Annotated in this window: 48 protein-coding genes and 3 pseudogenes (2 of these 51 cut by a window edge); 15 read left to right on the top strand and 36 right to left on the bottom strand. The window is 51.6% G+C overall.

The genetic code is table 11. The features are described 5' to 3' along the window. The 5 genes from E3U44_RS12130 to E3U44_RS12110 all read right to left on the bottom strand — a co-directional run. Positions 1-1,019, bottom strand: partial view of a ShlB/FhaC/HecB family hemolysin secretion/activation protein gene (locus E3U44_RS12130; RefSeq protein ID WP_134358439.1) — the 5' portion only. Its footprint begins 754 nt before the window's first position; only the first 1,019 of its 1,773 coding nucleotides appear in the window; its start codon is at positions 1,017-1,019; its stop codon lies beyond the left edge, outside the window. Between the two features lie 292 nt (positions 1,020-1,311). Further along, positions 1,312-2,115 carry a DUF928 domain-containing protein gene (locus E3U44_RS12125; protein ID WP_134358438.1) on the bottom strand — a complete coding sequence of 268 codons (804 nt, stop codon included), beginning with the start codon at positions 2,113-2,115 and terminating at the stop codon, positions 1,312-1,314. Between the two features lie 13 nt (positions 2,116-2,128). After that, complete coding sequence (locus E3U44_RS12120; RefSeq protein WP_134358437.1) at positions 2,129-4,066, bottom strand: CHASE2 domain-containing protein; 1,938 nt, start codon at positions 4,064-4,066, stop codon at positions 2,129-2,131. Between the two features lie 17 nt (positions 4,067-4,083). Continuing rightward, positions 4,084-5,718 carry an AI-2E family transporter gene (locus tag E3U44_RS12115; protein ID WP_134358436.1) on the bottom strand — a complete coding sequence of 545 codons (1,635 nt, stop codon included), beginning with the start codon at positions 5,716-5,718 and terminating at the stop codon, positions 4,084-4,086. Positions 5,719-5,740: 22 nt separating this feature from the next. After that, positions 5,741-6,313, bottom strand: a complete 573-nt coding sequence (locus E3U44_RS12110) for a carboxymuconolactone decarboxylase family protein (protein ID WP_134358435.1) — start codon at positions 6,311-6,313, stop codon at positions 5,741-5,743. 107 nt (positions 6,314-6,420) lie between these two features. Here E3U44_RS12110 and E3U44_RS12105 point away from each other — a divergent pair, with 107 nt between their 5' ends. Beyond that, positions 6,421-6,849 carry a quinol oxidase gene (locus E3U44_RS12105; RefSeq protein WP_134358434.1) on the top strand — a complete coding sequence of 143 codons (429 nt, stop codon included), beginning with the start codon at positions 6,421-6,423 and terminating at the stop codon, positions 6,847-6,849. 19 nt (positions 6,850-6,868) lie between these two features. On the opposite strand, the gene glgP is transcribed toward E3U44_RS12105, so the two are convergent. Next, entirely contained in the window at positions 6,869-8,563 is a 1,695-nt protein-coding gene (gene glgP, locus E3U44_RS12100) for an alpha-glucan family phosphorylase (RefSeq protein WP_206054778.1), read from the bottom strand. A 210-nt stretch (positions 8,564-8,773) separates the two neighbouring features. Here glgP and E3U44_RS12095 point away from each other — a divergent pair, with 210 nt between their 5' ends. The 4 genes from E3U44_RS12095 (at position 8,774) to E3U44_RS12075 (ending at position 13,957) form a co-directional block, all read left to right on the top strand. Continuing rightward, positions 8,774-9,364, top strand: a complete 591-nt coding sequence (locus E3U44_RS12095; RefSeq protein WP_134358433.1) for a hypothetical protein — start codon at positions 8,774-8,776, stop codon at positions 9,362-9,364. 309 nt (positions 9,365-9,673) lie between these two features. Further along, positions 9,674-12,184 carry a copper-transporting P-type ATPase gene (locus tag E3U44_RS12085; RefSeq protein WP_134358432.1) on the top strand — a complete coding sequence of 837 codons (2,511 nt, stop codon included), beginning with the start codon at positions 9,674-9,676 and terminating at the stop codon, positions 12,182-12,184. 34 nt (positions 12,185-12,218) lie between these two features. After that, on the top strand, positions 12,219-12,725 hold the full coding sequence (locus E3U44_RS12080) for a hypothetical protein (RefSeq protein WP_134358431.1): 507 nt from the start codon (positions 12,219-12,221) through the stop codon (positions 12,723-12,725). Between the two features lie 86 nt (positions 12,726-12,811). Beyond that, positions 12,812-13,957, top strand: coding sequence for a PAS domain-containing sensor histidine kinase (locus tag E3U44_RS12075; RefSeq protein WP_134358430.1), 1,146 nt, complete (start codon positions 12,812-12,814; stop codon positions 13,955-13,957). Between the two features lie 107 nt (positions 13,958-14,064). Here E3U44_RS12075 and E3U44_RS12070 read toward each other — a convergent pair whose 3' ends face one another. The 5 genes from E3U44_RS12070 to E3U44_RS19650 all read right to left on the bottom strand — a co-directional run bounded on the left by E3U44_RS12070 (position 14,065) and on the right by E3U44_RS19650 (position 18,491). Then, on the bottom strand, positions 14,065-14,262 hold the full coding sequence (locus E3U44_RS12070) for a transposase (RefSeq protein WP_240761826.1): 198 nt from the start codon (positions 14,260-14,262) through the stop codon (positions 14,065-14,067). Positions 14,263-14,363: 101 nt separating this feature from the next. Continuing rightward, on the bottom strand, positions 14,364-14,603 hold the full coding sequence (locus E3U44_RS12065) for an SHOCT domain-containing protein (protein WP_134358429.1): 240 nt from the start codon (positions 14,601-14,603) through the stop codon (positions 14,364-14,366). 150 nt (positions 14,604-14,753) lie between these two features. After that, positions 14,754-16,199, bottom strand: a complete 1,446-nt coding sequence (locus E3U44_RS12060) for a multicopper oxidase domain-containing protein (RefSeq protein ID WP_134358428.1) — start codon at positions 16,197-16,199, stop codon at positions 14,754-14,756. 53 nt (positions 16,200-16,252) lie between these two features. Further along, positions 16,253-17,602 carry a TolC family protein gene (locus tag E3U44_RS12055; protein WP_240761428.1) on the bottom strand — a complete coding sequence of 450 codons (1,350 nt, stop codon included), beginning with the start codon at positions 17,600-17,602 and terminating at the stop codon, positions 16,253-16,255. Positions 17,603-17,807: 205 nt separating this feature from the next. Further along, the gene (locus tag E3U44_RS19650) at positions 17,808-18,491 is read right to left on the bottom strand and encodes a transposase (protein ID WP_338040793.1); all 684 of its coding nucleotides are present in this window, start codon (positions 18,489-18,491) and stop codon (positions 17,808-17,810) included. A gap of 719 nt (positions 18,492-19,210) precedes the next feature. Here E3U44_RS19650 and E3U44_RS12045 point away from each other — a divergent pair. Continuing rightward, complete coding sequence (locus E3U44_RS12045) at positions 19,211-19,750, top strand: c-type cytochrome (protein ID WP_134358426.1); 540 nt, start codon at positions 19,211-19,213, stop codon at positions 19,748-19,750. Between the two features lie 73 nt (positions 19,751-19,823). Here E3U44_RS12045 and E3U44_RS20045 read toward each other — a convergent pair whose 3' ends face one another. Further along, on the bottom strand, positions 19,824-21,128 hold the full coding sequence (locus tag E3U44_RS20045; protein WP_420812620.1) for a glycoside hydrolase family 15 protein: 1,305 nt from the start codon (positions 21,126-21,128) through the stop codon (positions 19,824-19,826). Between E3U44_RS20045 and E3U44_RS20040 the strand changes: the two genes are divergently transcribed. Beyond that, on the top strand, positions 21,048-21,242 hold the full coding sequence (locus E3U44_RS20040) for a hypothetical protein (RefSeq protein WP_240761855.1): 195 nt from the start codon (positions 21,048-21,050) through the stop codon (positions 21,240-21,242). The two genes, E3U44_RS20045 and E3U44_RS20040, sit on opposite strands and share 81 nt — an antisense overlap. A gap of 258 nt (positions 21,243-21,500) precedes the next feature. Here E3U44_RS20040 and E3U44_RS20665 read toward each other — a convergent pair. The 9 genes and pseudogenes from E3U44_RS20665 to E3U44_RS12000 form a co-directional block, all read right to left on the bottom strand. Next, positions 21,501-21,761, bottom strand: a pseudogene (locus E3U44_RS20665) (trehalase-like domain-containing protein); the annotation flags it as partial. Positions 21,762-21,885: 124 nt separating this feature from the next. After that, entirely contained in the window at positions 21,886-24,630 is a 2,745-nt protein-coding gene (locus tag E3U44_RS12035) for a copper-translocating P-type ATPase (RefSeq protein WP_134358424.1), read from the bottom strand. Positions 24,631-25,088: 458 nt separating this feature from the next. Continuing rightward, positions 25,089-28,052, bottom strand: a complete 2,964-nt coding sequence (locus E3U44_RS12030; protein WP_134358423.1) for a multicopper oxidase domain-containing protein — start codon at positions 28,050-28,052, stop codon at positions 25,089-25,091. A 28-nt stretch (positions 28,053-28,080) separates the two neighbouring features. Beyond that, positions 28,081-29,136: a multicopper oxidase domain-containing protein gene (locus E3U44_RS12025; protein ID WP_134358422.1), complete on the bottom strand. Its 1,056-nt coding sequence runs from the start codon at positions 29,134-29,136 to the stop codon at positions 28,081-28,083. Positions 29,137-29,601: 465 nt separating this feature from the next. Then, positions 29,602-30,153 carry a hypothetical protein gene (locus E3U44_RS12020; RefSeq protein ID WP_134358421.1) on the bottom strand — a complete coding sequence of 184 codons (552 nt, stop codon included), beginning with the start codon at positions 30,151-30,153 and terminating at the stop codon, positions 29,602-29,604. A gap of 223 nt (positions 30,154-30,376) precedes the next feature. Next, positions 30,377-31,009 (bottom strand): hypothetical protein, encoded by a 633-nt coding sequence (locus E3U44_RS12015; protein WP_134358420.1) that lies wholly within the window; start codon positions 31,007-31,009, stop codon positions 30,377-30,379. A 100-nt stretch (positions 31,010-31,109) separates the two neighbouring features. Then, positions 31,110-32,573, bottom strand: a complete 1,464-nt coding sequence (locus tag E3U44_RS12010) for a lactonase family protein (RefSeq protein WP_134358419.1) — start codon at positions 32,571-32,573, stop codon at positions 31,110-31,112. 98 nt (positions 32,574-32,671) lie between these two features. Beyond that, entirely contained in the window at positions 32,672-33,172 is a 501-nt protein-coding gene (locus tag E3U44_RS12005; RefSeq protein WP_134358418.1) for a hypothetical protein, read from the bottom strand. A 240-nt stretch (positions 33,173-33,412) separates the two neighbouring features. Then, entirely contained in the window at positions 33,413-35,374 is a 1,962-nt protein-coding gene (locus E3U44_RS12000; RefSeq protein WP_134358417.1) for a multicopper oxidase family protein, read from the bottom strand. Between the two features lie 389 nt (positions 35,375-35,763). Between E3U44_RS12000 and E3U44_RS11995 the strand changes: the two genes are divergently transcribed. After that, entirely contained in the window at positions 35,764-35,964 is a 201-nt protein-coding gene (locus E3U44_RS11995; RefSeq protein WP_134358416.1) for a hypothetical protein, read from the top strand. 382 nt (positions 35,965-36,346) lie between these two features. Here E3U44_RS11995 and E3U44_RS11990 read toward each other — a convergent pair whose 3' ends face one another. The 10 genes from E3U44_RS11990 to E3U44_RS11945 all read right to left on the bottom strand — a co-directional run bounded on the left by E3U44_RS11990 (position 36,347) and on the right by E3U44_RS11945 (position 49,488). After that, positions 36,347-39,535: an efflux RND transporter permease subunit gene (locus E3U44_RS11990; protein WP_134358415.1), complete on the bottom strand. Its 3,189-nt coding sequence runs from the start codon at positions 39,533-39,535 to the stop codon at positions 36,347-36,349. A gap of 8 nt (positions 39,536-39,543) precedes the next feature. Then, on the bottom strand, positions 39,544-40,926 hold the full coding sequence (locus E3U44_RS11985) for an efflux RND transporter periplasmic adaptor subunit (RefSeq protein ID WP_134358414.1): 1,383 nt from the start codon (positions 40,924-40,926) through the stop codon (positions 39,544-39,546). Then, a complete protein-coding gene (locus tag E3U44_RS11980; protein ID WP_134358413.1) occupies positions 40,919-42,388 on the bottom strand; it encodes a TolC family protein in 1,470 nt (489 codons plus the stop codon). The genes E3U44_RS11985 and E3U44_RS11980 overlap by 8 nt, the downstream gene beginning before the upstream one ends. A 411-nt stretch (positions 42,389-42,799) precedes the next feature. Next, entirely contained in the window at positions 42,800-43,183 is a 384-nt protein-coding gene (locus E3U44_RS11975) for a hypothetical protein (protein ID WP_134358412.1), read from the bottom strand. A gap of 464 nt (positions 43,184-43,647) precedes the next feature. Beyond that, positions 43,648-43,968, bottom strand: coding sequence for a hypothetical protein (locus E3U44_RS11970; RefSeq protein ID WP_134358411.1), 321 nt, complete (start codon positions 43,966-43,968; stop codon positions 43,648-43,650). Further along, positions 43,968-44,216 (bottom strand): hypothetical protein, encoded by a 249-nt coding sequence (locus E3U44_RS11965; RefSeq protein WP_134358410.1) that lies wholly within the window; start codon positions 44,214-44,216, stop codon positions 43,968-43,970. Before E3U44_RS11965 ends, E3U44_RS11970 begins: the two co-directional genes overlap by 1 nt. Beyond that, the gene (locus tag E3U44_RS20030; RefSeq protein WP_240761427.1) at positions 44,207-44,458 is read right to left on the bottom strand and encodes a hypothetical protein; all 252 of its coding nucleotides are present in this window, start codon (positions 44,456-44,458) and stop codon (positions 44,207-44,209) included. Before E3U44_RS20030 ends, E3U44_RS11965 begins: the two co-directional genes overlap by 10 nt. A 61-nt stretch (positions 44,459-44,519) precedes the next feature. Next, positions 44,520-47,672 carry an efflux RND transporter permease subunit gene (locus tag E3U44_RS11955; RefSeq protein WP_134359823.1) on the bottom strand — a complete coding sequence of 1,051 codons (3,153 nt, stop codon included), beginning with the start codon at positions 47,670-47,672 and terminating at the stop codon, positions 44,520-44,522. A gap of 14 nt (positions 47,673-47,686) precedes the next feature. Continuing rightward, entirely contained in the window at positions 47,687-48,913 is a 1,227-nt protein-coding gene (locus E3U44_RS11950; RefSeq protein WP_134358409.1) for an efflux RND transporter periplasmic adaptor subunit, read from the bottom strand. 125 nt (positions 48,914-49,038) lie between these two features. Continuing rightward, the gene (locus tag E3U44_RS11945; protein ID WP_134358408.1) at positions 49,039-49,488 is read right to left on the bottom strand and encodes a hypothetical protein; all 450 of its coding nucleotides are present in this window, start codon (positions 49,486-49,488) and stop codon (positions 49,039-49,041) included. A gap of 159 nt (positions 49,489-49,647) precedes the next feature. Between E3U44_RS11945 and E3U44_RS11940 the strand changes: the two genes are divergently transcribed. The 3 genes and pseudogenes from E3U44_RS11940 to E3U44_RS11930 all read left to right on the top strand — a co-directional run bounded on the left by E3U44_RS11940 (position 49,648) and on the right by E3U44_RS11930 (position 51,184). Further along, a complete protein-coding gene (locus tag E3U44_RS11940) occupies positions 49,648-49,971 on the top strand; it encodes a YnfA family protein (protein WP_134358407.1) in 324 nt (107 codons plus the stop codon). Next, a pseudogene (locus E3U44_RS11935) lies at positions 49,968-50,305 on the top strand (sterol desaturase family protein); the annotation flags it as partial. The gene E3U44_RS11940 and the pseudogene E3U44_RS11935, both read left to right, overlap by 4 nt. Positions 50,306-50,422: 117 nt before the next feature. Then, the gene (locus E3U44_RS11930; protein ID WP_134358406.1) at positions 50,423-51,184 is read left to right on the top strand and encodes a polysaccharide pyruvyl transferase family protein; all 762 of its coding nucleotides are present in this window, start codon (positions 50,423-50,425) and stop codon (positions 51,182-51,184) included. 45 nt (positions 51,185-51,229) lie between these two features. Here the strand turns inward: E3U44_RS11930 and E3U44_RS11925 are convergent, their stop codons facing one another. From E3U44_RS11925 to E3U44_RS11905, 5 genes and pseudogenes are all read right to left on the bottom strand, one after another. Continuing rightward, positions 51,230-51,469, bottom strand: a complete 240-nt coding sequence (locus E3U44_RS11925) for a GDCCVxC domain-containing (seleno)protein (RefSeq protein ID WP_134358405.1) — start codon at positions 51,467-51,469, stop codon at positions 51,230-51,232. Between the two features lie 148 nt (positions 51,470-51,617). Continuing rightward, the gene (locus E3U44_RS11920) at positions 51,618-52,052 is read right to left on the bottom strand and encodes a Slp family lipoprotein (RefSeq protein WP_240761420.1); all 435 of its coding nucleotides are present in this window, start codon (positions 52,050-52,052) and stop codon (positions 51,618-51,620) included. A gap of 72 nt (positions 52,053-52,124) precedes the next feature. Then, a complete protein-coding gene (locus E3U44_RS11915; protein WP_134358403.1) occupies positions 52,125-53,144 on the bottom strand; it encodes a YVTN family beta-propeller repeat protein in 1,020 nt (339 codons plus the stop codon). Next, positions 53,141-53,302: pseudogene (locus E3U44_RS11910) on the bottom strand (ATP-binding protein); the annotation flags it as partial. The pseudogene E3U44_RS11910 and the gene E3U44_RS11915, both read right to left, overlap by 4 nt. Positions 53,303-53,429: 127 nt before the next feature. Continuing rightward, positions 53,430-53,813, bottom strand: coding sequence for a PepSY domain-containing protein (locus E3U44_RS11905; protein ID WP_134358401.1), 384 nt, complete (start codon positions 53,811-53,813; stop codon positions 53,430-53,432). Between the two features lie 341 nt (positions 53,814-54,154). Here E3U44_RS11905 and E3U44_RS11900 point away from each other — a divergent pair, with 341 nt between their 5' ends. From E3U44_RS11900 to E3U44_RS11890, 4 genes are all read left to right on the top strand, one after another. Further along, on the top strand, positions 54,155-56,596 hold the full coding sequence (locus E3U44_RS11900; protein WP_134359822.1) for a Lon protease family protein: 2,442 nt from the start codon (positions 54,155-54,157) through the stop codon (positions 56,594-56,596). Further along, a complete protein-coding gene (locus tag E3U44_RS20025; RefSeq protein ID WP_240761415.1) occupies positions 56,589-56,861 on the top strand; it encodes a hypothetical protein in 273 nt (90 codons plus the stop codon). Before E3U44_RS11900 ends, E3U44_RS20025 begins: the two co-directional genes overlap by 8 nt. Positions 56,862-56,889: 28 nt before the next feature. Beyond that, complete coding sequence (locus E3U44_RS20020) at positions 56,890-57,102, top strand: response regulator (protein ID WP_240761414.1); 213 nt, start codon at positions 56,890-56,892, stop codon at positions 57,100-57,102. 100 nt (positions 57,103-57,202) lie between these two features. Then, on the top strand, positions 57,203-57,671 hold the start of the coding sequence (locus tag E3U44_RS11890; protein WP_134358400.1) for a bile acid:sodium symporter family protein. 545 nt of this gene lie beyond the right edge of the window; 469 of the gene's 1,014 nt are visible here — the first part of the coding sequence; its start codon is at positions 57,203-57,205; its stop codon lies beyond the right edge, outside the window.

Raw genomic sequence — 57,671 nt, 5'->3', positions numbered from 1 at the left:
GTTTCCACCTCAAATCGCGCTAAGGTAAAATCCGGCTCAGTGGGACTATAACTTGCAGCAAGGCGAAATCTTAACCCTTCGTCACCGAGCGCCTGGGTATAAGCCAGTTGCCCGAAAAATTGCTCATCACTGGCAAGCGTGCTTAAAAAAAGGGCTTCTACTTGCTCACCGAATCGAGTGCCGGCATTCTCACGGACCGTGAGCAGGGCGCGTTCAGGGCCGGTGAATTCCGAGCCCCGGTTATTGGCCAGCACATAGCCGTCAAAGGGCTTACGCTGCACCTCAACCACCAGCTGACTGGCCCCCAGCTCCCCCACTCCAGGCCGCAGTACCCCAAAGGCGCGCACCCCAGGGAGATCATTGACCAGCAATAAGTAGCGCTCCAGATCTTGTTTTCGGACCGGGCGGATCTCAGTCACCTTGGCCAGGTAGGCTTTGATTCGTTCCCGGACCGAACCGACCTCCCCTTCCACCTGCACTTCGTCCACAAACCCTTCAATCACCTGGATTCGGAAAACACCCTCTTCCACGGTCTGGGGCGGAACAATCACGCGAGTCAGTAGATAGCCCTCTTCCCGATACTTGTCTTGGATCTGCTCAGCAATTTCAAAAATGCGGGTTAAGAGGATTTTTTTTCCAAGGTCTTCCTGATAAACGGCTTCTAACTCTTCCTGGGTATAAACCGTTGCCCCTTCAAAGATGATCTCGCGCAATACCACCGAAATTTGCTCGGCGCCTGGCGGCGCCGCAATACCGGGCGGGGTAATCGTGATTTCAGCGGGTTCTTCGGGGGGTGGGGGTGCCTGAACCGGCGGTGAGGGCTGAGGTTGTATCGGCCCAGGTAAGGGTTGCTGCTGGGCGAAAACCGATTGTGGGAGATGGGCCAAAAGCCACCCAGCCATTAATACGCCTATCCCCTGTTGCCAGAGAAATCTTAATGCCCCGATCCAATCACCGTGTCTGTCACATCGCTCTGTAAGACACAGGAAAAGCGCCCCCCAATACTCGACAGCATACATGTCGTAATCCTCCCCTCTTCCTTGAGCTCTTTTATTTTGGTTTTTCTTCGTGGCCCTATTGTGGAGCTATTCCCTTAGCCAGAACCGGTCCTGCGAACTCTGAGATTGTTGAGTTATTTTTTAGGCAACCTTATCACATAAGCTCTATCTTAAAAAATTGGTTGTAATTAATAAATTATAATGGCCGAGTGCTATACACATCCACGATTTTATCAACACGAAAAATGTGAAATAGTTCCTTGATAATCCCTGCCGTAAATGGGCAACGGCTCTTCTAGCAGCTTCCAGCTATTTATCTAGAACTTAAGATATGAGCCAAACCACCTTGTTCGAGCAGTTGGGTGCGCGCCTGTTGAAGGGTCCGTTGGGTGGCCATTTCGAATAACTGAAGATGTCCCTGGTGAAGCGTTTGTTGCTTAGCGATATGGGCAAGTTCTTCTGATAACACGGCCAGGGCATCGTACCAGACCCCAGCCTTAGCATAGGCACGGGCGCGGCTTAAGGGGTCAGCGGTGGTGGTCGCCTGAAGAACAGCACTCAGAGGCCTGCGCATGATGAATCTTTTGGCAATGCGATCGTTAGCAGAAAACGCTCGGGACTTATCCCCTAGGCTCACCGACCACTCATAGATCTTTCCCAGCTCCAAACGGGCGCCTTGGGCGGAGAGATTGAGAGCATGAATGCCACTTGGCACGGGACCTGGGATGGAGAACTGAAGGGGCGGCTTCGCAGCATCTTGGGGGATGAGGGTATGCACAATAGAGTTCTCTATGGTCTCAGGAAGATGCCAATAGAGGATCGGCTGAGCTTTGACTGTCAGTGCTACATGTTCAGGAGCCAAAAGGGTCACAGTGGGGGGAGCCGCAGCTTGCACCCCGCGGGTAGCGCCGCTTGCCACCCGAACCAGTGGTGTGAGACGCTCCGGTGCAGGAGGAATATAGGGAATTTGGTAAATAGGTGATGATGAAGAATTCTCCGAGCGCTTTTCAGTGGCCGCTGCCTCTTTATCGCCCCGGTCTTCCCCTGCTGGAACAACCCAGGAGATCAGCATACCCACACTAAAGAGCATCAGGTAGCCGAAAGGTGGTTTTGTCATTTCGTTCTCCTCCTTAAAGGGCGGTTTTTTCCTTTACCCCATGGCTATAGATCCGGTAGATGGTAAGAGGATGGTCTTTGCCTCGGAGACGATGGGTTCCAATACACTTTGCGCCATACCCTGGACCGAGCCGTTGCCAGGTCGATTCGCTCACTAGGATCCGAAATCCAGAGTTCTGCTCATCTTGGAATCCCTTTTTATTAAAGCTCTCCAGACGGGCAGCAATATTCACCGTATCGCCAACGGTAGTGTAGGTCATCCGCTGTGGGCTCCCCACACTACCCGCAATGGCAGGGCCTGTACAGATTCCGATACGGCAACGATCGATCGGCAATCCCTGCGCCCTTAGGCTAGCATTTACCCGGGCCAATTCCTCCCCCATAGCCAGGGCGCAGTTCACAGCCTGCTGAGCTTCCAGATTGATTGCTTCGGAATGGGTTCTTGGTACTGGGACCCCAAAAGTTGCCTTCAGTCCATCTCCTGCATAATCCTCGACAATACCGCCATGAGCCTCCACCATCTGGGCCATGGCACCCATATAGCGGTTGATCCAATCCATGACAAATGCAGGATCCATTTTCTCTAGGGCGGAAGTGTAGCCCATCAGATCACTCATTAGCACGGTGATAGTCAGTTCCTGGGGACGTAATCTCCCCGCTTCCATGAATTCCTCTCGCTGCCTCCAAAGCGTTGCTGCGACCTCACGGGAGACATAATAACCAAAGAGATCCATGATCTGCTTGCGCTCCTGGTGCTCCCGCAGGAACAAAGCAGCGATAGTTACGGCAAAGGCACTCCCCCCGGCAAACATTAAGGTTGCCACGGGGAGCCACCAACCTTGAAGAAAAATTAAATAGGCCCCCCCCACAGGTAAAATGACGCTGCCAAGGGCCGCAAAAGTGAGGCGCACCGAGGACCGAGTGGCAACCCCCAGCGTGCTCCCCATGACAGTTGCAAGTAAAATTCCCACCAGTTCCTGGTAATTGCTCAATATCTTGAGGGGAGTATCCCCGGAGAGAGCTACCCTGATGAGTTGATCCGCAGCGTGGGCGTGCAATTCAACGCCATACAGAGGATCAAAACCCAAGCTGCTAAAGGGAGTTTCATAGTGATCAGGCACACTAGGCGAGGTAGTGCCAATAATAACGACCCGTCCTCGGATGGCCTCAGGATCCCATTCCCCATCTAGCACCGTCGATAAAGAGAAGGCGGGAAACGGCAAAGGGCCCCGCCCATAATCCATCAGATACTGATAGCCGCCATCATCTGCTCCATGGTAGCCTCCATCATGGGCTCGAAAACGGGGTAAGGTCGTCTCGCCAAGACGCACCAAAGCAGCATTCCTAGGATCTGGGGTGAGGGTAATTCCCTCCTCTTGCAGATATCTAAGAGCCAGTTGTAGGGAGAAGGCCAAATAGGCCTGGGCTGGGTTTTCGGGATTCCAGAGAATTAGAAGTCCCCGGCGGATGATCCCGCCCTGATCCTGTTTGAGGTCGGCAAAGCCTACCTGATGTCTGCTTTCCAGGAATGGCGGGGCGGATACAGGCTGACCGAGGCGCTTGTCAACCATCACGATACGGGAGTCTTTGTTAACAATTTCAGCCAGGCGCTCATGCCCCGTACTGGCCAGATCGCGAAACAAATCGACACCGATGGCCCGAGGAGCGTGAGGTAAAAGCGTTGCTAGAGTTTGCGCAAGTAGACTATCGGAGAGCGGATAACCGAAACGCTGGATATCAGCCTCCTGGATCCGGATCAAAACAATGGGCGGCGCCGGCCCTCCTCGTTTGGGATGAAACCCGAGGAGCCGATCATAGGCGCTCAATTCCAGTCCTTCGAACAAACCCAAATGGCGAGCGCCGACAATTCCAGCAAACACAATGATAACAATACTCAAGAGCGCAAAAAGTCTGGTATGAAAAACATGGCGCAAGAAACAGCGTACTTTCATCACAATGCTTCAAATCATCACTCCATTCCCCGAAACCGAGCCCCGAGATAACGGGCTAAACCCTCCCCGCCACGTTTCATGATTGCATAATGATTCCATTTAAAAATAGATCTCATCATCGGTGCCAACCAACCTATCCAAGGTTTTATAGTACGTACATTCCAATCATAGCGTACCGTTGTGATACCCTTGGCGCTAGAAAGATACCACCGCCCCCATCCTTCCACATCACCGCTGACAATCACCTCAGCAAAGACAGGGGCCTCAATACGGGTGACTTGAGACTCAAGTGAAAGCTTGTAGGGCAAGGAAGTCCGCCAGGTAAAATGATGGCGGGAACCGATGCCATTCTCATCCCCTGTTCCCAGGTTAACCACCCGTTCTACGTAGAACCACCACACAGGCCAACGCTCGACATCAGAAATGGCATTCCAGACTACTTCGATCGGCGCTTCTATATGCCAGATTGTGACAAACGAGTACAGTGTCAAATATCTTTTTTTAAAAATACCGCGACCTCGTCGTTCCCCGTACTCTGCTGACGCTCTAGCCTCAGAGGAAGCGCCATAAATTGACTCAGCATCTGCCTCCGCCGCCGGGGTAAGATCCAGGTAATAATGACTCGCCACATACTGCTTGATTGCAAACCGCGTTAGCACGCCTACCACCGCAGCCACCGGAACAGCCAACAGTATGCCTAAAAACCCAAACAATGCCCCACCCGCTAATAAGGCAAAAATAACCACCACCGGATGCAATCCCACGCGAGTACCTACCAAGCGGGGAGTCAAAAAATTGCCTTCGATAACCTGCCCGACCACAAATACCCCCGCTACTAGCGCAATCGGGGTCCACTCGGAAAACTGCACGAAGGCCAAACCGATCCCCGCGATAAAACCTACGATAGTACCCACATAAGGGATAAACGAAAGCAATCCCGCTCCCATGCCTATCATTAATCCGAAATCCAACCCTATCAGAGTCAATCCTATTGCATAGAAAGTCCCAAGTAACAGGCATACACTGGCCTGGCCACGGATAAAACCTGATAAAACTGTATCAATAAGCTTAACCTGTTCACGAATGACAGGGGCATATTTTCGCGGCAGCAAATGGTCAACCCGTGCAATCAACCTATCCCAATCCCGCAACAGATAGAAGGCCACTACCGGCGTCACAAAAATGAGTGACAGGAGATTAGCTAGCGCCATACCACTGCTTAGGAGAGAAGCCAATGTCCGTCCTATCCATTTAATCAGTGCGCCAGCCTGATCCCTGACGGCGTTCTGGAGTTGGGATATATCAATGGACCAGCGTTCTTGAAGCAATTGCAACCAGGGCCAAGTGGAATCCTGCGCCCGCGCGATTAGGGAGGGTAGAACTTCTATCAAGTGCATGATTTGATTCTGCAACAGCGGAACAAGCAGCAGCAATACTGCGATAACGACAAAAATAAATCCCGCGGTCACTAGGCTTGTAGCCATTGTGCGCGAAAATCCTTTGCGCTCGAGCCAATCACAAAGGGGATCAATTAGATAGGCAACCGCCATACCTGCCACAAACGGCAGCAGAATTTCCCGAAGTAGATAGACTGAGAAGAGAAAAAGAAAGAAACCAATTAACCAAAATCTAAGTTGCCGCCTCGCATTCACTGATAAAAACCTCTCAATGAGATTAATCCCCTGCCGTCTGTTTCTCTCGGGAAGGAATAGCACAGAAACCCTGGGACTCAACACCCAGGGCAGTATTGAATTTACTGGACATGTTTTGAAAAGCAATTAAACCTGTAAGCTCAATAATGGCCTCTTCATCAAAATGGCGGCGCAGTTGCTCGAAATGTTCCTCAGCAGGCTGCCGCTCCTGGTAAGTCATCGCCTCTGCATAGGCTAATGCCGCTTGTTCCCGATCACTGAACAAGGGGTTTGTCTTAAATTCGGAGAGCGCCACCAGTTTGTCTGAATCAAGACTACGCTGGAGCACAATGGCGGAATTAAGATCAACGCAAAAAGCACAGTGGTTGATCTGGGAGACACGCACCATCACCAGCGAGCGCAGTTGAGGATCGATGGGTGAGGAGCGGCGTTCAAAAGCCCGATAAAGAAGTACGAAAGGCATAAACACTTTAGGGATGCGTCCCCACAGGCGAGCGCTTTCAAATACAGCCCCATAATGGCGTTTTTGCATCCAAAATAACAGCCGTATATACCATGGAAACCGATACTCAGGTGGGGTTGAAATAACAGGCATGGCTGAACTCCTTAGTTATACTAAAATTTAGAAAGCAATGTTCTTTTTCATAACCTCTTCACCTAAAGGTAAAGAGGAATAAATGGTGATTGGCTAGGATAACCACAATGTTCCCTACGATATGCTTTACCCTCATCATGCTCTTAGTTCTCCCAGCTAATGGTGATGCTATTGAACCATCCCTACCACTTCCAAAATCCATGAAAGCCACAGTGGATGAACAGGGTGTACAGCATATTTCCATTATTGCTGGCAGCTATTTCTTCCGGCCTAAGCATGTCCTTGTGGAAGTCAATAAACCGGTAAAGCTTTCAGTGGCAAAAGAACCCGGCCTCATTCCTCATAGCTTTGTTATCCAAGCGCCAGAAGCGGGTATCTCCATCAATATCTCTTTAGATACAGAGCCTAAAATAGTGACATTTACTCCCATCAGGACAGGCCGATTTACCTTTTACTGCGATAATCAACTTCTCTTCTTCGAAAGTCACCGGGAAAAAGGGATGACTGGAGTTCTGGAGGTGGTGTACACAGAGTAGCCGCCCCCTAAAACAAGGTTTAACGAAGATAAGCTTCGGCAGCATAACGCCGCATCATCCGGTGGCTGTTAAAAAAGGAAGCGTTTTTAGATATCGTCCCTTTCATCACAGCAATCCAACCGTTGCTATCCTTAAAATAAAGAGGCAAGACGACTTGCTCCAATTTTTGATACAGCAAAGCCGATTCCTCTTCTCCTTCCTTGCCATCGCCAATGGCCCAGCCGGTGATCCCCTCAATACACCCTTCAATCCACCAGCCATCAAGCACACTCAAACTAGGAACGCCATTAAGGGCGGCTTTCATCCCGCTGGTGCCTGAAGCCTCCAAGGGAGGTAAAGGCGTATTGAGCCAGACATCCACCCCGGCCACCATTGTCAGTGCCAAATCCATCCCGTAATTGGGAAGAAAAGCAATGGGAATGCTATCCGCTAACTCCCGCTGGTGAGCATGGAGGAGATCAATCAAACGTTTACCCCCTTCATCCTTGGGATGGGCTTTGCCGGCCAATACGATTTGGAAGGGTTGCTGCCGGGCTATGGCCTGCAATCGCTCTATGTCGGTAAACAACAAGTCCGGACGCTTGTAGGTAGTCATTCGCCGGGCAAAACCTAGAATAGGAAGCGCCGGATCGAGCGCTATCTGAGTATCCTCTTTAACGGTTTTAATAAGCTGTTGTTTAGCCTCTTGATGGGCCTTCCAAATGGCTTCATCAGCAATGCAACATTCCGCCCGGGCCAGAAGTTCCGGTTCATGGCACCAACCTGGCAGATAGGTATCATAGAGTTTGGCAAAACTCGGATGAGTCCAGGTGAAAGGATGAACTCCATTGGTGACGGACTTGACCCGATAGCCGGGAAACATCTTTCGGGACAACTCCGCATGGCGCTTAGCCACCCCATTGACATACTCGCTCAAATTCAGCGCCAGGCGGGTCATGTTAAGGTTTTCTTTCCCCGCCAAGAGTTTCAAAGTGGCCAAATCAATAAAATCACCCAGGACCTGCTGAACCAGATCATAGGAAAATTTGTCATGCCCCGCCTCCACCGGCGTATGGGTCGTGAAATTACACAGATCCCTCACCCGGGGAAGATTATAGGGAGACTCACCGGGGCGGAGTTCCTCCTTCGGATAGGCATAGCGTCGGAGCAACTCCAGTGCCAACAGCGCTGCATGGCCCTCGTTCAAATGATACTCCCGGATCTGGAAACCCAACGCTTGCAACATCCGGACCCCGCCAATACCTAAAATGATTTCTTGCTTGAGCCGATAGGTGCTATCCCCCCCATAAAGCGTGTGGGTAAGCCGCCGGTCCTCAGCGCTGTTTTCATCCAGATCGGTGTCGAGAAGGATCACCGGCTGCTGGCCGTTCATATGCCCTTTCAGCACATACAGCCAAGCCCCGATCCACACCATTTTGCCTTCTATGGGCACGGCAATTTTAGCATCGAGCGGCGTAGCCCAATCCTCTGGCTGCCAGGGATCGGGATGTTCTATTTGCTGGCCCTTGGTGTTAATTTCCTGGTGACAATAACCGGCCCGGCTGACCAAGCTGACGGTCACCAGCGGCAATTCTAGGTCGGCTGCCGAGCGGACTGTGTCCCCCGCTAAAACCCCTAGACCACCGCTGTAAATAGGGATCTCATTGCGCAGGGCAATTTCCATGGAAAAATAGGCAATGCGCTCTTCATCCACAAACTCATCCAAAATATGCATAATTGAACTCCTCCTTTATTTCCAGTTTTTAGCGGAATGTCTAGTCCCATTTGCCAAGAAACGCTAACAAGAAGTTGCGATTTTAAGATTATTAGGGTTATAGGATAAGATTAAGCTCCAAAACCTAGAATTCTCGGGAGATCAGCAGCTAGATATCGAGGGAGTGCTTAAAATACCGGTCATGACACGCTGATAAGGAGAGAGAATTCCATGGGATCACAACAGCAAACCAATACCGCTGAACTCACACCTAACCGAGAAAAATTCATTGGGTGGATGGTTATTGGGTGGGTCGTGGCGGGGGCAATTGGCATTGTCCTCAGTTGGGCCTTTGGCGATAGCCTCATCGGGGATGCCATGGGATGGGTCATTGGCGGAACCATCGGTGGTTTAGTGACAGGATATGCCTTAACACTGATCAAAGCTCCCGTTCAGGGCAAGCAAGTTACCGTACTGGCCCTGGGCTGGGCCATTAACTTAGCCTTTTTCGAAGCCATTGTTGGCGCCCTTGGAGAGACCTTAAACATGGCACTTAGTTGGCCCCTGGGCTGGGCTATCGCTGGCGCTATCGGGGGATGGGTGACCGGCTATGCATTAACCTTGCAGCAATCCCATCTCCAGAAAAAACAGCTCGCCCTGATGATTCTGGGCATTACCATGGGCTGGGCCATCGGCGGAACGATTGCTGGGGCCATGGGAGATGCTCTTAGTTGGACCATCGGCTGGGCTATCGTTGGAGCGACTCACGGTGGCATGCTACTTTGGTGTTTCAATCCACCTAAATTTAACTTCAGAGCATAGTTTCATTGTACTCCAGGGCTATTCTCTCTAACCTTCCACTTTATTGCCCAATGGGAAGGGGTGCTATTCCTGGGCGACTATCTGGCCTATACCGTCTACCTGCTCCTATATCCCCTGCAACACAGTGCTTTGGAAACCTATAAATTCTACTATGCTTGATTTTGTGATGCCCCTTGCCGCCATCACTTTGCTGGTACTGGTAATAAGGGCCCGACGGAAACCTTAAGGAGGTAGCCAATAACCATCCTTATCGCTGAACGGCAGGGAACCAGCAATAGCAGGCCGAGCAAAAATCAACAGGAGAACGGTATGGATGAGACAACCACGCAACCCCAGACAGACCCTCCCTCAGTGTCCAGCCACCCAGATACCTTTACCTGCCCCATGCATCCGGAAGTCCAGGAAGAGGCCCCAGGAGCCTGCCCTAAATGCGGCATGGGCCTGGAGCGGGAAAGCCCAGTAAGCACCGAAACGCGCACCGAATACACCTGCCCCATGCACCTGGAGATAGTGCAAAACGAGCCAGGGGAATGCCCCATCTGTGGGATGGCCCTGGAGCCGCGCACCATCACTCTTGAGGAGGAACGTAACCCGGAACTGGAAGATATGTCCCGGCGCTTTTGGGTCAGTGTAGCGCTGGCGGTGCCGCTGGTTATCATTGCCATGGGAGATGTCATCCCGGGAGAGTTTCCTGAAAATTTAGCCACACCACGAACGCTTAATTTTATCGAATTGCTGCTGGCTACCCCTATTGTGCTCTGGGGTGGCTGGCCCTTTCTGGTTCGAGGTTGGCACTCCGTATTCAACCCTAACCTTAGTTTGCCCACCTTACTGCTCCGCCTCGGCCTATGGGTTTGCATACTTCTCGCCGTCCCGCTGGTTATTATGGCCCTCGGGGATGTGGTTCCCGGGCCTTTTCCCGAAAACCTGATCGCTTCCCCCTATCTCATACCGATCGAATTAGCTCTCGCCACCGCCATTGTACTCTGGAGCAGTTGGCCTCCCCTGGTCCGCAGTTGGCAATCTGCGTTTGACTTAAATCTTAATATGTTTACCCTGATCAGCCTAGGGGTGGTTGTTGCCTATTCCTATAGCATTGTGGCCACCCTATTCCCAGGCTTATTCCCCCCCTCCTTTCAGGACGAAAGCGGCCAAGTCAATGTCTATTTTGAGGCGGCTGGGGTCATTGTAACCCTGGTGTTGGTAGGTCAGGTATTAGAACTCAAGGCCCGGAGCCGGACCAGGGGCGCAATTAAGTCCTTGTTAGGATTAGCCCCCAAAACGGCCCGGCGAATTCGGGTCGATGGTGTTGAAGAAGATGTTCCCTTGGATCAAATCCAACCAGGGGATCGCCTTCGGGTCCGCCCCGGAGAAAAAATACCGGTTGACGGAGTCGTTGTGGAAGGCTCAAGTTCCATAGATGAATCCATAATTACGGGTGAGCCTATTCCCGTGGAGAAGACCCCCGGTGATCGAGTTATTGGCGCAACTGTCAACAGCACCGGCGGGCTTGAAATCGAAGCCCAGCGGGTAGGGGCCGAGACGATGTTAGCGCAAATTGTGCAAATGGTGAGTGAGGCCCAGCGCAGCCGGGCCCCTATCCAGAGACTTGCCGATCAGGTCGCGGCCTATTTTGTCCCGGCGGTGGTGGCGATCGCCATCCTCACCTTCATTATCTGGGGCTTCATCGGCCCAGAGCCTAAGATGGCTTATGCCTTGGTCAATAGCGTTGCCGTCCTCATTATCGCCTGTCCCTGTGCCCTAGGGCTGGCGACCCCCATGTCTATTATGGTCGCCATGGGGAAAGGGGCGACTTCCGGAGTGTTGTTCAAAAATGCCGAGGCCATTGAGATCATGCGCAAGGTCGATACCCTGGTCATCGATAAAACAGGAACATTAACCGAAGGCAAGCCGAAAGTCAGCCAAGTGATTTCCGCAGAAGGATTTGAAGAAGCAGAGATTCTGCGCCTAGGAGCCAGCCTAGAGCGGGCCAGCGAACATCCCCTGGCGGCCGCTATTGTCAATAGCGCCGAAGAGAAAGGGCTCAAATTGGCCTCTACCCACCATTTTCAGTCATCCACTGGCAAGGGAGTCACGGGCAAAGTGGAGGGCCGCCAAGTCGCTATTGGCAATCTCAAACTACTGGAAGAATTGGATCTGGATCCGGGTCCTCTCTCTGAGCGGGCTGAGGCCCTGCGGACAGAAGGTCAAACGGTAATGTTTGTTGCCATTGATCAGAAACCCGTTGGCCTCATTGGGGTGGCTGATCCCATTAAAGCAACCACACCAGAGGCAATCGACGCTCTTCACGATGAAGGCGTCCAAGTGGTCATGGTGACTGGCGATAATCAAACGACTGCAGAGGCAGTGGCTCGGAAGCTTAGAATCCAGCGAGTGGAAGCCGAAATTCTACCGGATCGCAAAGTGGCAATGGTTAAAGAACTCCAGGAAGAAGGCCGGATCGTCGCCATGGCTGGAGACGGGATTAACGATGCCCCTGCCCTTGCCCAGGCCCATATTGGCATCGCCATGGGAACCGGCACAGATGTTGCTTTGGAAAGTGCCGGAGTGACCCTGGTAAAAGGAGATCTAGGTGGGATTGTCCGAGCGCGGCGCTTAAGCGAAGGGACCATGCGAAATATCAAACAAAATCTGTTCTTTGCCTTTGTTTATAATTCTCTGGGGGTCCCTATTGCCGCTGGTGTGTTGTATCCTTTCTCTGGACTGTTGCTATCGCCTATTATTGCTGCCACTGCTATGAGCTTTAGCTCAATTTCAGTGATAAGCAATGCCTTGCGCTTACGCACTGTTCAACTATAAAACAATAGATTAGCTTTGGGAGAGGCCAATAAAAATGAAATTGTCCCTTAAAAGAATAATTCGACATTCATTCCTGCTCTTGCTGCTCATGCTAGGGGTAGAACCTCCTTTCTCTTATGCCGCCAGTAAGATGTATTGTTCTATATATACTAAAACCGCCGTTGCCCAGAACGCGCAAAACATTAAAAATAATTGTGGCTATACTGGGCCCCGGTGGAACTCTGACCCTGAACATCACAAGGAATGGTGCCTGAATGCATCAGCCCAAGCTGCACAAGGGGAAGATCTCGCGCGCATAGGCCAACTGGCTAAATGCCCAGGAGTTCAATTTCCCACAGGTGCTGATAAGCGTTGTAACATGTACAGCATTGTCTCTATAGGGCAAAATAAGGCTAACCTTTCCACTGGATGCGAATTGTCTGGTCCCACCTGGAACGCTAACTACATCCACCATTACAGCTGGTGTCTCAACGCCTCGCAAGAACTCACTAACGCCCAAATAACAGCACGGCAACGGGAACTGGATAAATGCGTTCAGTAAAATCTAAAACTGGCTTGCACTCACGGTATAATAATTAATCCACCATGATATCAACGCTCAATGGATTGCAGTAAAGAACGTCACGGATGTTGCATTCACCACCCGGGATAGGAGAGCAACTTCAACAACTTGGAACGGCAGAGTTCCAGCGCCTGCTGGATAAACTCCCAGCAGGCGCCTACATGTGCGACTCCAATGGCCTGATCACTTACTTTAACCAGCGAGCCGTTGAACTTTGGGGGCGAGTACCGAAGTTAAACGATGCCGAAGACCGATTCTGCGGCTCCTTTAAGCTGTTTTCCCATGATGGTTCGCCGATTCGCCACGATCAGTGCTGGATGGCATTGGCACTCTATACAGAGACGGAATATAACGGACGCGAAATTATCATCGAGCGCCCAGACGGCCACCGTCTCACCGCCGAGGCCCACGCCAACCCCCTTTACGACGATTCCGGAACACTCCTCGGAGCAGTGAACGTTCTCGTGGATATCACCGCTCGGAAGCAAGCTGAAGAAGAACAGCGCCAGATGCAAGCGAAACTAGCGCATATGGAACGGCTTAGCCTGGCGGGAGGAATGGCCGCAGGACTGGCCCATGAACTCAATCAACCCTTGGCCGCCATCGTCACCTATAGCCAAGCCTGCCTTAATCTGCTGCGCTCGGGAAAAATAGGTACCCACAAACTCATCAAAATCATGGAACAAATAGTTGAACAAGGGCAACGAGCCGGCAAAATTACCCACCGCTTCAAGGATCTCACGGATAAAACAACGCGGCAATGGATACCCGTGAACCTCAATGCACTTATTAGTGAAATAACAACCCTTATAGAAGCCAAGATACAGGAGCGAAAAGTTAACCTAAGGCTTGATTTGGCTGATTCGCTACCTCCAGTTGAGGCTGACCCCCTCCAACTCCAACAAGTCTTAGTTAACTTGATACAAAATAGTCTTGAGGCTATGAGTGATATTGAAGTCCATCAGCGGAGGTTGATCATTGGAACCGCTCAGCCAGCAAACGGTGCCATCGAAGTCACGGTGCGCGACAGTGGCCCAGGGCTTGCTACGGAAATTATGGAACAACTGTTTCAACCCTTCGTCACTACCAAGCCCGATAGTATGGGGCTAGGACTGTCAATCAGCAAATCCATCATTGAAGCCCACGGAGGCCAATTATGGATAACCTCCAACCCCAGGGAAGGCAGCACATTCCACTTTACCTTACCCTGACCGTACTTCACCCACCTTCCTCACTAGAGGTATTACCACCGTTCATCAAACCGGTATAAACTCGTACTGCGTGCTGAGGCATGGGCTGCCTTGACATCCTCCCCTCCCTAAAGGAAGGGGATTCCTCCCGCGAGACGCTGATGCCCCAGCGCGAGAATGTTCATGGCTGCGTTCACGTCTCGGTTGTGATGCGCTCCACACTCAGAGCATGACCATTCTCTTATTCCAAGTCCTGCCCTACCTTTCGGACCACTGTTGCTGAGATAGCCACAGCACGAACAGGCTTGGGTAGTGTAAGTACCTATGAATAAGATATTATGTAGTGCATCCTTGCGCCTATTCTTTATCTTTGCGTAATTTCATGGGAAAATCGTGGATCTTCCAGCCAGCCTCCATCTGCCGGCATTTAGCCTTGGAGGTCGCGCTTTTTCTGCTCGAATTCCTCCCGGTCAATCTCGCCTTGCGCATAGCGCTCTTTCAAAATCTCCAAAGCGGTCTTTTCAGCGCGCCGATCCCGGTTTGAAGAAGCCTTCACCAGCCACTTTGCTAAAGCGATTATCCCGAGAATGATCAAAATCCAAAACAACAGCATGAATAACCAGCCGAGCCCCATCCCCCAACCAAAATGGTCCATCTCTCCCATCATGATCTGTCTCCCCTTCAGCTATGGCTATAATAGCGATAGCAATAAATAACATGATCCATGAATAAGCTTCTATGTAGGCACTCAGTGCTAAAAAGCGCCTACTACCCTAAATCGCCACTCAATTAACGATTTCAATAAGCTTCTTACTTTCTAGCCTGCAGAGCGGGTAGCTTTGTGGTGTTTACGCCGGGCGATGGCTTCAAAAATTTCGCCAGGCTGGATGGCCTCCTCGCTATGCATCACCCGATCATAGAGATCCTCGGGAAGCACCCGTAGCACCGTCATTAACCCTTTTACGCCCTCATGCCATTGCTTGCGCATGCCGCGAGTTTCACGCCGGCCCGTGATTTTATGCATCACCTTAGCGCTCATCTCCATTCCCTGCATTTTTTGCGGGTAACCGGGTACCTCAAAAGGGGCAGTCTCAAACGAGCCCTCCACCGGCGGCCGGTTAGGTAATGCGGCCAGGTAACGAGATACATCGACATCCTGCCGAATACGTGGCCCGACTTGCTTAGTCATATGATTCATCATATGGTGTGTCATGTGGCAGTGAAAGATCCAATCGCCGGGATTGAAGGCGATAAATTCAAAATCCTGGGCCACGGCCACGGCCGTCAAGGTGGTATTCCTGGGGATCCAGGCACTGGGAGGGATACGCCCCGCCTCAGTACCCGTTAGCCAAAAAGTATGGCCATGGAGATGAATGGGATGATGTTGCATGGGACTAAAATCCATCAGCCGTATCCGCACCCGCTCGCCGTGCTTGCATACTAGCGGTGTGGTGTAGGGGCCACTGCGCCCATTAATGGTATGCCAATTCCAATTCATGGCCATGGAATCAGGCGTAGCGGTATTTGGGGAGATAAAGAAGTTCTGGAAGATCAGACCAAAATCCCGGTCTACCGGGGGATCGTAAGCTATCCGCGGGTGAATGATAAAAAAGCCCGCCATCCCAAAGGCTTCCTGCATGGCGATATGGGAATGATAAAAGAATGTTCCCGCCTGATGCAGATCGTACTCATAGACATAGGTTTCTCCCGGCGGAATCAAATTCTGGGTGAGGCCAGGCACCCCATCGAACTGCACTGGCAATTCCAACCCGTGCCAATGCACCGTGGTGGGTTCAGGCAACTCATTGTGCACCACAAAGCGGACCCGATCACCCTGGTAGGCTTCAATGGTGGGCCCTGGTAGGCTACCATTATAGCCCCAGACATTCATGAAACGCCCTGGTAGAAACTCCCGCTTCACCGGTGTGCACCGGAGCTCAAACTCTTTGACGCCATTCACCATTCGCCAGGAAAGTTTTTCCAGATCAGGCGCTTCGAAAGGCACAGGCGGGAGACCGGATTTCCGTAATCCTGGCACCAATTTGCCCAAAAAGTGATCTGATTCGGGCGGGCCGCCAAAACTCGGATGGTAGCGAGAATAGCGTGAAAAGGAAGATGGGGTAGGCTCTGAAGCATTAGAAGCATGGGGTGCAGGTGCAGCGGCTGCTTCTTGCCCCCGCGCCTCCTTTCCTCCCAACGCCCCCGCTGCAACCGCAGCCGCGCTGGTAGCCAAGAATTGCCTGCGGCTTAACTTTTTCTTCATGGATGACGCCTCCTGGGCGCAGTGGTTGATTCGCCCAAGCACGCTGCTCGCGCTTATCGCGGTTTGGGTACAGCATCGATATGGCCTGGTGGCACCACATTGACTGGCGGTTCCAACCCACCACCGACCAAAAGAAAACCTTCAATAGCGACCTGGGCCTCCCGCCAAGCCACCAATCGGTTAATGTAGTTCAAGCGGCGGCGGAAAAAGTCGCGCTGTGCCTCCAGTACGTCAGGCCAGGCTTCCCGATCCGCTTGATAGCTCTTGAGGCGGGCGATATAGCGCTGCTTTGATTGCGGCAAGATCACGGCTTGGTATTCTTTTACATTTTGCATCGCCGTTCGAAACCGCCGGAACCAATCCGACAGGGATTGCCGTAACCTCAGTTCTGTACGGCGAACCTCATTGCGCTGGCGGCGTAAGTCCGCTTGAGCCTGCCGGAGGGTGCCTTGATTCCAATCAAAAAGGGGCACTTCAATAAAGGCCCTGACCCCATAGACAGTCTCTCTGGCATCAAAGTTTCGACCAGCAGACCCCTCGAGAAACAGGTTGGGAATGGGTTCCACCTTTTCACGCTGCACCATAATTTCATCGGCTTTCAGATTCGCATGCGCTGCCGCCAGCTCCGGGCTCTCTGTCAGCAACTGCTCAAGCACCTCTTCCCAGATGAAGAGGCTCAAGGGGCCTTCAAGTTCCCCAGTCACCTTCCCAAGGGGCTGGGGCAGGCCAATGGTCGCTCTGAGGGTTTCCTGCTCCATGTGCAAATCATTCTCCGCCTGCTGCACCTCCAGCACTTGCTCTTGGTGCAGCACGCGCACCTGATGAAGGTCGGCCTGATTGGCCTGCCCCACATTGAACATTTCCTGGACCGTCACCCGAGTATCCTCCGCCGTCTTGAGCAACTCTTTTTGAATCTCAAGTCTGCGAACAGCCCCCAGGGTCCGGTAAAATTGCATCCGCACGGCATTCATCACCCGATACATTTGGGCTACAGCGAGAAACTCCGCGGCGGAGGCGCGGGCTTGAAATTTTTCGCGGCTGAGACGCAGCTTTCCCGCCGTCACGATTTCCTGGCGGATAAAGCCCCCTTGAAACTCGCCCACTGTACCTTTCACGCCGATTTGCTCACCGACATAGCCCATAATGGGATTGGGATACAGCCCGGCCTGCAACGCCTTGGCGTGCTCGGATTTGACCTGGGCCTCAGCTTGAACCAAGGTGGGATTGTGCTGCCGTGCAAGCATTTCCAGCTCCCTTAAGGAGAGGGCCTCCAAGTGTCCTCTCGGGGAAGAATCGGGGCGGGTTTCCCTTCCTGCGGCCTGCTCCGGCAGTAATGAAGTGGCGATGACCCTATCTTCAGCCGCGGAAGGCGCGGGCGCTCCTTGCCAGGTTTTTCCACCCATGGTGTCACGGTCATAGCTCGCGCAACCGAGGTGCGCGGATATCAGCAGGCAGATAAGACCTATTCTGCCCATCCGCGAGCGGTTACACGCTATAGGGGAAGTACTTGCTTTTACTAAACACATAAGGAAAAAGCATTATTTTTTGACGTGCCAAAACACTTCTTCTATTTATTTAAGGATAGCAAATTCAATACTCCAGACAGTTTTAAGCTGCCGTAGCCCCATAGTTTTGCAGGGTTTCATAGGCGGGATGGGATTTTATCAAACTGAAGTCTAAACCTAACTTTTCAGAAAATCGTTGGAGCAGATGCGCGTTGAATTTACGGATTTTCCAGCTCATGATAGAAATGACGTGCCCCTGTGAGTTTGAAGCTTGCTGACGGTCTTCAAGTTTAAGCAGATTCAACACGGTCATGGCGGCATTGAAGTGAAAATGAAGGGCTTCTTTGCTTCGCGCCTGGCAGTCGGACAAGCCGGTAAATTGCTTAGCGTCACGAAATAGAAATTCGATTTGAAAACGGGCTTTGTAGTACCGATACATCTGCTCCGCAGAGAGTTCGGTATCGGTCGAAAATAGCAGAGCGGTCTGCAACCTGTGCCCATCTGGCTTGAGCAAATAGGTGATGCGGATCGTGCGTTTGAGCCCGACACTGTGGACGACTGTGGTGTAAATATAGACCCCCTCCATTTCCCGGACCCACTTAAGGCGGCTCAAGTCGTCAAATTGCACCTTGCCGTCGTACTGCCTGCGACGGCCCCGGGGTTTTTGTGGACCCTGGTAGAGATAGCGTAGGTTGGCGTCGTGGCGAAGCTTGCCGATCTGATGAAGACCGATGTCCACGACCCCATCAGTAAACTTCTTTTTGCTGTAATAGCCGTCGGTGACCAGGTAATCGATAACGCGTGCCGGTCTTCTCTGAGATGCTGCAAGTACCCATCCACTCGTGTTTCATCCGGATGCTCAGGGGGAGGCGTCTGGCGGGTGGAGAAGCTGTAGGCGGTAGCATATTCCACATCCACGAAGGCCAGCGTAGAGATTTCCAGACCCTTCTGGGCCCTATCGTGCGTGCTGTTGTAGAACTTATCCAAACCATAGGTGTGCCGACCACTTTTTTCACTAAAGCTGCAATCCATCACGGCAATAAGCCGGGTACGCTGCGCCAAAAGATCGGCTAAACACAGACGATTGAACTCGACAAAATCAAACGGTCGCCGGAACCACCGGGCGTACGTCTTCTCATTGAGTTGGCTATAACGGCTTAAATTACGAAAGGTGGCTTTGCCACGCAGACACATCCACGTCGTTAATAACACCTTCATCAACTTACGTTGCGCCGTGGAGAGACTGGACATTTGAGCTAAAAGGGTTTCTATTATCAATGTAGGGGCCTTTGGTTATCGTCAAAAAATGGCGTTGTCGTAGACACCATTTTCCGATACCAGCAGGCCCCTGCCTACAGCAACAAGGTATAAAAACTGTCCGAACTATTGAAATTGAAATGTGCTTTGAAGCGGCTGGGCCTCCAGCAGTTAAAAAGTCCTGCTACGATGCACGATGCAGCGTGTGAGTGCAATGTGGGGTCAGCGAAAAGGGAAGGGAAGGTATTGATGAGAATACTTGCAGTTGTTGGAGCGTTAGCCATCTTTACAGCTCTCTTTTTTTCTGTGGTAGTTTTTTCAGGTTATTTCAATGTAGCCGCCACCGAGCCGCATACGCCTCCTGGCCGTTGGCTTCTCAGCACTACCATGACACAATCCGTGCGCTATCATGCGCAAGCTATCAAAGCCCCTCCACTTGGGGAGGCTGTACAGCTAGCCGACGGGTTTCGTCACTACCAGGCCCATTGTGAAACATGTCATGGAGCGCCCGGCGTGCCTCCAGGAAAAGTTGGCAAGGGTCTCACCCCTGAGCCGCCTGAGCTGGATGAAGCCGCTTCTCACTGGTCCGCTGAGGAATTATTTTGGATTATTAAACATGGGATCCGGATGACAGGGATGCCCGCCTGGGGCGTTTCCTTCTCAGAGGAGAAGCTCTGGGCCTTGGTCGCCTTTGTTCAGGAGCTGCCCGAGATAACCCCTGCTGACTATCAGAAAATGGCGGCTTCGATAGAACATGGCGCTCACAAAAAAGCGCCTAGCGCACATTGACCGTTCATTTCCTTGAGGAGAGTGCCTAAATTACCCTATCCATAGGCGTGCTAAAGGGATGCACCTCTTGAGTTCAAATATCCATATCCAAGACCGATTGGCGCGTGTCGACCCCGTGAGCCTCTGCTTTAAGGTCCCGCCGCAGGGCATGTATATGATCCTTATCGCCAATCGCCCGCCGCACGCGGTCGGCGTGGGTCCCGCCCAGCGCCGCCTCACCGCCCTGAGCATACAGCTGCAGATGGATAGCGCTGTTAATCAGGGCAAGGTGAGTGAAACCTTGCGGGAAATTCCCAAGGAACGCCTCGTCTGCGGGGTCAATCTCTTCTGCGTATAACCCAACGTCATTAGCCTTGGCCAGCAGGCGCTCGAACAGGGCACGCGCCTCCTCCGCCCGACCGAGGGCCAAGAGGGCGTCGACGAGCCAGAAACTACAGATGAGAAAGGCGCCCTCCGTGCCCGGCAACCCATCGGGTGCCAAATAGCGGTGAACGTAGTCCCCCACGCGCAACCGCCGCTCGATGGCCGCGACCGTACGCACAAGGATAGCCCGGTCGATGGGCACATCCAGCAGGGGAACGAGCAGGAACGCAGCGTCCATATCGCGGTAGTCGAAAGCCTGGATGAGGTGAGTGCCCTCCGGGTCGATGCCACGCTCAAGGATAGTCGTTAGCACGGCGTTGCGTGCCCTCTCCCAGTGGGGATTCGGACCTAGCAGGCGGATAGCTCGGTCAAGCGCCACCCAAGACATAATCTTGCTGTGAACGTGGTGGCGCAGCTCACTCCGCATCTCCCAGATGCCCTGATCCGGATCCATCCAATGGGTGGCGGTGTAATCGGCTGCGCCGCGGATTATCTCCTCAAGCGTAGAATCGATAGGTTGGCCAAGTGCATGATAGAGGAGTGCCCAGTTAGCAAGCTCGCCATAGATATCCGCCTGCCGCTGGCGGTAGGCAGCGTTACCGATCCGGACTGGCTGACTGCCCCGATAGCCGTTAAGGTGGATGAGCTCGCGCTCAGTAAGCTTGGTTTCGCCGCCAATTCCATACAAAACCTGCAAATTGGGCAGCGTCGAGCGCACGCAGCACTGGCACAGAAACTCGCAGAAGCGGCGTGCTTCACCGCTATAGCCGAGCGCCACCAGTGCGTGCAGGATAAAGGTGGAGTCGCGCAGCCAGCTAAAACGGTAGTCCCAGTTCCGAGTACCGCCCAGCGCTTCGGGAAGCGAGGTTGTCGGGGCGGCGATAATCGCGCCCGTCGGTGCGAAGGTCAGCAGTTTAAGAAGTAAGGCGCTACGTTGTACCCTCTCCGCGTAGGGGCCACGATAGCGGCAGCGGCCGCACCACTCCTGCCAGAAAGCGCAGGTGACCGCAAGCAGCCGATCCGTGTGGTTGACCGGGGAGGCGATTGCAGCAGGGGCGATAACGAAGGCCCGTCGCTCGCCGGCCTTGATTTCAACGGTCGTATCCATGACTGCTTTCCCCTCGGGTGAGCCGTCCTCTGTGTAGAGAAGGTACTCCGTAACCCCACTCTTGCGCCGTGCGGCATCAAGGGACGCCGTGCCGTCGAAGGGTATCTCCGCCTGGCGATACTGAATGCGCAAGGCGACGTGGCCTTCAAGGCCCTCGACGATGCGCACCAGCCAACCTGGCGCCTTAAGAGTGACGTAATCCTCGGCCCCCGCTTCGGGGGCACGGCCAACCGGCATGAAGTCGGTGACGGCGACGCGACCACCCGAGGCCGTGAAGGTCGTGCGCAGAATATTCGTGCCAGGAAGATACGCCCGTTTGGCAGTCATCTCTCCCGCTGGACGGATCGCGAAAAAGGCCCCTTGGGCCGCATCGAGCAGACGCCAGAGCACAGGCACAGCATCAAAGCGACCCAAACAGCACCAGTCGATCGAACCGTCACGGGTAACGAGCGCAGTGCCGTGGCAATCACCGATTATTGCGTAATCGCGGATGGGCCGGTCATTGGTGCAGTTTCCATTATTGTGTTCGGATAGGTTCATCGCCTCAGCCGCCCTCGCAGAAGGAAGAGTAAGGTCCATAATCTTCGACCTGGGCCACTTGGAAATCTGTCATAATATCGCCTCTACTGCAGTCACTCAGCCCTTATCGAAAAAAGACCTTCCTTTATTCCTTACGAGATACGGGCGGTAAGCTCAGTGTCATCCCCACCTTTATTCTATCAGGGCTCTCGAGCTGGTTCCGATTGGCTTCATAGATAAGACGCCACTGGGTGGGATCGCCGTAGATGCGCTCTGCAATCCGAGAGAGGGTATCTCCCTGTTGAACCGTTACGGTCTTTGGCGCCGCCGGTTCAGCCTTCTCTGGTTTTTCTTTGACAGCCGGCGTGGGAGGAGGTGCAGGTGCGGCCTCTTCGATCTTTTGACGGGGACCTTCCGAGGGCGAAGTCACCGGGGCTTCTTCCTCCACAGGGGGTTCTGGTTTCTCTGGCGGCGCGGGAGGTTCCGCTACCTCCTTAGGCGGCGCTTTGGCAATGGCAGCCTCATCCCTGGGTGGCGGTTCGGTAGACTGGGGAGCTGTCGGCGCTTCTTGTTCCGTCTCCGCCACGGTGGGGGGTTCCTCTTCTATTTTCCCGCCCAGTTGCACCCATAAAATACCCCCCACTAAGGCGGCAACCATCAAAAAGATAGTAATCGCTGGCACCACCCATTCATATTTGGATCGCCTTGGGGGCGCCGGGGCAGGTTTGACTGCGGCAGGCGGAGCTTCCTCCTCCTCTTCTTCTGTCCGCATCTTGGCCCGGTAGCGTTCCAGGAGCTTGGCATTGATGGCCACAATGACCGTGCTTACCGACATGAGCGCCGCACCCATCGCCGGCGATAGCACCAGCCCAAGCGGGTAGGCAATACCCGCCGCCAGTGGAATAGCCACGGTGTTGTAACCGGTGGCCCACAGCAAATTCTGGATCATTTTGCCGTAGGTGGCGCGAGAGAGCCCCAGTGTGGCGGACACATCCCGGGGGTCGTTGCGGACCAGGACAATGTCCGCAGACTCGATGGCCACGTCAGTCCCTGCGCCAATGGCAATCCCTAAATCGGCTTCCACCAGAGCTGGGGCATCATTCACCCCATCTCCTACCATGGCCACCACCAATCCCCGGGACTTCACCTCGCGGATCTTAGCCGCCTTTTCATGGGGAAGCACTTCGGCAAAATAATCATCTAACCCGAGTTCCTTGGCCACATGGCTAGCTACGGCGCGGCTATCCCCTGTGAGCATCATGCACTGAATGCCCATCTCCTTAAGATGGGCAATAGCTTCATAGGATTCTGCCCGGATAATATCCGCCAGGGCGATGGCCCCCAGGATTTTCCCCTCACCAAGCACATAAACGACGGTTTTGCCCTGGGCCGCCACTTCGCTCAGGCGCTCATCCTGGACTTCCAGCTCCTGCTCTTTGAGATAACCGGGACTGACTACCTTAATTTGCTGTTTCTCAATCACGGCCTGGGCGCCGCGCCCCGGCAAATTTTGAAACGCTTTGGTTTTGCTCAGCGAGATGCCTTTTTCTTTCGCCGCATCTACAATTCCTTGGGCAATGGGATGTTCCGACTGCTGCTCCAGGGAGGCGGCCAAGTGCAATAGGGCTTTTTCGTCTAAATCCGCTAGGGGAATGACATCAGAAACGCCAAACCGCCCTTCAGTAAGGGTCCCGGTCTTATCAAAGACAACGGCCTGCAGATTCCGAGCCCGTTCAAAGGAGGCCCGGTTGCGGATTAATAGGCCATTGAGCGCAGCCAGGGAAGTACTCACCGCCACCACCAAAGGCACCGCCAATCCCAAGGCATGAGGACAAGTGATGACCATCACGGTCACCATCCGTTCTAAGGCAAATTCAAAGGGCTCATCCAAAAGGAGCCAGGCTAGGAGCGTGAGCCCTCCCACCGAAAGGGCAATATAGGTCAGCCATCGAGCAGCACGATTGGCTAAATCCTGGGTGCGGGAACGGGACCCTTGGGCCTGGCGGACCATTTCGATAACCTGGGAGAGGTAGGTCTCCGCCCCCGTCTTTTGGATCTCCAGCACCAGGGCCCCTTCCCCATTAATTGCACCGCCAATGACCTCTTCCCCTTCACTGCGGGTGACCGGCTTAGATTCCCCGGTCAACATGGCCTCGTTTAAGCTGGAGGTGCCCTCGATGATAAGCCCATCTGTGGGGACTTTCTCTCCCGGCTTGACCACCACCCGATCCCCCGGTTTAAGCTCCGTGACCGGGACTTCCTCGGTGGTGTCATCGTCCCTTAAGCGGTGGGCTTCGGTGGGCATCAGCCGCACTAACGCTTCCAGCGCACCTGAGGCCCCCATGACCGATTTCATCTCAATCCAGTGACCGAGCAACATGACATCAATCAGGGTGGCCAGTTCCCAGAAAAAAATCTTGCCCGGCAGCCCAAAGACAACCGCGCTCGAATAGAAATAGGCCACCATAATCGCCAGGGAAATTAAGGTCATCATCCCTGGCTGGCGTTGCCTCAGCTCACTAAAAAGCCCTTTGATAAAGGGCCAACCCCCATAAAAGAAGACCCCACTGGCCAGCCCAAATAAGACGTATAAGGATCCGGGAAAGGCGAGCACCTGCTTTAGGTTCAGTGCCTCTTGGATCATGGGCGAGAGAGCCAGAATAGGAATTGTCAGGACTAAGGAAATCCAAAACCGGCGGCGAAAGTCCGCCACCATGGCCCCGTGGTCATGGCCTTGAGGCGCGCCCTCCCTGGCGCGACCCCTTCGGGCCTCCTGCGGAGGTCTCGATTCGCTCCCGGCGAATCGGTCGTGATGGGCTTTATGCTCCTCCTGGGTCTGCTTTTTGGGGCGCTGTTCTTTCTGGGATGGGCGGTGAGCAGAGTGCGGCATGGTCGTCCTCTTCTTTAACCTTTGCGATCTCCCTCCCTTAACCTGGATCATTCATGAGGTCACCACAAAGGCACTAAGATCACAAAGAAATCAAGTGGTGAAAAATTCAGGTTTAACGATTGAGGGGATGATTAAAAATATAGTGCATGGGTAGAGCTTCTATAGCCTAATCCCAAATTTACTCAAAATAAACACAGTGAAAAAGTAGCCGCCGACTGCAACCCTATATACACAATTAAAGTTCAAGAAAAAGTTGGAAAACAATACCGCCGGCAATTTATGAAACCCTACGAAACTTTCGCCGTGTGAAACTGTACCAAGCATTGAATAGCAAAAGATTAAAAAAAAACACCGTTTACTGGTTTTTGTCCGATAAACGGTGTTTTGATTTTTGCGAGAGGACAAACCTTTATTTCAATAATATTGTTATGTCAATCCTCTCTCTTGGGTAGAAAAAATTACGGTACCGGATTAAGTTGTGCCGGCGTCAAACTAGTTTTCCAGCTATCGGGTAGATTCTGTACCCAACCGTTATAAACGTTTGGTATGGGTAGAACACCTTGACCACCCATGCCAGCTAGACCCACAACAGCGTCATCAGTGGGTGCACTATTGTCAGCCATAGAAAGGGTACCTGCAACGACAGCATCAGCAAAATTACCATCATTATTTGGATCAGGATCGACCACGATCAACCGATTGGAGAATTTGCTGGAAACATAGGCATAATAACCACCCCCCGACTTGGCGCCAAAATTAACGCCATGACAGCCTGGATCACAAGGTAACATGGCGACAACCTTATCCATACGAGTATCAACGATAGTGATGGTACCACCTGTATTGGCTGTAACGACAACACGACCTGTTGGATCCACAGGCGTCTGGATCGGCAGCACACCCACTGTCACTAAACCATCTCCATCACGATCCGCTAGTGTGGCAGGATGGGTTGGACTAACGGGATCATAATCAGCAACAAGGTTGATCGTTGTCACCGGCGTACCATCAAGCTGATAAACATTCATGGAATGATCCAGTAGATTGGTAGTATAAATTTTATCTATTCCCATCCCAATCGCAATGGGGTGGGGTGCCGCTGGAAAAATGCCACCTGCAGGGGATCTGGCAATAATTTGACCCGTACTGGCGTCATAGATACCTGTATCTGAGGTATTGATGTTCGGCGTAACAATTTTGCTACCATCAGCTGAAATCCAGTGGCCATGTGGATTTGCTGGGATTTGCCCAGGCAGTTGGGTTGGTATCATATATTGAGGAGCAATAGTTCCTGCAGGAATCCCACTAATACTATTCTCACCATTGATGGCAACCGTAATATCTTCAAAGTTAGATAATGCCATTACACGTGAAGGCGTATCGCCAAACCACGGGGTCTGATCGATAATCGACTGCTCTGTATTACTCCTATTGGGAGGATGGTTCTTGTTAATCCCCGGTAAGGCAATCTTGCGCTTGAGGGTCCAATCGATAGCTTCTGCAGGAATCACACTAATACCATTTTCACCATTGATGGCAACCGTAATATCGTCAGAGTTGGGTAATGTCATTACATGTGAAGGTGCATCGCCAACCCGGGTATTATGTAGCATTGCGCCGCTTTCACGATCTATCATGGTCAACTTATTATCAAACCACTGGGTCTGATAGATAACCGACTGCTCTGCATTGCTCCACATATTGTGAGGATGGTTCATATTAATCCCCGGTAAGGCAATCTTGCGCTTGATGGTCCAATGAGTCGCGTCCAGTACCGTAATAGTTCCAGGTTTTGTTTTACCCGCTGTCTTTTCAAACTGAGTATCAATCCATACTTCACCCACACCTGGATCTCCAGGAGGTGATAATGGATCCAGCTTAATATCCTGACCGTATCTTGCTTCTAGGACGCCTTTTAAGGGAACATTGTCTACAATGTTACCATCTAGATCCCCTATGGCTATTTCCACATCAGGATAGCTCACTGTCCAAGGCGCAGATGAAGTATAATCCTGCCAGTTTTCTTGGGTGGTTGCCACAAAGAAAGTTCTCAATAGACGAGTTGCCAGATCACTGATGGTTGGTAGCCCATTTACACCGGTGACCAGATCAATCTTTGTCCCTAGATCTAATCCCTCCGTTTCTGGATCATCCACAATCACCGCACCAAACATATAGGGATGGATTTTACAGGTAAAGACATACAATCCTGGGGTATCCAGCTGCACAATTGCACCACCCCGATAGGCTTTGGTCTGATCAAATGGAATATTGTGCGGATTACCTAGAAGCGGATCATCGGCATCGCTTGGCCATAGCAAGGTGGTGATCGTATGCACGGCATTGGTGTCCGACATAATAAAGTGCGCGCTGCTACCAGGTGCTATCACTTCCAGCGATCTCGTTTTAGTAATCGGAGCAAGATCATTAGCACGCGCGCTTCTGAACCAGCTGCCGGGTTCATCCGAGATTTCGAAGGTGACCAAACCAGGATCATCAGTGGCACCAAGGAGAATCGCGCCATAAGGAGAAGCACCCGCAATACTGTTCCCGGCAGCTGGATCATCATCCACTCGGAATCGACCCGTCATGCCCGATTCCATGTGTGAAACCAGGTGGCAATGCAGGTGCCACATACCTGCGCCAACACCAGAACCTGCCTTAACAGTAAAAGCATGACTGTCAACCTTGCCTGTCAGTAGCTTAACGTCGATTATGCTAGGCGCACTCCCCTGATTGGCAGGGGCAATTTCATCCAGCCAGCGATGTGCATGCAAGTGAAAGGTATGATCATGGCCAATGGATAGAACATGGAATCGCACCACATCACCCAGCACTGCACCTAAAACCGGATTAGTCCATAAAGGAGTTTGGGTATCGTTTACGATTTCCGCTCCCCAGAACGTGGAACCCACCATGTACATGATGTATTCTTTGTCCAGATCGGACCTTTTAACAGCGGTGATGGTTCCATCATCATCAACATAGCTTTGAACCGTTCCATCAGCAGCATCCACCACAATAGCACCGAACAAGCCGAGCATCTGCGAACCTTCGTCATAATAGGGATGGGTCCCCACTTGATCAGCGGTAAATGAATAGCTTTGTGAGCCACCAGCTACAGCTTCAGCCGCACCTTCATGTAGACCCGGAATATTAATGCCCACCGCAACATCGGTTTTATTTGTCAACGTAATATTGATCGTATCGCCTTTTTTAACAAACAGAGTCGGTCCTGGAATAATAGCATCTGCGTCTTCGCTATCTAAAACGTAACCTAATTGGCCGTTGGGTAATGGTTTGGCAAAGACTTCAAAATTATATGTGGCCGCCAATATTAAATTTGAGGAAACTAGCATAGTTGCCAGGAGCATCAATGCCATTGTTGTTTTTTTCTTTAATCCAAAAACAATAGCTTTCATTTTCTTAACCTTTTATGGGAAATTTTTTTCAGGGAATGGCCTTAAAGTGCCCCTTCATACCCAGCAATTTGCTAGAGAAAGTTTGATCCCTATAAACCGAACTATGATTTGCTTGGATTGAAAAAACATGTTTCTCAAGCGGGCCTAGTGCTTTTTCTGTGATAATTAGATTGGTTCCTGGATCAACCCATTTGTAACCTGGAAATTTAAATTGATGGGTATTGGTTCCCAATGCAATCAAATGAAACCTAACATTGCTGCCTTGCTGTACGGATAAATCCGGATTTACCCAGAGTGGTATTTGCTGGCCAGTCTGACTATCAATTTCAGTCCCCCAAAATGCATCATCCCCAAGAAACAGGACATACTCTTTTTCTAGGCTGGAAAATGCTGCACTGTGGGCTCTATTCCCTTGACTTACAGTAACGATATTGGCTTGATCGTTAACAATCAAGGCGCCATAGAGTCCTCTGTCTTCAGCGCCATTAAGGGTAATCATATTATGATCGTGATAAGGCCAAGTACCGGCCGTCCCCGGTGCGGCTACCCAATGATAAGTATAGCTCATGACAGGTATAGCAGTAGCACCTTCATCCGTCACTAAGTTAATGTACTCCAGTGTCCCGTCACTTAAAATATCGTAATGGACGCCATGGACATGAACACTGACTTGGTTTAATTTGGCAGAATCTCCTGGATCAAATCCATGGTGTAATGTAAGTTCGACCTCATCACCTTCATTAATAATAATCGTTGGCCCCGGAATTGTTGCTGTTCCAGCATATCTAGAAGTGACATCAATTGGATTTGAATTGCTCTCATCCATTTCGAAAATTACATGTGAAGCCATACGATAGGCAAAAAGATCGTCTCCTCCTTCACTACTTTCTATTTTTTCAGCCCACATTTCAATCACATGCAATTTTCCTGCTGAATTTGCAAACGCACTTTTCCCAAATAGGGAAAAGGATAATGCAAAAGCTAGCAATGGGAGTATCATCCATCTGACCTTGCCCATCGCTGGGGGGGCATATTGTGAGTGGCTGACATTGGCAGGAAATTCAGCACATAGGTTATTGTGCATTTTTAAACCCCTTCCTTTATTAATCTATATTGAATTTGTCGATTACATCACTCAGCTCGGTAAAGGTTAGGAAAAATCGTGTTATTTACTCCTAAAATAAGTGTACAGAGTTGCTTTTTATTGCCGTTGGTCAGAGAGGAGTGGCTCATCGTAGCGCTCCCTAAAGGGTAGAGCTTTCTGGCCTGAGCAGACAGATTCACCCACAGGCTAGCGCAGCCCGAAAGTTGCGCTAGTGCCATGGAGACAATGTGGGCAAACAGGTCATCTTGCGCAATTCCGAATGCACTTTGGGTTTCAAGGGGGCGTAGCTAAATGGCATTTGAAAGAGGAGGGGGATGTGGCGTCATAACCCCCCCTGGGCGAGGCATGAAATCAAATTCACTCTCTTGTCACGTCAGCCCATTAACCACCCTAGCCCTCCTCTCTTATCTGGAACTTACTGGCTAATATAATTTATTATAATTTTCACAGATTAGGGTTGATTTGGCCGCTTCGTACAGAACCTGGAATAGCAGGACCGGGAACGGCTAGAGGTTTCTCTACACAACCAAATTGTGAGTCTGAACTCAGACTACCTTCACCACAAACAAAAACCTCTTCGATCTCTAGTGATGCAGCGCCTTCTGGATCACTATCTGCAATTAGCCCCTTAACACGAAAGGCATAAGTCCCCGGCTGAGTCGGTAGATAATAGCTGTTATATCGATTCTCCGTTCCACGTGCCTGTTCAGGATCCTCTAGTTTTATCCAGTTATTACCACAAGTAAAATTGTTTTTTCCACAAAACTGGACGTAAAGTTCTAAATCAACGATATCTCCCTCTCTAGCATTAATGGGCTTATCTACACCTGCAATACGGGTAATAAAAATATCAGCCGCATTAGGAATAAAAACAAAAGCAGGTTCACTGTGATTTCCTACCACTATCTGATACTGCCCAATAATCCTTCTCTCATGGGCTTGCGTTAATTGCGGGAAGAAAAAAAGTACCGTTAAGACAAGCGCAAAAAAAAACAACCATCAAACTAACTTTTTTATTGTCAGAGATTAACGTCATAGGCGATCTCCTTTTAGTGACTAATAGTTCTTTGTGCCCCCTCCTCTTTATTTACCCCCGGCAAAAGCCGGGGGTGATCTTACGGATAAGAGCAGAACTACCTTTGAATCTACAGTAGATTTCTTTCTCAAGTGAATGAGCAGCCCTCCCTGCCGTAGGGACAATTTTTTGAACTTATTTTCTTCAGGGTGTTGGGGCGTCGGTTGAAACGGTGTTTCCAATTTTAACGGTGACCCCAATGGAAGTACCTTCAGGCATGGAATCGAATTTGTCTTTTTGATCATCACAGGCTTCTGGATCACCTCCACCATTCGGCTCTGAACAAGCTGTATTTATAAAAGCTATATCTGTGATGATACTGACTGTATTTTCGCCATCCGTTAATCCTGGAGCGATATCCAAATGGAATACACAGGTGGCCACGTTGTCACCTGCAAAGCTCACTTCTCTGCCCATTCCAATACCTGTGTTTTCCGGAATAGGAAAAACTAGATGTGCCGGATTATCTCCACCAGTGTTATCTGCAGCACCTACCCCTATGAGTAGTCCCGGATAAGGACTTTCACCTTCATCGCAGGTACTATCCTCATTGGGAAGCGTCGCCACTACGTGCCCACTGACAATGTCATTCACATTAGTTGTGTCCATTAGGACCACAACTTCCTGTCCGGGAAAATGACTCAAGTCGTAGGTTTCTTGAAGTACTTTTTGTGATAAAAATCCCGGTGGCCGTGCCTGGGTGGCGGGTGAACTCATCACACTCAACGTCAATACAGCCACAGCCATTAAGGGGATATCTAACCGCTTTGCGTTCATCGAACTCTCCTTTTACCTGGTGTTTTCCAAGCATAAGATTAAGCTTGGTTTTAAAAAGGCCTTCCCTGGCCTTTATCTTTCCTTTCTGTCTATTCAGAGACTAACGCGTACTACCCGCGATAAAGCCGCCGTGGGGAGCATTCAGTCCATCTTCTGGACCATAAACTTTCACCACTTCATCCGTTAAGGTGTTGATTTTGATAATGTAATTGGAATAGTAGCTCGCTACATAGACAGAATGTTCGTTCGAGGTCACCCCAATTCCATGGGCCACACTAAAGTCATCGGGCAATTCAACACCCGGCTTAAGGCGCTTAATAAACTTCGGTTCATGGAGATTAGTAATGTTGAATACAGAGACATAACCATCTTCACCGAAGCTGCCATCCAGAGTATCTTCCTCCGCTAAATAGAGCTTAAAGTTGGCCACAGCTAGATCCGAGGGTGAGCGAAATACGCCTGCGTCCTCGGGGAATTGTGCGGTGCCGATAATTTGTTTAGCCGTTCCCCGGATCACATCTAAGAGCCAGACACTTGGACCGGTGATTTCCAAATTAAGTGGAGGCGGAGCTAGGGACGTAGGGCCAAACTGCATGCTAGCAGTGAGCGCATAACGATTGTTCAGCCAAACCGTGTAATGGGTCAAAGCAGCATGGGCTAATTTCTCTTCGTCAATCAAATGAATAGATCCCTGGTAGTCGAGGGCCCCGGTACGTTTATCGGCACGATAAACATCGATCTCATCGTGACCATAGAAATAGCCGGTGCCAAGACCGATAGTTCCCGAAGGATTGAAGTTCACCCCGTGGGTTTGGCGGCTCACCTCCCCTGATTCTGGGGGAAAGATAAGGGGATCTACAGCGGCCAACTGCTGAGTTCGAGTATCAATCACCCGTATCTCATTGGTAGGATACTGCGTAACATACGTATAGTGAGAATGGGGTAAAAAAGTCGGCCCATGGGCTTGGGTAAAGGTCGTAGAAATCCACTCGGCAATCGGCTGGCGGGGATCGACCTGATGGACTTCAGGAAAATCGGAAAGAGTACCCGCCGGCGATAGGACCAAAGTCTTCGTGATTTCCAGATCAGCTTGGTTCAGATCCCAATTGATTTCCTTCACATCCACTACGATAACGGCGGCCGGATCCGGTGGGGTGGCATCGACACTAGCATAGAGAGTTTTGCCGTCGGGAGAAGTCCAAGCATGCTGACAACTAGTCTCTTCGCCCGGCCAACCCTCAAGATTTGCGAGGGAAACCTGAATAAGCTGATCGGTCTTGGTATTAATCAGTCCTAATTCGATATCTCCAATATCACAAAATACATAAAGATCGGCAATTTTTTTGTCCGGTTGATTGACTTTAAAAGGCGGTCCGGAGGAAAGGTTTTTGCCGGGGGGAAAATTTTTGGGCTGGGCTACCGCCCCGGAAGCGACCGCCATACCAGCAATTAGTACGAAGGGTGAAATCCATTTACTTTTACTTAATAACTCCCCTTGGTTGGCGTGTTTTTTCTGATCGTATCCTCTGTTATGCTCATTCAACGTTGTTGATAGCAATAGCATAGGTTATTTCTCCCATTGAAGAATTAATTAATTTTGAATAGACCGACAACAAGCCAATGATATTTTTTTTCGCTAGAGGTTTATCTCGGCTTTATTGATCAGTCATGATGGTGTTGGTCGTCGTCTTCGTCATCTTCTTCTACGGTAGCCGAAACCGTGATGGTATTAAAACCACTCAGTGGCGCAGGGCCATTATTGATGACCACAATATCCGTGATTTCTGATGGAATACTATCTTTATCTGCCTCAATGCTAAGATGAAACACACACTGTTCAGTATTTCCAATTCCTGTATTTTCTAAGATTGGCGCAACTAGATCTCCGCCAGCGACGCCTACTAGCAAGGAAATATTATCTGGATCAGTTCCTCCCTGCCCGCATGCAGCAGTTGAATCAGTTAATGCAATGTGCGCATGGATTATTTTATTAGGCGTAGTATCAAGATATGGAAAGAGCGCCCCTCTCTCCAGCCCCTTCAATATTGTGGTTTCAGAAATAAAAAATTTTTCTTTTTCATCAGCCAATACGGATGTGTGAATCATCGCAACAAAAAAAAATAAAACTGCCGTGGAAATTCCTAAGTGTGTTTTGTTATCCATAAACCCTCCTTAAGTAGTTATTGTCGATTATCGTAATTTAAATAGATGTCCACGGATCAACCCGTGGTCATATGAGTTCGCCGCCACCTCGCGGCGATTACAATTCCTCACGGAATTGACATGAATCCCAGCGTTTCTGCTGTTTTATATAAAGTAAAAAATTTTTTTAAATTTGTTTTATAGACTTAATACCTCGCAAATAAAGATCTGTATAAATTCACAAATTTGGTCAAAAAACCCTCAAGGTGCCACTAAATTAAAAAATGACATCATGCCCTGATCCCCATGCTCGTTGATGTGGCAATGAAAAACCCATCCCCCTGAATCCCCCGGATTGGGAAAGCCTGTCCCTGTACCTCCCGCCTCTTTACCCGAGGCCCCCAATTCGGCATGGGTGCGCATCAAGCCAAGGGGTGATTCCGCCCGAGCACTGTCGTCGAATTGGATGGCAAGCCGGGTAATTGTCCAACTCTTTCCTAGGATTCCGGGCCTAGCAGGAATTCTGATACTGTCTTTGTTCTCCAATGGATAGGTCACCGTTTTGATATTTGAAGGAATACCCGCAGTCTCATCGCCAAAATTGACAAATACGGTTTCGATGGGTTGGAAAAAGAACCCATGCATGTGGAAAGGATGGTCCGCTCCGGTAAAATTAACGACTTCCCAAAACCGGACTTCGCCGATCGTCAAATCGAGTGCAGTACTCAACTCAACGGCAGAAAAGGGTCTCGGACCAAAGGGAGGCGGCCCTACCTTTCCTTCTACTGGCCTACCGTTACTAAGCGCTACCTCTGCCGTCTTAGTCCGGATAGCATCTAACAATCCCTTCCGCTCCTGCACCGCAGCAAAGAAATTGATCGCTCCACTCGGCTGCGGCATTCCATGGCCAAAAAAAACCGGCAAAGCTTGGCCTGTATTCTCTGGGATACCCTGGCCAGTGTTGCTAAGATCAACTAAGCCTCGAATATCCATGAGAGGGCTGTGCTTAGAACGCGGGAGCGGTGATGGCAGGTTTAACGCCGAAATAGGTGGCGTCTTGCCTACGACACGGATACGCAGGAGCTTGCGTGGCGGCGTCTTCCCATCCGTTTTCTCATCTCCAAAAGCCGTCACATTCCCAACAGAGTCGGTCAAAATGCGATGTCGTCCACGGGGGAAGTCATGCCACTCCAGGTAAAGCGTCTGGCCCCTCTGCCTTGACGGCGTGAACACGATATCTGCTCGTTCACTGGGCGCGAGCAGCAATCCGACTTCAGGGTCCGGATTAGAAATCGAACGACTCGGATCACCCGGGTCTTCAATCTGATCAATGGGAGGAATAGGGATCGCCTCCTTGAGGAGGCCACCGTCGCCCCCGATTCGATAGAGGGTGTGGCCGGGGATAGAAAGGCGCATGAATCTTCCGTTCGCCACGTTGATAATTCGGAAACGCTGAGGAACCCCTTGGCGAACCAGTAAAGTCGGCAACTTCTGACCATTGACAAGGAGAATGTTCCCTTCGCGGCCGTTGACGATCTGCTCTGCAATCTCTTTAGGGTGAAGCGTGCGGTGAGCTTTGGCTAGTTCTAATTCTTCAGTGGCAAACGCTACGGGTTGCCCAGCCTCGTCAAGAAGCATGTCATCGAGAACGAGGGTGAGTTCAGTGCTATCCGGAAGACCCGCTAGTTCAAGTGCGGCCTCCTCCTCCGGGTCACGAAAAATAAGGGGACCGGCAAGCCCTAAGTCAGTCTGTTCGTTCGCCCGGAAGTGGGGGTGATACCAGTGAGTCGCCGCGTTAAGCACCTTAAACTCGTAGGTGAAGGACTCCCCTGGCGGAACCGCATGCTGCGCTAGGTTACTCCCGTCCATCTCCGCGGGCAATTCAACCCCATGCCAGTGAATGCTTGTCCCCTGCGGCAAATGATTTGTCAGGTGGACGATGAGCGTGTCCCCCACCTTGGCTTCGATCCGCGGTCCAGGCACTTGGCCGTTATAAGCCCACACGGTGGTCATGACGCCAGGCAAAATTTCCACCTCCGTCTCTTGCGCTGTGAGATAGACCTCGACAATGTTCGGATCCGGATTTACATCCGTGGCCGCTTCCACCCTGAGCCGTTGGTCCCAACCCATGGGGTTCTCGTTGTTGACGCCAGCGCTGGAGACAACACTGGTAAAACTAAACATGCCTGTCCACAACATCCCCCTCAGGAAGCACCCTTTCATCTCTTTTTTTCTCCTTTTCCTAGGCAGACTCCTGCTTATTTTTTTATCCAAGGATTTTTTTCATTTATAAAAAATTTTATATTTCAATGCTTCGGACAGTGGTTATTAAAAATGATCAGTGAGTTGCTATTCCCAGATGAATAAAATGCAAGTTAGGGCTATCCTTAAATTGCATTTTATTGGGTAAATCTCTGATTATTGGCAGTAAGCTTGCCTAAAACTGTCCGAAGCATTGATATTTTTTAGTTAATTTAAATTCAGCCTAAATTTAAATAGTAAATTCTCTTTTCGTTGTCGAGGTTTTTATATGGAAAAAATAAAAAATTTTAACTTTGTTTCATGGGTTTAACATATAGTGAATATAGGTTTATATATTTAACGATAGCGAAGTGAGGCTATGGAAAAGTGATGGCTTTTTCAATGACGAGATTGTCGTGGTGATCCGGACGAATTTAATTGAAAGCGGCCTCACGGTAGAGGCTAAATCGGAAGTGACGGTTACCGGAACAATTTATCCCACTAACCTGGAGGTTATTCAGCGCAAATACAACAAGGATTTAGATATCGGCACGAAGGCCAAACTCAAATAAATAAGATATGAGGTGTTTTAGGAGCGAACTGGTGGTGTTCCGCAACCCCGTTTTTCCTCCCTGAAAAAAGGTTGGATGCGCGCCCTCCCTGGCGCGCCCCCTAAGGGGCTTCCTCCGGATGTCCCTCGCTCCCGGCGAATCGGTGCGGGGACTTCCCTGTCCCCTGGCTCCACGCCACCAGCTCGCTCCAGGAATACTTCAAAACCTTTACTGAAATACTTATTTTATCGCCGACTCTATTGAGCGTAGAAAGGCAGTATCAACAACGAGTGATCCCTGAGATTCAAACTCAACCTATTCCACAAGCAGGGAATGAACCTCAAAGTGCAAAATATTAAAGCATTTCTAAATAATGCTCGGAGACTAGGGTGTTTTTCCTTTTTTACCTTCCGTGAAACTTTTCTTGAATTTGGAGGATCATTCCATAAAATACCGGCAACACCAGCAGGTTCAGAATCATGACGCTCACCAAGCCTCCCACCATGGGGGCAGCGATTCGTTGCATGGTCTCGGCTCCAGTGCCCGAGCTCCACATGATAGGCAAGAGACCAACAATGGTGGAAAAATCGGCCATGAAGACAGGACGAATCCGGCCCAGGGTCCCCCCATAGACCGCCGACATGATCTCTTGGGACGACAAGCGCAGAGTTTTGGAGGAATGACGAGTATTTTCTCCCTCCTGGCGCTTTTTCAGCTTGGCCTGACGGCGCTGGGCCAATTCCTGATTGATAAAGGTCAATTGGAGCACCGCCGTTTCGGCCCCCATACCCGCCAAGGCAATGAAACCTACTCCTGCCGCCACAGACAGATTGAAGTCTAGCCCATACAATAACCAGAAACCGCCAATGAGGTTGAAGGGAATAAAGCCCATCACGAGCAGCGGTTCAGTAAGCCGATGGAAATTAAAGTACAGCAGCAAAAAAATCATCAGCAAGGTCAACGGCACCACAATCTGCAACCGCTTGGCCGCCCGCGCCATGTATTCGTACTGCCCGGACCAGGCGATGGTGTACCCTGGGGGAATATTTACTTCGCGTTCCACCACTTCCTTGGCCCTAGCCACGTAACCACCTATATCTGAGGATTTGATGTCCACGTATATCCAGGCATTGGGCCGGGAGTTCTCGCTCTTAATCACAGGCGGCCCTCGATGCAAACGGAGATTAGCCACTTGGGATAAAGGGATTTGAGTTCCGGTCGGGGTGGGGATTAACACCCGTTTCAACTGAGTCAGGTTGTCCCGCAGTTCCCGGGGATAGCGCAGATTCACGGGATAACGTTCCAGCCCCTCGACAGTTTCCGTCACCTTCATGCCACCAATGGCGGTTTGGATCACATCTTGTACATCCCCCATAGTCAGCCCATAGCGGGCCGCCTCCTCGCGAGAAATCTCGAAATCCAAGTAGTAGCCCCCGGCGGCCTTATCCCCGAAAGCGGATAAGGTCTCCGGGAGCGCCTTAAGCGTCCGTTCAATGTCGCCGGCCACCTGTTCCAACACCGCCAGATCCGGTCCGTTCACCTTGATCCCCACAGGGGTTTTGATCCCCGTGGAAAGCATATCGATGCGGGTCTTGATGGGCATGGTCCAGGCGTTGGTAATCCCTGGAAACTGGATGGCGGCATCCATTTCATCCATCAATTCTTTGGTCGTTTTGCTGGGATCCGGCCATTCTTCCTTGGGCTTGAGCTGCACTGTGGTCTCAAACATGGAAAGGGGCGCCGGATCGGTGGCGGTCTCCGCCCGTCCCGCTTTACCGAAAACACGATGGACCTCGGGAAAAGTGGCCAAGATCTTATCAGTCTGCTGCAGCACCTCCTTGGCTTTGGTGATGGAGATGCCCGGATAGGCGCTAGGCATGTAAAGAATATCCCCTTCATCCAGGGGCGGCATAAACTCACTGCCGGTTTTAGCTACTGGATAAAGGGTCGCTCCAAGCAAAGCAAAAGCGATAACCAGTGTAGCTTTGCGAAAACGCAAAGCCTGACGGACTGCCGGCGCAAACAGGAAATGCAGGAGACGATTGGCGGGATTTTTTTTCTCCGGCAGGATCTTGCCTCGGATAAAATACCCCATCAGCAAGGGAACCAGGGTAATGGCAAGAATCGCCCCGGCCGCCATGGTATAAGTCGCGGTGAAGGCCAGGGGCTTAAACATCCTGCCTTCCTGAGCTTCGAGGGTGAAGATGGCCAAATAGGATACAGTCATAATGGCCAGGGAGAAAAACAGCGCTGGCCCCACCTCTTTGGCGGCGACCTCTACTGTCGCCCAGCGCTCATGGGGGGTAAGGGGACCGCCTTTCTCACGGGCAGCGCGCTCCAGATGTTTATGGGCATTCTCAATCATCACGACAGCGGCATCCACCATGGCCCCGATGGTAATGGCAATGCCCCCCAAGGACATGATGTTAGCGTTGAGACCCTGCCCTTTCATGATAATAAAGGCGATGAGGACCGCCATGGGCAAAGCCAAAATGACCACCAAGGAGGAACGGAGATGGAATAGAAAGAGCCCAAGGACGAGGCTGACGATGATCACCTCCTGAAGGAGGGTCTCCTGGAGACTGTCCACCGCCCGCTCGATAAGCGCACCCCGGTCATAGACTGGCACGATTTCCACTCCCTTGGGTAATCCCTGCTTTAATTCCTCCAGCTTGGCCCGCACTCGCTGGATAGTGGCCAGGGCGTTTTCCCCATAACGCATGACCACCACCCCACCGACCACTTCCCCTTCCCCATTGAGTTCGGCCAGACCGCGACGCAACTCAGGCCCTAAGTGCACATGGGCCACATCCGCGATACGGATAGGCGTGCCTTGCCTATCCACCCCCACCGGGATGTTGTTGATATCTTCAATGGACTGGATATAGCCTAGACCGCGAACCATATATTCGGTCTCAGCCATTTCCACCAAACGCCCGCCCACATCCTTATTGGAGCGTTGGATGGCCTGCTTGACCTTGGAGAGGGGGATGTGGTAAGCCAGCAAGGCGTTAGGGTCCACCTCCACCTGATATTGCTTGACAAACCCCCCGATGGAGGCGACTTCAGCCACGCCTGGGACCGTCTGTAGCGGATAGCGCAGATACCAGTCCTGGATGGTGCGCAATTGGGCCAGATCGTGTTTTCCGCTCCGATCCACCAAAGCATACTCGTAGACCCAGCCTACCCCCGTGGCATCGGGCCCTAACGAAGGATTGATGCCCGCCGGGAGCCTGCCGCCGACATAGTTGAGGTACTCCAGCACCCGGGAACGGGCCCAGTACATGTCGGTGCCATCTTCGAAGATGATGTAGACAAAAGAAAGGCCGAAGAAGGAATAGCCCCGCACCACCTTGGCATAGGGCACCGCCAACATGGCGGTAGTCAGGGGATAAGTGACCTGGTCTTCCACCACCTGGGGCGCCTGGCCCGGATATTCGGTAAACACAATCACCTGGACATCGGAAAGGTCCGGGATCGCATCCAGGGGGGTGTTTTTTAGGGTCCAGAGACCCACGGCCACCAGCAGCAGCGCGGCAATCAGCACCAGAAACTTATTCCGGAAGGAGGCATCGATAATAAACTTAATCATCTTACCTCCTAGGGGGCTGAATGGGTCTGGGGGGTATGCGTATCCCCGGCAGGTCCCTCCTTTATCCCTGGGTCATTTTTGCCGGCATCCTCTTCCTGCTTTTCGGCGGTTATCGTCCCTTTGGGTTCTTTCATTTTAGAGGTAGCTTCCCGCAGTTTGGACTCGGAGTCGATGAGAAACTGGCTGGAGGTCACCACCTCCTCGCCGGGTTTGAGTCCCTCCAAAATTTCGGTGAAACCCTCGGCAGAGACCCCAATCTTCACCTCCCGGGGCTCAAATTTGCCAGGCCCACGCACAACGAACACCTGCTCCCGGGCGCCGGAGCGAACAATGGCCGCCTCCGGCACCACCACTGCATCCACCTGCTTGCTGGCATGAATAGTCACATTGGCAAACATCTCCGGCTTCAGCAAGAGATCAGAATTATCAAATTCCAGTCGCAGTCTGGCGGTACGGGTTTGTTTCTCTAAATAGGGATAAACATAAGCGACCGTACCGTGAAAAACCCGACCGGGCACAGCAGCGACGCGCATCTCGGCTTCATCACCCACCTTGACCCAAGGCAATTCGTATTCATAGACATCCACATAAACCCACACCTGGCAAAGATCGGCCAGCACATAGAGTTCCGTTTGAGGCGTCACATATTGACCTTCACGGACGCCAATGTTGAGAACCACCCCATGGAAAGGGGAATGGATGTGCAGATTTTTTTGGATCTTTTCTGTCTGTTCCAACTCGCGGATCTGATGTTCCGGCACATCCAATAACTGAAGCCGTTCCCGGGTACTCTGGACCAATTCCTCCGCCCCTTGACGAATATCCGGGTAAGGACTCGCCTTAAGGGTCTCCAAATTACGCAGGGCGAGGAGATATTCCTGCTGGGTGGCCACCAGTTGCGGCGAATAGAGGCTGAGCAACCGCTCATTTTTTTGTACCTTGGCGCCTGTCTTGTCAACAAACAGTTTCTCGATCCAGCCCTCGGTTTTAGGATGGGGACGTGCCAGGAGTTCTTCATCGTAATCGACCCGCCCGACCGCCCGTACAATACGGGTCAGGGTGCGGCGCTCCGCAGTGGCGGTCCGCACCCCAATATTCTGCACGGTGACCGGATCGATCTTCACCATGCCCGTAGGCCCTTTGCCGCGTTCTTCTTCCTCTTCGTAAACGGGGACATAGTCCATCCCCATGGCATCCTTGGCCGGAACCGGCGAGGTGACTTCCGGATTCATGGGATGACGGTAAAAAAGAGGCTGTTTAGCAGGTGTCTCCAAGGTCGGCTCTGCCGTCTTGGGGGCCCACTGGGTAGCATACCAATAGCCGCCGCCCGCCCCTATCGCCAGAGCGATTAAGGAGACCAATGCGATAACCATAGTCGTTTGTTTACTCATCGATTTGTTCCTCACCAATGGCGGCACTTAAAGCCGCTAGGGCCTGGTAAGCCTCAGCCAGTACCTTCCAGTACTCGGTTTCGAAGTTGTAAAGGGTGATTTGGGCATTGACCAAATTCAAAAAATCCACCTTGTTCACCTGGAACCCGGCCAGCATGGAGGCCACTGTTTGCCGTGCCTGGGGGATAATCCCCGTTTTGAACAGGAGAAATTGCTCCCGGGCTTGCCGGTAGTCGGCCAGGGCAGTCGAGATCTCTTGGCGCACTTGCTGCCGCCTATCTTGGAAGGCAAAGATTTGTTGGAGCACTTCACTTGAACGCTGGTCCACAGCCTTGGCTTGTTTGCGGCCAAAATAAAGAGGCACCCTCATGCTAAGCATGAAGGTAGCAAAATCGGCACGGGGCTCCCGGCGCAAAGGGTCATCTCCGCTGCGAAAGCCATAGGCCGCTCCCAGCTTAAAGTCGGGGAAATAATCTTTTTTGGCCAAATCCAAACGTTCCCGGGCGGCTTCAATCCGGTTTTGTTCCGCTGCAAGCAAAGGCCGATTTTTCTCTGCCTGCTGCTGCCAGGTCTCTTCCGGCGCGAGGGGCTGCAGTTTGGTTTCCACCATCTGAGGAAGGCGCAGTGTGCGGTCTGTGGGCCAGTTCAAGAGGGCATTCAGACGCGCTTCCGCAGTACGGCGCAAGGCCGTAAGCCGCACTTCCAGATCCAAGAGTTTGGACAATTCCACCTGGGCCAACAGGACATCCTGTTGCAGACCCTGTCCCACCCGATACTTGGTTTGAGCAATTTCCAGAAACTGGCGCATCAATTCTTGGTTGCGCTTCACCGTTTCCAAGGCTTGGTCCAGATAGAACAAATGCCACCAAGTCTGCTTCACGTCCTGAGTAAGCAGTAACCGCATCTCACGCACATCATGGCGGGCAGCCGCAGCCTCATATTCCGCCGCGCTCTGCCGTAACCCGAGCTTACCGGGAAAAGGAAACTCCTGACTGATTCCAACTTGCAGCTGGGTCATGGCTTCCTGACTACGGTCGAAGGTATCCACCGGGAGATTCAAAGCATTGAAACTGATGACCGGATCGGGCAACGTCCCCACCTGGGAGGGAATGGCGGCCATGGCCTCAGCCCGGGCCCGCATCTCTGCGAGGCCTGGATTATCCTGAAGTGCCGTCTCTATGGCGGTTTGCAAACCCAATTCCCTCTCTGACACCCCTTCCCTAAGGACTGCAGCGGGTTCTTCACCGAGGCGCGGGGAGGGACTCGAGATGTCCGAAGAATGCCCACCGGAGGCATGCCAAGGAGGAGGCGCATCCTCCATCCCTTTGAAGGCAGGCAAGTTTGCTTCTGCTAAAACTGCTATTGAAAAGACCAACAACCCAGCTGCCACAACATATAAAAATACCCGCTTACTAAATGTATTGGCCGTTAAATAGGCTAAAAATTTTCTAATCTTAAACATCTCCTTAAGTATCTCAGTAAAAGTTTTGAAGTATTCCTGGAGCGAGCCGGTGGCGTGGAGCCAGGGGACAGGGAAGTCCCCTACAAACCCTTTTTTCAGGGAGGAAAAACGGGTTTGCGGAATACCACCAGCTCGCTCCTAAAACACCTCATACTTTATTCATCGGTACTTATTTCCTGGAAGTGTACCCAGAAATTGGCCCACCCCACCGATTCGCCGGGAGCGAATCGGGACCTCCGGAGGAGGCCCTCAGGGGGGCGCGCCAGGGAAGGCGCGCATCAATATAGCAGTAGATGGGCCAGCACAGCATTTAGGCTAGGCCTTCTAGGGCCCGTGTTCCCAATCGCTAACACAGTTCACCGGAGGGGAGGATAAGGCTTTATCCCCTACGTCGCGGTATGGGTCAATCTTTCAGGCGAAAATGGGTGGTCTGAAGGGAGGAAATGGCTGGAATTGGGAGAATAGGATTCCGGGGGGCTGCGCCCATGGAGTAATCACCTTATGGGAGGACAACATGAAACCTTGAGGAAGGGACCATAGGGGGTGGTTACACTGGAAATAGTGACTAAGGCACCGAACACTTTCCTTACAAACCCCTTTGCCTAAGGACATTTTGTTAGGGCAGAAGGATTCTATGCTGACCAAGGTCGCTTGCTGAGTCCCATCAATAAAAAGATTGCTTACTACCTGCTGCGGGGTCTCATTGGCACAAATAGCAGACAAAACTCCTGCTGGCACAAAGGCCATATAAATCACCAGCAGAATGAGGAGAAATTGGGCGATGCGGTATGGCATGCTTTCTCTATTTAGTTATCTTCGTCATCAACTAAAAATATTGAAAAGATAACCCCGACCACCAAAATTAAGAGTTCCTCCATCATTATAACTCATTATGGCTTTCCGAACCGCCAAAAAATGGGGGCCCGAAGGCCCCCGTTATAGTCCTGTTCGGTGGTTGGAACAGGTATTTTCTCAATTAACTGAGCCTCTTAGGCTCAACGATTCTTTTGCACTTACCATACCAGCTTTGGGTAGAAATTCTGCAAAAATTTCAACTTATTGATTCAAATATTAAAGATATTTTCACCCGCTCCCAATAGGCTTTAGGGCTTAAACGGCTCGATAAAATAATAAAATGGAAATGTAGGCAAACACCAACATAGCCATACCCCTTGTTGGCCTTCTAGGGAACAAACCTTACCCAAACCGCACTAACTGCAGCGAATAAACTTTTCATCTGCTGCCCAGCAAAACAGTCCTTATCCATAAGCCGAGTCATGATCGCCGTGGAGCGATAGGATGCGCATCCACCCCTCATCCCGATAAGCAACAGCCCGGAAACCTTTGCTGATACGCAGGCTGTGCAAACGGCCACCATGCAGCCCAGTCCGCGAATAGATCAGCTCCCATTTTAGGCCTCGATCTAGGTATAATTGCTGCCAGCTCCTATTGGATAGCTTCCGTAGCGTTGCCAATACATTAAGCTGTTGGGCTTTCTCAAGGGCAAAAAGTTGCCTCTGAAAGACCGGATTATTAAGATCGAGCCGAATTGCTTCAGGTCTCTTTTCCGACCTCACCATCAAATCTTGCGCTCTAACTCATCGAAATCCGTCTCCGCTGGCGGATGCTCCTCTGCCCAGGCTATTGCCTCATCAAGATCAGCCTTTGCCTGCGACGTATGCAGCCACTTTTCACTATCAGGGATAAACTCCCCAATCTTGACGATCCAAACACCCGGTTCAATTTGTTCCACCAGTACATGCCGACCAGCGTACTCTTTGCCAAGGGCGATCTGTCCACTGCGGCCTACTGTCTTGACTACAGCCATTCTACCCCCTCACTTTGTATCACAATATAAATATCGTGCAGCATGATAGCATGAAATAGCGTAATAGGCAGGAGGCGATTCACATAGTGGAGTAGGAAAAAGCAAACAAGATTTGCCGCAAGCGCCACCCCGCCAATGATGCCCATCATCTCCACGCCCGGCATGATCGGATGAAACACCTTATAAAAGGCTTCGACCAACACGCCAATGCCAAAGGCGAGCATGAGGATTCCCTTCACCATGGAATACTCCTCTGTTGTCCGGGTATATCTTGAGCCTTAATATGACAGCCATGAACACACCTTATCTCTCATAATCCTTGTTATGGAATAGCCGATAAAGCACCGGAAGCACCAGGAGGGTTAACAAGGTGGAAGAGATGATCCCTCCAATGACAACCGTAGCCAGCGGCCGCTGCACCTCCGCCCCGGTGCTGGTAGCCAATGCCATGGGCACAAAGCCCAGGGAAGCAACCAGGGCGGTCATCAGCACCGGCCGCAAGCGAGTGAGAGCGCCCTGGCGAATGGCCTTATCCAGAGGCAGACCCTGGCTGCGTAGCAAGCGGATGAAAGTAATCATTACCAGGCCATTGAGCACCGCGACCCCGGAGAGGGCAATAAACCCTACCCCAGCGGAGATGGACAGAGGGATTTCCCGCAGCCACAGGCTCAGCACCCCGCCGGTAAGGGCAAAAGGTACACCGGTAAAAACCAGCAGGCCATCTTTAAGGTTACCAAAGGTGCTATAGAGAAAAATAAAGATAAGCAACAGGGCAATAGGCACTACAATAGAAAGACGCTCCGCCGCCTCCCTCATCAATTCGAATTGCCCACCCCAATCCAACCAATAGCCTGGGGGGATTTTGACCTGCGCCTGGATTTTAGCCTGGGCTTCCGCCACCACAGAACCCAGGTCCCGACCACGGACATTGAAGGTGGTCGTCACCCGACGCTTGCTGTCCTCCCGGCTAATTCGGTTAGGACCCGGACGGATTTGTACCTCAGCTACCGTGCTGAGGGGGATATACGACGGTGCCGAAGCCTGGGCGGTTATCACCTCCCCGTCCTGGTCTTGGGGGAGAAGGATAGGCAAACGCCTTAAGGCTTCTGCATCCACGCGATAGTGCTCCGGCAAGCGCACCACCAAATCGAAGCGGCGATCCCCTTGATAGACTTTGCCGGTGACCACCCCGCCCATCGCGGCTTCGACAGTTCTTTGGATATCCGCCACATTGAGTCCATAGCGGGCCAGTTCCGAGCGATTGATGTCCACGGTGAGCACCGGCAATCCCGTGACCTGTTCTACCCGTACATCGGTGGCCCCCGGTACGGTTCTAAGGACAGCGGCGATTTGCCGAGCCGTATTGAGCAACACGTCCATGTCATCACCAAAAGCTTTAACTGCCACATCGGTTTTGACGCCAGAAATTAGTTCATTGAAACGCAACTCAATGGGCTGGGTAAATTCATAATTAGCGCCGGGAAGTCGGGCGACCCGCTGAGACATAGCCTCGATGAGATCTTCCTTGGGCCGATCCGGGCCGGGCCATTCTTCTCGGGGCTTGAGCATAATATAGGTATCGCTGATGTTGGGCCCCATGACATCCGTGGCCACCTCCGCCGTTCCAATCCGGGCCGCGACCGTTTCTACTTCCGCAAAGGTGTTGAGCGCCTGTTCCACCTCCTTTTGCATAGCGATGGATTGATTGAGGCCCGTACCCGGGGTGCGCAAAACCTGTAGAGCGATATCCCCTTCATCCAAGCTGGGCACAAACTCCGTACCCAAACGGGTCACCAACAATCCACTCAAGGCCACGATCACGACCGCTGAGGTCACCATTAAGGTGCGCTGATGCAAAGCAAAATTAAGGGTGGGCAGATAGGCTTTTCTCGCCCCTCTCATGAAGAGGTTTTCTTTCTCCGAAACCCGCTTGCCGATGAACAAAGCCACCGCAGCCGGGACGAAGGTAATGGAGAGGATCATGGCCCCGAGCAGCGCCATAATGACCGTTTGAGCCATGGGGTGGAACATTTTGCCCTCTACCCCGGAGAGGGCGAAAATGGGCACGTAGACCACCATAATGATCATTTGTCCAAACAGGATGGCCCGGCGGGCTTCCTCGGAAGAGTCATAGACCGCCTTGAGGCGCTCAGTGAGAGCCAAGGGACGCTGTAGTCGTTTTTGGACCTCCGCCAAATGGCGCACGCTATTTTCCACAATAACCACCGCACCATCCACGATAATGCCAAAGTCGATGGCCCCCAAGCTCATCAGGTTGGCGCTCACATCCGTTGCGACCATGCCGGTAATGGCAAACAGCATGGACAGGGGAATCACCATGGCGGTGATCAGCGCCGCCCGGAGATTGCCCAATAGGAAAAACAGCACGGCAATGACCAGGGCGGCCCCTTCCACCAGATTATTGCGTACCGTCGTGATGGCCTTATCCACCAAGCTGGTCCGGTCGTAGAAAGGCTTGGCTTCCACGCCTTCCGGCAGAGAGCGGTTGGCTTCCTGCAGCTTCTCCCCCACTGCCTGGGCCACAGCGCGGCTATTCTCCCCCATGAGCATAAAAGCGGTGCCGATGACGGTTTCCTGGCCATCTTTGGTGGCTGCGCCCGTGCGCAGCTCTTTGCCCAGCAACACCTCGGCCACATCCCCGATGACAATAGGCACAGCCTGGTGGGTCCCCACACGAATATTGCGAATTTCTTCCAGTGTATAGACCCGACCCGGGACCCGGACCAGCAATTGTTCCCCGTGGCGCTCGATGTAACCGGCACCCTTCATTTGGTTATTTTCCACCAGAGCCTTGATGAGATCTTGAAAGCTCAATCCGTAGGCCATCAGCTTTTCGGGACTGGGGGTGACATGGTATTGCTTTTTATAACCACCGATGCTGTTCACTTCCGTCACCCCAGGAAGCGTGAGAAACTGGGGACGGATGACCCAATCCAGCAGGGTGCGCAGATAAGTACTGGTTACGGGGGTACCATCTGGCTGGCGCGCCCCCGGTTCGGCTTCCATGGTCCAGAGGACAATTTCCCCTAGCCCTGTGGCCACAGGCCCCATCTGGGGCTCAATGCCCGCAGGAAGCTCGCCCTTGACCTGCTGAATGCGCTCACTAATCTGCTGGCGGGCAAAATAGATATCGGTACCCTCCTCAAAAATCACAGTCACCTGGGAGAGCCCATATTTGGAAATCGAACGGGTCTCCTTGAGCCGGGGAGCACCCAACATGGCCAGCTCTACTGGGAAGGTAATGAGTTGCTCCGTCTCCAGGGGCGAGTAGCCGGGCGCGGCAGTATTGATCTGAACCTGGATGTTGGTGATATCAGGCACCGCGTCGATGGGCAGGCGCTGGAAATTATAAATCCCCAGCAGGATCAGCCCCACCATGGCCAACATGACCAACCCACGATGGGCAATAGAAAATCTTAACAGGCGTTCAAACATCATAGGCGCTGCGCTTAATGTTGATGAGTAACGGCCGATTTACCGAGCTCGGATTTAAGCACGAAGCTGTTGCGGGCAGCGTAGCGCTCACCCGCCGAGAGCCCCTGTCGCACCTCGACCCACTGGCCCTTTCCTCTGCCTAGAACCACCGGCCGGGGCTCGAAGAAATTTCCCTGCTGGACGAAGACCACCGGGCGATTCTGATAGGTTTGGACCGCCTCAGCAGCTACTGCCACTGGAACCTTGTTTTCCTCCAATACTACCTCCACGGTGATAAACATCCCCGGCCGCCAGCGCCTTTGGGGGTTGGGAATTTCCACATAGGCTTTCGCCGAACGGGTCTGCTGTCCAACCAACGGTCCCATATAAAACACCTTACCGCCTGTGGAAAGCGCTATATCGGTTGCTTTCACCGTTACTTCCTGGCCTCGCCGAACCTGGTTTAAGTCCTTGCTATAGACGGTAATCTCACCCCAGACAGTGGCAAGATTGGCGATGGTATAGACTTTCGCCTCGGCGGTAACGGCCTCTCCCAGAGCCAGGTGTTTTTCCACCACCTCCCCGGCGAAGGGAGCCCTCAGTTCATAACGGCTGAAAAGGGCTGCAGATTCCGAATCCATGGCTTGTAAGTCTGCTGTGGAAAAGCTTAAGGCATAGAGCTTTTGAGCGGCGGCTTCCGCCAGGACTCGGGACTCGGCCAGCTCTTTCTTCGCCACGAGATAATCCTGCTCTGCGGATACCTTTTCTTTCCACAGATGCTCCTCCCGCACAAAGATTTCCTGGGCCAGCTCCAACCCCTTAAGGGCAACTAAATATTGGCTTTTCAAATCCGCCAATTCCCGGCTTTCCAACACTGCCAGGATCTCGCCTTCCTTCACCTTGTCGCCCAGAAACTTGCGCACCTCAATGACCACTCCTTCAACCCGCGGTACCACATGGGCTACCCGCCGGGGGTTGTACTGAATTTCGCCAGGAAAGGTCAGGGTTGTTTTAATAAAAGCAGGACCGGCCACTTTGATATCAATCCCTGCTTCTTCAATGGCTCCCGGTTTCAACTGGATCCCGCTTCCCATTCCCTCTCCTTCATGGCTCCCATGCTCCTCATGTTTAGCCTCATGACCTCCATGGCCTTCCTGTTGAGTATCTCCATTAGGTAATTCTTCTTTCTGAGGGAGGATAAGCCAAGCCAGAATAAGCCCGAACACCACACTGACTGCAGCAAATATAGTTTTACTTTTCATCGCCCAAAGTTTAAATGTTGAAAAATCTTCATCGCTTATGAAATGTCCACAAACGCTGGACACAAGCCAGCGCCTCAACGCACTCCCTTTAGGTGAGTGCGGCGTAAAAAGACAGCGATCAGGATTTAATTCAGAAGGACGACGCTACGGAGGGCAATCAATCTAGAATCAACAATCGAGGGATCGGGAGAAAAAACTGGGGTAGCTATCGCTTTAGGGAAGAAAATAATGGCGATAACCAGTATTGCTACCACAAGCCCTTCATCGAGCAAAGGCTTTTGTGGTCCGGTCAAGAGCTTATGGTCACCATGATTCCCGCTCACCACGGGCAGATCGAGGCAAGGACGTTCCTCTAATTTTAGCCCATGGGTATGAGCACCCGCTTCAGGGGGGGAACTCTCATTGGAATGGGGTAAGGCATGTTCATGATCAGCAGGCTCCACCGCCACATGGCCATCTGTCCCAAAGCAAAGCACAAAAGCAGAGGCCTCATGATAGCTTAAGCCAAAATGCCCCAGCACTGCGACGATGAGCCACAGGCTAAGCCATCCTTTTAAGCGGGGAAAACGATACATTAATTTTGCTTAAGGGATATTATCCCGAATTGTCGATAGAGATTAGCCTAACCAGTGTAGTAAAGTCCGAAAACAACCGTCAACTGCCATAATAGTACCCGAAGGGGACCGCCTGCAGTGACTAACGGTAGCTGACCGACTGATAAAATTTTTAATAACATGACTTCCATCGCCTACTATGTAGCAGCAGCCCTTGCCGAAATCGCTGGTTGCTTTGCTTTCTGGGCCTGGTTTCGGCTCGGAAAGTCAGTGGGGTGGCTGGTTCCTGGCATGGGTAGCCTGGCCCTCTTTGCCATTCTGTTGACCCGAATTGATAGCGATTTTGCTGGTCGCGCCTATGCGGCGTATGGGGGTGTCTATATTGCCGCGTCGCTAGCATGGCTCTGGGGCATCGAGAAACAGCAGCCGGGTCAGTGGGATCTCATAGGGGCCATGATCTGTCTTATCGGTGCCGCCCTTATCCTCTGGGGACCGCGCAACTAAATGCCACTTCCATGTTCAATCATAGCAATGTGCGCCTGCCCCCCGGCTGGATCACATACTACGCTGGTTCCTGGTGACCCCTGACATGCATCGCGTGCATCATTCCGTGGAAGACGATAAAACCAACTCCAGTTTCGGATTCAACCTGCCCTGGTGGGATCGTCTGCTCGGCACCTACCGTGACCAGCCCCGCGCGGGCCATGAAGCCATGGGCATCGGCATCCATACTTTTCGTGACAGCCGCCACTGCGCCTGGCTGCCGGGAATGCTGTGGTTACCCTTTATTGGCCGGGTGGCCGACTATGCCATCAATCGCCGCCAATGGAACAATTAGGAATTGGATCACTTCTTCATTTTGCAAGCAAAAATTGGAAAGTAGTTAGTTTAATTTATGTCACTTTATCTATCCTAATAATAGTAAAGGGATAGATCCTTCTATGGAGATAAGTTCATGAGAGTTTACTGGTATTATAGTAAAAACTTTGGGGATGCACTTAATCCATATTTAATCGAAAAAATTTCAGGAATCAAACCTAAGCATTGTCCTTTTATCTATACAACTTTAGGAGTAATAAAAAATTATGCCGCTATAGGAAGTATTTTTAGTCTCATTGGACATAAAACAACTGTATGGGGTTCTGGAGTTATGAGTCCTAAAGCAATAGTAAGAAGACCCCAAGAAATACTTGCGGTAAGAGGCCCTTTATCAAGAGAGATTTTATTAAAAAAAGGAATTAATTGTCCTAAAATATATGGAGATCCTTCTCTTTTACTACCGAAATATTACGATCCAAAATCTCCGAAAGAATATGAATTAGGGATTATTCCACATTATATGGATTTCAATAAAGCCAAAAAACAAATTAAGGATAACAAAATTATTAAAGTAATTAATATTAAAACCCCAATCGAACAAGTAATTGAAGATATTTTTTCTTGCAAGAAAACTTTATCAAGTTCGCTCCATGGCTTAATTATTTCACATGCTTATAATATACCTTCTATTTGGGTTGAGTTTTCTAATAAAGTTATAGGAAAAGGTTTTAAATTTAGAGATTATCTATCATCTGTAAATTTAGATTTATATGAACCTATTGACTTTAGGAAAGAAACTCCAAATTATGATGAACTGATGAAATTATTTGAAAACAAAAATTTTAAAATAGATATTGATTTAAAACCGTTAGAAAACAGTTGCCCTTTTACTAGCTAGTTCCTGTGGGGTGGATGCGCTACGCTTATCCACCCCACAGGAAACTCAGCCACCACAACACTCTTCACCCCCTTTCGGCTGTGCTGCCTGGATTGGCGGACAGGGAATATCCCCATAGGAACAAAATACACAGCAATCGCCCTCTTTAGGTCGGAGCAGTGCGTCGCATCCTTTACAGTCATAGAAAAACTGACAGGCGTCGGCAGCCATCGTTTCTGTTTCACAGTGGCCACAATGGGGACAGGTCAGGGTGGATTGATACTCAATGAGTACAGTTTCAGTCATTGAATTAACCCCGCTGGTACCACGAGTCCAGAAGATAAAGCTTCACAGAAATTATTCTAAACTATATGAATGCGGTGTTAGGCGCAAAACCCGGCTGCTTGCAGATCTCGGCTGGAATGGTAAAAGGAAAGAGATTTGATTAAGTGAGTTAATAGTAACCTCTAGGTTTCCAGTAAGGATAAGGGTAATAAGAAGGCGGATAATCTCTGGGTCTCCAAAGGTAGTAAGTTTTTACCTGCACCAGGGGAAACAGGGGCTCCCCGCTTCGGCTAGTTACCCCCTCCGCAACAGTGCCATAAACGGTGATGTCCCGCCCTGCCCGATAAAAGGTGGGGTCCAGGAAACCGTCTATGCGGACTAAAAACCGTCCTGGACTGAGATCCGTCTCTTTAGGCCGACCTTCAGCCCCGAGTTCTTGGGCAATGATCTCTATTACGGTAGTCTCTTTTTGGTGCTGAATACGAGCAATCGCGCCACCCCACCGCACTTCACTACCCCGGTAATAGGCGATGTCCTCTCGAACAGCGTGGAGGCTAGGATTTTCCAGCAGCGGCTGCCGGATAAGGGACGGGATTTGGCTCACACATCCCCCAAGAATTAACCAGGTGAGAGCAACGCTTATTCTCTGTCCTAGAGCAGCCATTTTTGACATTACTCAATCAGGAATCGGGACAAAATCCACACCGGCTGGAGATTCTCCGACCTGAATTTGTTTTAGCACCTTTTTTTGACTCAAGTTCACCACTGATAAACTGCCATCATTCCAATTGGTGACGAAAGCATAGCGGCTATCCGAAGAGACATCTACGCCATGGGCCTTTGCGCCGGTGGGAATTTCAGTCACTGCACGGTGCGTCGCTTCCTCTATCATATAAAGCGCCCCCGGACCTTCAGCGGGAACAAGTACATACCGGCCATTAGGCGTAATGGCCACCTGTGCCGGTCTTTCCCCAACCCGAATAACATCATTAATTTGCATTTTTCCTGATTCTATTTTCTGTGCATCGACGACAGCAACTCCCCGTTCACCAAAAAGAGTAACGTAAAGCGTCTTGTCATCGGGAGTAACCGCAATCACGGTGGGAGTTCGACCCACTTCAGCCTCAGCAACCACCTTTTGGGTGTTCAAATCTATCTTGCTGATAGTCCCTGAGAGCTGGTTGGGAACAAAAAGTGATTTTCCATCCCAGGACGACACGAGCCCATGGGGTTTAATCCCCACAGGAATACTTCCTTTGAGCTGGTTCGAATTCAGATCAATATCCACCACAGCATTCTTTGCCAGGTCTTCCGATACATAAGCCCGATGGCCGCCGCTGGGAACGACCACATGTTCTATCCTCTCCCCCAAGTTTTCCACTGTGGCGACAATCTTATCGGTATCCGTTCGGATAATAGATAATGAAGCCGGTTTTTTGGTATTGATATTTTTATTGGTGACCAACACCAATCTGCCATCAGGAGTATGATTCACATTGTGCGGAGTATCTTCTACTTCCACCGTGGCGATGACTTCCAAACGACTGGAATCAATGACACTGACTGTATCCGAGCCCTGGCTGGCCACATAAATTTTTCCCCTGGGCAGATTTTGTGCTGCTACCAGCACAGGAAGGAGCAAGGGGATGACAAATCCAATTAAGTGATGGAATTTTCCCAAGGGTCTCGCTTTCATTTTGAATCTCCTGGCATTGAATGTTTTCTGGCTAAAGGAAGTATGATCCGAAAGGTGCTACCTTGGCCTTCTTCACTTTGCAACACAATATAACCCCCATGGGCTTCAACCGCCCAACGGACAATGGCCAATTCAAGACCGCTGCCGCCCGCCTGGCGGGCTGGTGACCCGTTCTTCGATGGTCTCCCGCGCCGTCAGGATCAAGACGGGGGTTAGCAACCCCCGTCGACGTGGTGCAAATCCGTAGTTGGTTATAGGTCAGTTCTATCGGTTTTTTCCGGGAAACTAGTCTTTGCCTTCTTTCTCCTCGCTCTCCAAGTGTTGGCCAAGGAATTCCCCCGTCTGGGCATCGTAGACCAGACCGTGAACCCGGCCTTGCTCATCGAGGATCTCGATCTCATAGATATGTTCATTTTTTCCTTCGACCTGCTTTAATTCTCCTTTTTCCTCTTCCCAGTCCTCAAACTCGATCTCCAGAATACGGCCCGAATACTTCTGCTGAGCCTTACGGATCAGCTCTTCCAACGGAACAATGCTTTCTGCGGCCTGCAGTTCCTTGGCTTCATGAAACTCCTCCTGTTCCTCTTGGCCGGCGCTGAGCTGGCTAACACTAAGCAGACCTAATAGACCAAAAAGGAAGCTCAGAGTAATCCGGTTGACTATATGCATGGCACTTTTCTCCCTAAATATTCGCTCAAGAATCCAACTTCTGGCATTAGCGGGCCTAGGTGTATCAGTCCTGCTGACAACCCTCTAATATAAAAGTAATGGGTAATGCTGGACTTTGTACTGACATTTTTCTGAAGAAATTATAAGAATTTGCGAGGCAGATATGGATCCACTCGAATTTTAGTTCCAGCGCCGGGGCGAAAAACTAGCCGACAACAAACCCCTAAGAATCAGCGCGGAACACGCTACCCGACCCTTTTTCCAGTATCACCGACATTGCTGCTGCCCTACACAGTAGGGGATAGGAATTCCCTAACAAAAACAACCCGGAGAAGCCAATGATGACCTTGTCAGAACTTAACGCGTCCGACTTATATCACGCCTGTGATCTCGAGCAGTTCTCCTTTGAAACCACTGAAGAGCTGGAATCACTGACTGAGATCATTGGCCAGCGGCGAGCCGTAGAGGCGGTGCAGTTTGGGATTGACATCAATCAGGAAGGCTACAATGTCTTCGTACTTGGCCCGTCAGGGGCGGGCAAGCGAACCCTGGTACAGCAATTTTTAGAGCAGCGGGCACCCAAGGAGCCGACTCCAGATGACTGGTGTTATGTCAATAATTTCGACCAACCCCATAAACCCATTGCGCTAAGGCTGCCTACCGGCAAGGGACCGCAACTGCGCGATGACATGGAACAACTGATGGAAGATGTACAAAGCGCCCTATCCGGCGCTTTTGAAAGCGATGAATACCGCCAGCGGCGGCAATCGCTGCAGGAGAGATTCACCGAACAACAACAGCAGGCCGTTGAGGCACTCCAGCAAAAAGCCCGGGAACGGGGTCTGGCCTTTATGCAGACCCCGGCTGGACTGGCCTTTGCTCCCTTAGACCCCCATGGAAAGCCGATGAGTCCCGAGGAGGTGCAGAAATTGTCGGAAGAGCGCCGCCAGGAGTTCCAGGCAGCAGCACAGGAGATGGAAAAGGAAGCGCAACGGATTATGGAGGAAACTCCCCGGGCGCAACGCCGAGCCCGCCGGGAACTCAAGGAACTGAACCATCAGGTCGCCGAGCAGGCGGTTAAACCGTTGATTGATGAGTTACATTCCCACTATGAAGATCATCCCCGGGTGCTCAGCTATCTAGAGGCGGTCAAGGGGGATCTGGTGGATCAGGCTGAGGAATTGTTGAAGTTACAGCGTGAGGAACATGAACAAAAGCAACCGACGGGGCCAGCCGGCGCACCGATTCCCAAATCGGTTATGGAAGCGGCGCTGCTGCGCCGCTATAAGGTCAATGTGCTGGTGGAACATGAGCCCTCAGAGGGGGCACCGGTCATCTCCGAAGACCATCCTACTCACCAAAATGTTATCGGCCGGATCGAACATCTAGCCCAGATGGGCACCTTGATTGCCGACTTCAATCTGATCATGTCGGGGGCACTGCACCGGGCCAATGGCGGATATCTGATCCTGGATACCTATAAATTGCTCTCCCAACCTTTCGTCTGGGAGGCCTTAAAGCGGGCCCTCCAGTCCAGGGAAATTCGCATCGAGTCACCCCAAGAAATGGTGGGGTTGATCAGCACTATCACCCTGGAACCCGAGCCTATTCCTCTGGACGTCAAGGTCGTGTTATTGGGTCCTCCCCTATTCTTCCATTTACTGAATAGTCTAGATCCGGAATTTGCAGAATTATTCAAGGTACCGGCAGATTTCGAAATCGATATGGATCGAGGCGAGGAGAATACCCAACTCTATACTCGACTGCTCGGAACCCTGGCCCAAAAGTATCAGCTACGGCCGTTCCATCGCGCTGCCGTAGCGCGGGTAATCGAACACAGCTCGCGGCTGGCCGGGGATGCACAGAAACTGTCCATACACATGCGCAGCGTGGCCGATCTGATGCGGGAAGCTGATTACTGGGCGCGCCAGAATGGTCATGAGGCGGTAAAGGTCAAGGATGTACAGCAGACCATCGATGCCCAGCGCTATCGGGCGAGCCGCCAATATGAGCGGGCCCAGGAACTAATCCAGCGCGAGCTGATCTTGATTGACACAGAAGGGGCAACGGTGGGTCAGATCAACGGACTAGCGGTGACGCCATTTGGCGATTTGCTGTTCGGGCAACCCCACCGGATCACGGCACGGGTCCATATGGGCAAGGGCGAGGTAATCGATATTGAGCGCGAGGTCGCCTTGGGAGGCCCCCTTCACAGCAAAGGGGTACTGATACTGGCCGGTTTCCTGGCAGGCCGCTATGCGCGCACTCAGCCGCTTTCCCTATCGGCAAGTCTGGTATTCGAGCAATCCTATGGGGAGGTTGAAGGGGATAGCGCTTCAGCAGCGGAACTGTGCGTGCTGCTCTCTGCCATCGCCGAGGTACCCCTCAAGCAGTCGCTGGCCATTACTGGATCAGTCAATCAGCACGGCCAAGTGCAGGCCATTGGCGGGGTTAATGAAAAGATCGAGGGTTTTTTCGACCTCTGCCAGGGTCATCATCTGAATGGGGAGCAGGGGGTACTCATCCCCGCGGCGAACGTTCAGCATCTGATGCTGCGCCAGGAGGTCATCGATGCCGTGGAAGCCGGGAAATTGCATATTTATCCGCTCAAAACCATCGATCAGGCCATGGAAATGCTTACGGGCCTGCCTGCCGGAGAACCCGACGAACAGGGCAACTATCCCGCCGAAAGTTTAAATGGCAAGATCAGTGCGAATCTGGCAGAGCTGAGCCGGCGGCGGCAGCAATTTCTGCCAGGCTTGGGGGACAGAGAGGGTGATTGAATCCGGCGGCCATCTTTACGGCGGCCAGCTGGAGGCCTTTAGTGCCGGCCCCCATCAGGGCAGTGAATTCACAGTGCGCCTACCGGCCCTGCCCGAGGGGGAATCCGTTAAGCCGGAGCAGGCGTCGGCAGAGACGAATACCTCGCTCTCAGCCCGACGCATTCTATTGGTGGAAGACGAGGAGGCCGTGGCCGACGCTGGCGGCGCTACTTTAGGCCCTGGGCCATACGGTGCGGATAGTCTCTTGAGGCGGTCAGACTTTTGAAGCGGTTCGGGAATTCCACCCGAAACTGGTGTTATTGGACATCGGCCTGCCGGATATGAGCGGCTATGAGGTCGCCCAGCGGTTGCGCCAGGAGCCTGATTTAGAAATTCTCCCCTTAATAGCCCTCAGCGGCTATGGTCAGCGCGATGATGTGCAGAAGGCCCAGGCGGCCGGTTTCGATCGCCATCTGCTCAAACCGGCGAGCTTGGAAGCCCTGCAAGCGGTTCTGAAGGAGCTTTGACTTTGACCAACGGAAAAGATAGGGGATTGCTCTTGGTGGCCTGCCAACTCCTGGTGCTGGTGCTCTATCTGGTGAAGGTCTTGACAACTGTCGTTAAAAAATGGTCAATCGAATTACCACCCTATTTCCGTTCCTGGCGCTCCTAGGGGCCGGACTGGCTTATCAATCTCCTGAGCCTTGGGTCTCCCTCAAGCCGGCCATCGTGCCGCTACTAGGCCTAATTATGTTGGCCATGGGAATGACCCTCAAAGCCAACGACTTTGTGCTTATTTTCAAGCAACCCAAAATCGTCGCTGTAGGCGTTCTCTTACAGTTTTTATTGATGCCGCTCATCGCCTGGATTATTAGCGCCCTCTTTGGCTTACCTCCTTATCTTGCCGCCGGAATGATCCTGCTGGGATGTAGTCCAGGGGGCACGGCATCCAATGTGGTTTGTTATTTAGCCCGGGGTGATGTGGCCCTCTCCATTACCCTAACGGCCACTTCCACGCTCCTCTCGGTCTTCGCCACCCCTTTTCTCACCTGGCTTTACGTGGGGCAAAAAATCCCGGTACCCGTGACTGACATGT

The organism is Nitrosococcus wardiae, from assembly GCF_004421105.1.
In the GTDB taxonomy this organism is placed as follows: Bacteria; Pseudomonadota; Gammaproteobacteria; order Nitrosococcales; family Nitrosococcaceae; genus Nitrosococcus; species Nitrosococcus wardiae.
Note: the sequence above shows the minus strand (reverse complement) of the source record. Positions and strands in the feature narration are given on the sequence as shown.

Bases quoted from the DNA above. Each gene is read 5' to 3' on its own strand.
- E3U44_RS12125 (WP_134358438.1), bottom strand. From the start codon at position 2,115: ATGACAAAACCACCTTTCGGCTACCTGATGCTCTTTAGTGTGGGTATG.
- E3U44_RS12120 (WP_134358437.1), bottom strand. From the start codon at position 4,066: ATGAAAGTACGCTGTTTCTTGCGCCATGTTTTTCATACCAGACTTTTT.
- E3U44_RS12110 (WP_134358435.1), bottom strand. From the start codon at position 6,313: ATGCCTGTTATTTCAACCCCACCTGAGTATCGGTTTCCATGGTATATA.
- E3U44_RS12105 (WP_134358434.1), top strand. From the start codon at position 6,421: ATGTTCCCTACGATATGCTTTACCCTCATCATGCTCTTAGTTCTCCCA.
- glgP (WP_206054778.1), bottom strand. From the start codon at position 8,563: ATGCATATTTTGGATGAGTTTGTGGATGAAGAGCGCATTGCCTATTTT.
- E3U44_RS12095 (WP_134358433.1), top strand. From the start codon at position 8,774: ATGGGATCACAACAGCAAACCAATACCGCTGAACTCACACCTAACCGA.
- E3U44_RS12085 (WP_134358432.1), top strand. From the start codon at position 9,674: ATGGATGAGACAACCACGCAACCCCAGACAGACCCTCCCTCAGTGTCC.
- E3U44_RS12080 (WP_134358431.1), top strand. From the start codon at position 12,219: ATGAAATTGTCCCTTAAAAGAATAATTCGACATTCATTCCTGCTCTTG.
- E3U44_RS12075 (WP_134358430.1), top strand. From the start codon at position 12,812: ATGTTGCATTCACCACCCGGGATAGGAGAGCAACTTCAACAACTTGGA.
- E3U44_RS12065 (WP_134358429.1), bottom strand. From the start codon at position 14,603: ATGATGGGAGAGATGGACCATTTTGGTTGGGGGATGGGGCTCGGCTGG.
- E3U44_RS12060 (WP_134358428.1), bottom strand. From the start codon at position 16,199: ATGAAGAAAAAGTTAAGCCGCAGGCAATTCTTGGCTACCAGCGCGGCT.
- E3U44_RS12055 (WP_240761428.1), bottom strand. From the start codon at position 17,602: ATGGGTGGAAAAACCTGGCAAGGAGCGCCCGCGCCTTCCGCGGCTGAA.
- E3U44_RS12045 (WP_134358426.1), top strand. From the start codon at position 19,211: ATGAGAATACTTGCAGTTGTTGGAGCGTTAGCCATCTTTACAGCTCTC.
- E3U44_RS12035 (WP_134358424.1), bottom strand. From the start codon at position 24,630: ATGCCGCACTCTGCTCACCGCCCATCCCAGAAAGAACAGCGCCCCAAA.
- E3U44_RS12030 (WP_134358423.1), bottom strand. From the start codon at position 28,052: ATGAAAGCTATTGTTTTTGGATTAAAGAAAAAAACAACAATGGCATTG.
- E3U44_RS12025 (WP_134358422.1), bottom strand. From the start codon at position 29,136: ATGCACAATAACCTATGTGCTGAATTTCCTGCCAATGTCAGCCACTCA.
- E3U44_RS12015 (WP_134358420.1), bottom strand. From the start codon at position 31,009: ATGAACGCAAAGCGGTTAGATATCCCCTTAATGGCTGTGGCTGTATTG.
- E3U44_RS12010 (WP_134358419.1), bottom strand. From the start codon at position 32,573: ATGCTATTGCTATCAACAACGTTGAATGAGCATAACAGAGGATACGAT.
- E3U44_RS12005 (WP_134358418.1), bottom strand. From the start codon at position 33,172: ATGGATAACAAAACACACTTAGGAATTTCCACGGCAGTTTTATTTTTT.
- E3U44_RS12000 (WP_134358417.1), bottom strand. From the start codon at position 35,374: ATGAAAGGGTGCTTCCTGAGGGGGATGTTGTGGACAGGCATGTTTAGT.
- E3U44_RS11990 (WP_134358415.1), bottom strand. From the start codon at position 39,535: ATGATTAAGTTTATTATCGATGCCTCCTTCCGGAATAAGTTTCTGGTG.
- E3U44_RS11985 (WP_134358414.1), bottom strand. From the start codon at position 40,926: ATGAGTAAACAAACGACTATGGTTATCGCATTGGTCTCCTTAATCGCT.
- E3U44_RS11980 (WP_134358413.1), bottom strand. From the start codon at position 42,388: ATGTTTAAGATTAGAAAATTTTTAGCCTATTTAACGGCCAATACATTT.
- E3U44_RS11975 (WP_134358412.1), bottom strand. From the start codon at position 43,183: ATGCCATACCGCATCGCCCAATTTCTCCTCATTCTGCTGGTGATTTAT.
- E3U44_RS11970 (WP_134358411.1), bottom strand. From the start codon at position 43,968: ATGGTGAGGTCGGAAAAGAGACCTGAAGCAATTCGGCTCGATCTTAAT.
- E3U44_RS11965 (WP_134358410.1), bottom strand. From the start codon at position 44,216: ATGGCTGTAGTCAAGACAGTAGGCCGCAGTGGACAGATCGCCCTTGGC.
- E3U44_RS20030 (WP_240761427.1), bottom strand. From the start codon at position 44,458: ATGGTGAAGGGAATCCTCATGCTCGCCTTTGGCATTGGCGTGTTGGTC.
- E3U44_RS11955 (WP_134359823.1), bottom strand. From the start codon at position 47,672: ATGTTTGAACGCCTGTTAAGATTTTCTATTGCCCATCGTGGGTTGGTC.
- E3U44_RS11950 (WP_134358409.1), bottom strand. From the start codon at position 48,913: ATGAAAAGTAAAACTATATTTGCTGCAGTCAGTGTGGTGTTCGGGCTT.
- E3U44_RS11945 (WP_134358408.1), bottom strand. From the start codon at position 49,488: ATGTATCGTTTTCCCCGCTTAAAAGGATGGCTTAGCCTGTGGCTCATC.
- E3U44_RS11940 (WP_134358407.1), top strand. From the start codon at position 49,648: ATGACTTCCATCGCCTACTATGTAGCAGCAGCCCTTGCCGAAATCGCT.
- E3U44_RS11930 (WP_134358406.1), top strand. From the start codon at position 50,423: ATGAGAGTTTACTGGTATTATAGTAAAAACTTTGGGGATGCACTTAAT.
- E3U44_RS11925 (WP_134358405.1), bottom strand. From the start codon at position 51,469: ATGACTGAAACTGTACTCATTGAGTATCAATCCACCCTGACCTGTCCC.
- E3U44_RS11915 (WP_134358403.1), bottom strand. From the start codon at position 53,144: ATGAAAGCGAGACCCTTGGGAAAATTCCATCACTTAATTGGATTTGTC.
- E3U44_RS11905 (WP_134358401.1), bottom strand. From the start codon at position 53,813: ATGCATATAGTCAACCGGATTACTCTGAGCTTCCTTTTTGGTCTATTA.
- E3U44_RS11900 (WP_134359822.1), top strand. From the start codon at position 54,155: ATGACCTTGTCAGAACTTAACGCGTCCGACTTATATCACGCCTGTGAT.